General features: G+C 52.8%; 48 protein-coding genes and 2 pseudogenes (1 of these 50 running past the window's edge). 35 read left to right on the top strand and 15 right to left on the bottom strand.

Annotated elements, in window-relative coordinates:
• The 5 genes from malK to ubiA all read left to right on the top strand — a co-directional run.
• Positions 1–268, top strand: partial view of a maltose/maltodextrin ABC transporter ATP-binding protein MalK gene (malK, locus tag OGV71_RS00335; protein ID WP_003031682.1) — the 3' portion only. The gene continues 842 nt to the left of window position 1, outside the view; 268 of the gene's 1110 nt are visible here — the last part of the coding sequence; its start codon lies beyond the left edge, outside the window; it ends in the stop codon at positions 266–268.
• 78 nt (positions 269–346) lie between these two features.
• Entirely contained in the window at positions 347–1702 is a 1356-nt protein-coding gene (locus OGV71_RS00330) for a maltoporin (protein ID WP_003031683.1), read from the top strand.
• Positions 1703–1815: 113 nt separating this feature from the next.
• Entirely contained in the window at positions 1816–2763 is a 948-nt protein-coding gene (malM, locus tag OGV71_RS00325) for a maltose operon protein MalM (protein ID WP_048220023.1), read from the top strand.
• A 180-nt stretch (positions 2764–2943) separates the two neighbouring features.
• Positions 2944–3441, top strand: coding sequence for a chorismate lyase (gene ubiC, locus OGV71_RS00320; RefSeq protein WP_204584256.1), 498 nt, complete (start codon positions 2944–2946; stop codon positions 3439–3441).
• A 13-nt stretch (positions 3442–3454) separates the two neighbouring features.
• Positions 3455–4327 carry a 4-hydroxybenzoate octaprenyltransferase gene (gene ubiA / locus OGV71_RS00315; protein WP_046671361.1) on the top strand — a complete coding sequence of 291 codons (873 nt, stop codon included), beginning with the start codon at positions 3455–3457 and terminating at the stop codon, positions 4325–4327.
• A gap of 55 nt (positions 4328–4382) precedes the next feature.
• On the opposite strand, the gene plsB is transcribed toward ubiA, so the two are convergent.
• Positions 4383–6803: a glycerol-3-phosphate 1-O-acyltransferase PlsB gene (gene plsB / locus OGV71_RS00310; protein ID WP_204584253.1), complete on the bottom strand. Its 2421-nt coding sequence runs from the start codon at positions 6801–6803 to the stop codon at positions 4383–4385.
• A gap of 171 nt (positions 6804–6974) precedes the next feature.
• On the opposite strand from plsB, the gene OGV71_RS00305 reads away from it, so the two are divergent.
• The 4 genes from OGV71_RS00305 to OGV71_RS00290 all read left to right on the top strand — a co-directional run bounded on the left by OGV71_RS00305 (position 6975) and on the right by OGV71_RS00290 (position 9858).
• Complete coding sequence (locus OGV71_RS00305; protein WP_003031701.1) at positions 6975–7343, top strand: diacylglycerol kinase; 369 nt, start codon at positions 6975–6977, stop codon at positions 7341–7343.
• Between the two features lie 109 nt (positions 7344–7452).
• Positions 7453–8061, top strand: a complete 609-nt coding sequence (gene lexA, locus OGV71_RS00300; RefSeq protein WP_003031703.1) for a transcriptional repressor LexA — start codon at positions 7453–7455, stop codon at positions 8059–8061.
• Between the two features lie 131 nt (positions 8062–8192).
• A complete protein-coding gene (gene dinF / locus OGV71_RS00295; RefSeq protein WP_016149403.1) occupies positions 8193–9512 on the top strand; it encodes an MATE family efflux transporter DinF in 1320 nt (439 codons plus the stop codon).
• 136 nt (positions 9513–9648) lie between these two features.
• Entirely contained in the window at positions 9649–9858 is a 210-nt protein-coding gene (locus OGV71_RS00290; protein ID WP_003031706.1) for a CsbD family protein, read from the top strand.
• A gap of 48 nt (positions 9859–9906) precedes the next feature.
• Here the strand turns inward: OGV71_RS00290 and zur are convergent, their stop codons facing one another.
• Entirely contained in the window at positions 9907–10425 is a 519-nt protein-coding gene (gene zur, locus OGV71_RS00285; protein WP_003031709.1) for a zinc uptake transcriptional repressor Zur, read from the bottom strand.
• A 115-nt stretch (positions 10426–10540) separates the two neighbouring features.
• On the opposite strand from zur, the gene OGV71_RS00280 reads away from it, so the two are divergent.
• From OGV71_RS00280 to pspG, 3 genes and pseudogenes are all read left to right on the top strand, one after another.
• Positions 10541–11029 carry a cupin domain-containing protein gene (locus OGV71_RS00280; RefSeq protein WP_003031710.1) on the top strand — a complete coding sequence of 163 codons (489 nt, stop codon included), beginning with the start codon at positions 10541–10543 and terminating at the stop codon, positions 11027–11029.
• Between the two features lie 107 nt (positions 11030–11136).
• On the top strand, positions 11137–12135 hold the full coding sequence (gene dusA / locus OGV71_RS00275; RefSeq protein ID WP_286532321.1) for a tRNA dihydrouridine(20/20a) synthase DusA: 999 nt from the start codon (positions 11137–11139) through the stop codon (positions 12133–12135).
• Between the two features lie 133 nt (positions 12136–12268).
• Positions 12269–12521 (top strand): annotated as a pseudogene (pspG, locus tag OGV71_RS00270) (envelope stress response protein PspG).
• A gap of 301 nt (positions 12522–12822) precedes the next feature.
• Here pspG and OGV71_RS00265 read toward each other — a convergent pair.
• Positions 12823–13806, bottom strand: coding sequence for a quinone oxidoreductase (locus tag OGV71_RS00265; RefSeq protein ID WP_003841359.1), 984 nt, complete (start codon positions 13804–13806; stop codon positions 12823–12825).
• A gap of 64 nt (positions 13807–13870) precedes the next feature.
• Between OGV71_RS00265 and dnaB the strand changes: the two genes are divergently transcribed.
• From dnaB to OGV71_RS00240, 5 genes are all read left to right on the top strand, one after another.
• Entirely contained in the window at positions 13871–15286 is a 1416-nt protein-coding gene (dnaB, locus tag OGV71_RS00260) for a replicative DNA helicase (RefSeq protein ID WP_003826610.1), read from the top strand.
• Between the two features lie 16 nt (positions 15287–15302).
• The gene (alr, locus tag OGV71_RS00255; RefSeq protein ID WP_003031716.1) at positions 15303–16382 is read left to right on the top strand and encodes an alanine racemase; all 1080 of its coding nucleotides are present in this window, start codon (positions 15303–15305) and stop codon (positions 16380–16382) included.
• Between the two features lie 128 nt (positions 16383–16510).
• Positions 16511–17704 (top strand): aromatic amino acid transaminase, encoded by a 1194-nt coding sequence (gene tyrB, locus OGV71_RS00250; RefSeq protein ID WP_032938184.1) that lies wholly within the window; start codon positions 16511–16513, stop codon positions 17702–17704.
• 248 nt (positions 17705–17952) lie between these two features.
• Positions 17953–18666, top strand: a complete 714-nt coding sequence (gene aphA, locus OGV71_RS00245) for an acid phosphatase AphA (RefSeq protein WP_003826615.1) — start codon at positions 17953–17955, stop codon at positions 18664–18666.
• 127 nt (positions 18667–18793) lie between these two features.
• Positions 18794–19150 (top strand): MmcQ/YjbR family DNA-binding protein, encoded by a 357-nt coding sequence (locus OGV71_RS00240; RefSeq protein WP_003031719.1) that lies wholly within the window; start codon positions 18794–18796, stop codon positions 19148–19150.
• Between the two features lie 123 nt (positions 19151–19273).
• Here the strand turns inward: OGV71_RS00240 and uvrA are convergent, their stop codons facing one another.
• Entirely contained in the window at positions 19274–22096 is a 2823-nt protein-coding gene (gene uvrA / locus OGV71_RS00235; protein WP_204584251.1) for an excinuclease ABC subunit UvrA, read from the bottom strand.
• A gap of 251 nt (positions 22097–22347) precedes the next feature.
• Here uvrA and ssb1 point away from each other — a divergent pair, with 251 nt between their 5' ends.
• Positions 22348–22872, top strand: coding sequence for a single-stranded DNA-binding protein SSB1 (gene ssb1, locus OGV71_RS00230; RefSeq protein WP_003826621.1), 525 nt, complete (start codon positions 22348–22350; stop codon positions 22870–22872).
• Between the two features lie 66 nt (positions 22873–22938).
• Here the strand turns inward: ssb1 and OGV71_RS00225 are convergent, their stop codons facing one another.
• The gene (locus OGV71_RS00225; protein ID WP_044715249.1) at positions 22939–23220 is read right to left on the bottom strand and encodes a YjcB family protein; all 282 of its coding nucleotides are present in this window, start codon (positions 23218–23220) and stop codon (positions 22939–22941) included.
• Positions 23221–23772: 552 nt separating this feature from the next.
• On the opposite strand from OGV71_RS00225, the gene pdeC reads away from it, so the two are divergent.
• Positions 23773–25359, top strand: coding sequence for a cyclic di-3',5'-guanosine monophosphate phosphodiesterase PdeC (gene pdeC, locus OGV71_RS00220; RefSeq protein ID WP_086504807.1), 1587 nt, complete (start codon positions 23773–23775; stop codon positions 25357–25359).
• A 2-nt stretch (positions 25360–25361) separates the two neighbouring features.
• Here the strand turns inward: pdeC and soxS are convergent, their stop codons facing one another.
• The gene (soxS, locus tag OGV71_RS00215) at positions 25362–25685 is read right to left on the bottom strand and encodes a superoxide response transcriptional regulator SoxS (protein WP_003031731.1); all 324 of its coding nucleotides are present in this window, start codon (positions 25683–25685) and stop codon (positions 25362–25364) included.
• Between the two features lie 86 nt (positions 25686–25771).
• Between soxS and soxR the strand changes: the two genes are divergently transcribed.
• The 3 genes from soxR to OGV71_RS00200 all read left to right on the top strand — a co-directional run bounded on the left by soxR (position 25772) and on the right by OGV71_RS00200 (position 30108).
• Positions 25772–26230 carry a redox-sensitive transcriptional activator SoxR gene (soxR, locus tag OGV71_RS00210; RefSeq protein ID WP_003031733.1) on the top strand — a complete coding sequence of 153 codons (459 nt, stop codon included), beginning with the start codon at positions 25772–25774 and terminating at the stop codon, positions 26228–26230.
• 724 nt (positions 26231–26954) lie between these two features.
• Positions 26955–28304, top strand: coding sequence for a guanine/hypoxanthine transporter GhxP (gene ghxP, locus OGV71_RS00205; RefSeq protein WP_003031735.1), 1350 nt, complete (start codon positions 26955–26957; stop codon positions 28302–28304).
• 157 nt (positions 28305–28461) lie between these two features.
• Entirely contained in the window at positions 28462–30108 is a 1647-nt protein-coding gene (locus OGV71_RS00200; RefSeq protein ID WP_003031737.1) for a Na+/H+ antiporter, read from the top strand.
• Between the two features lie 83 nt (positions 30109–30191).
• Here OGV71_RS00200 and OGV71_RS00195 read toward each other — a convergent pair whose 3' ends face one another.
• Positions 30192–31082 carry a LysR family transcriptional regulator gene (locus OGV71_RS00195; RefSeq protein ID WP_003844732.1) on the bottom strand — a complete coding sequence of 297 codons (891 nt, stop codon included), beginning with the start codon at positions 31080–31082 and terminating at the stop codon, positions 30192–30194.
• Between the two features lie 101 nt (positions 31083–31183).
• Between OGV71_RS00195 and OGV71_RS00190 the strand changes: the two genes are divergently transcribed.
• Together OGV71_RS00190 and OGV71_RS00185 are read left to right on the top strand one after the other, a co-directional pair.
• A complete protein-coding gene (locus OGV71_RS00190) occupies positions 31184–31594 on the top strand; it encodes a CidA/LrgA family protein (protein ID WP_044715240.1) in 411 nt (136 codons plus the stop codon).
• The gene (locus OGV71_RS00185; RefSeq protein WP_086504808.1) at positions 31587–32276 is read left to right on the top strand and encodes an LrgB family protein; all 690 of its coding nucleotides are present in this window, start codon (positions 31587–31589) and stop codon (positions 32274–32276) included. The genes OGV71_RS00190 and OGV71_RS00185 overlap by 8 nt, the downstream gene beginning before the upstream one ends.
• 45 nt (positions 32277–32321) lie before the next feature.
• Here the strand turns inward: OGV71_RS00185 and actP are convergent, their stop codons facing one another.
• From actP to acs, 3 genes are all read right to left on the bottom strand, one after another.
• Positions 32322–33971, bottom strand: coding sequence for a cation/acetate symporter ActP (actP, locus tag OGV71_RS00180; protein WP_003031747.1), 1650 nt, complete (start codon positions 33969–33971; stop codon positions 32322–32324).
• The gene (locus tag OGV71_RS00175; protein ID WP_003031750.1) at positions 33968–34282 is read right to left on the bottom strand and encodes a DUF485 domain-containing protein; all 315 of its coding nucleotides are present in this window, start codon (positions 34280–34282) and stop codon (positions 33968–33970) included. Before OGV71_RS00175 ends, actP begins: the two co-directional genes overlap by 4 nt.
• 312 nt (positions 34283–34594) lie before the next feature.
• Entirely contained in the window at positions 34595–36553 is a 1959-nt protein-coding gene (gene acs / locus OGV71_RS00170) for an acetate--CoA ligase (RefSeq protein ID WP_003826645.1), read from the bottom strand.
• Positions 36554–36986: 433 nt separating this feature from the next.
• Between acs and nrfA the strand changes: the two genes are divergently transcribed.
• The 7 genes and pseudogenes from nrfA to gltP all read left to right on the top strand — a co-directional run bounded on the left by nrfA (position 36987) and on the right by gltP (position 45284).
• Positions 36987–38423: an ammonia-forming nitrite reductase cytochrome c552 subunit gene (nrfA, locus tag OGV71_RS00165; protein ID WP_003844735.1), complete on the top strand. Its 1437-nt coding sequence runs from the start codon at positions 36987–36989 to the stop codon at positions 38421–38423.
• A gap of 44 nt (positions 38424–38467) precedes the next feature.
• On the top strand, positions 38468–39034 hold the full coding sequence (gene nrfB, locus OGV71_RS00160; RefSeq protein ID WP_003031758.1) for a cytochrome c nitrite reductase pentaheme subunit: 567 nt from the start codon (positions 38468–38470) through the stop codon (positions 39032–39034).
• Complete coding sequence (nrfC, locus tag OGV71_RS00155) at positions 39031–39702, top strand: cytochrome c nitrite reductase Fe-S protein (protein WP_204584249.1); 672 nt, start codon at positions 39031–39033, stop codon at positions 39700–39702. The genes nrfB and nrfC overlap by 4 nt, the downstream gene beginning before the upstream one ends.
• Complete coding sequence (gene nrfD / locus OGV71_RS00150; protein ID WP_151218050.1) at positions 39699–40655, top strand: cytochrome c nitrite reductase subunit NrfD; 957 nt, start codon at positions 39699–39701, stop codon at positions 40653–40655. The genes nrfC and nrfD overlap by 4 nt, the downstream gene beginning before the upstream one ends.
• Positions 40656–40663: 8 nt before the next feature.
• A pseudogene (nrfF, locus tag OGV71_RS00145) lies at positions 40664–42890 on the top strand (heme lyase NrfEFG subunit NrfF).
• Positions 42890–43501 (top strand): heme lyase NrfEFG subunit NrfG, encoded by a 612-nt coding sequence (nrfG, locus tag OGV71_RS00140; protein WP_003031771.1) that lies wholly within the window; start codon positions 42890–42892, stop codon positions 43499–43501. The pseudogene nrfF and the gene nrfG overlap by 1 nt, the downstream one beginning before the upstream one ends.
• A 469-nt stretch (positions 43502–43970) precedes the next feature.
• Positions 43971–45284 carry a glutamate/aspartate:proton symporter GltP gene (gltP, locus tag OGV71_RS00135; RefSeq protein ID WP_003031773.1) on the top strand — a complete coding sequence of 438 codons (1314 nt, stop codon included), beginning with the start codon at positions 43971–43973 and terminating at the stop codon, positions 45282–45284.
• A 104-nt stretch (positions 45285–45388) separates the two neighbouring features.
• Here gltP and yjcO read toward each other — a convergent pair whose 3' ends face one another.
• Together yjcO and fdhF are read right to left on the bottom strand one after the other, a co-directional pair.
• The gene (gene yjcO / locus OGV71_RS00130) at positions 45389–46078 is read right to left on the bottom strand and encodes a Sel1 family TPR-like repeat protein YjcO (RefSeq protein WP_003031775.1); all 690 of its coding nucleotides are present in this window, start codon (positions 46076–46078) and stop codon (positions 45389–45391) included.
• A 103-nt stretch (positions 46079–46181) separates the two neighbouring features.
• Complete coding sequence (fdhF, locus tag OGV71_RS00125; RefSeq protein WP_080602221.1) at positions 46182–48329, bottom strand: formate dehydrogenase subunit alpha; 2148 nt, start codon at positions 48327–48329, stop codon at positions 46182–46184.
• A 287-nt stretch (positions 48330–48616) separates the two neighbouring features.
• On the opposite strand from fdhF, the gene OGV71_RS00120 reads away from it, so the two are divergent.
• Positions 48617–49348 (top strand): response regulator transcription factor, encoded by a 732-nt coding sequence (locus OGV71_RS00120; protein ID WP_286532308.1) that lies wholly within the window; start codon positions 48617–48619, stop codon positions 49346–49348.
• Positions 49349–49435: 87 nt separating this feature from the next.
• On the opposite strand, the gene OGV71_RS00115 is transcribed toward OGV71_RS00120, so the two are convergent.
• The 3 genes from OGV71_RS00115 to OGV71_RS00105 are packed head-to-tail and all read right to left on the bottom strand — an operon-like array spanning position 49436 to position 51995.
• Positions 49436–50440, bottom strand: a complete 1005-nt coding sequence (locus OGV71_RS00115) for a carbohydrate kinase family protein (protein ID WP_204584353.1) — start codon at positions 50438–50440, stop codon at positions 49436–49438.
• Positions 50437–51297, bottom strand: a complete 861-nt coding sequence (locus OGV71_RS00110) for a ketose 1,6-bisphosphate aldolase (protein ID WP_003031787.1) — start codon at positions 51295–51297, stop codon at positions 50437–50439. The genes OGV71_RS00115 and OGV71_RS00110 overlap by 4 nt, the downstream gene beginning before the upstream one ends.
• Before the next feature lie 14 nt (positions 51298–51311).
• Positions 51312–51995: a D-lyxose/D-mannose isomerase gene (locus OGV71_RS00105; RefSeq protein ID WP_046671373.1), complete on the bottom strand. Its 684-nt coding sequence runs from the start codon at positions 51993–51995 to the stop codon at positions 51312–51314.
• Positions 51996–52545: 550 nt separating this feature from the next.
• On the opposite strand from OGV71_RS00105, the gene OGV71_RS00100 reads away from it, so the two are divergent.
• The 3 genes from OGV71_RS00100 to OGV71_RS00090 all read left to right on the top strand — a co-directional run.
• Positions 52546–55086 (top strand): type VI secretion system Vgr family protein, encoded by a 2541-nt coding sequence (locus OGV71_RS00100; protein WP_286532304.1) that lies wholly within the window; start codon positions 52546–52548, stop codon positions 55084–55086.
• On the top strand, positions 55079–57175 hold the full coding sequence (locus tag OGV71_RS00095; RefSeq protein WP_286532301.1) for a T6SS effector phospholipase Tle3 domain-containing protein: 2097 nt from the start codon (positions 55079–55081) through the stop codon (positions 57173–57175). The genes OGV71_RS00100 and OGV71_RS00095 overlap by 8 nt, the downstream gene beginning before the upstream one ends.
• Positions 57176–57184: 9 nt before the next feature.
• Positions 57185–57671: T6SS immunity protein Tli3 family protein (locus OGV71_RS00090; RefSeq protein WP_502873626.1), on the top strand; the 487-nt coding region annotated here is incomplete at its 3' end.

Here is a 57671-nt window from a genome sequence, read left to right as displayed (position 1 = left end):
AGGTATCCGCCCGGAACATCTGCTGCCCAGCGATATCGCCGATGTCACCCTCGAAGGTGAAGTGCAGGTGGTCGAGCAGCTTGGTCACGAAACACAAATTCATATCCAGATCCCCGCCATCCGTCAAAACCTGGTTTACCGCCAGAACGACGTGGTGTTGGTAGAAGAGGGTGCCACATTCGCTATCGGCCTGCCGCCAGAGCGTTGCCATCTGTTCCGTGAGGATGGCAGTGCATGTCGTCGGTTGCATCAAGAGCCGGGTGTTTAAGGTATCCCATTAAAAAAAAGCGCAAAACCGTCAAGGTGAAGCGTTTAAAGAAAAGCAATGATCTCAGGAGATAGAACGATGATTACTCTGCGCAAACTCCCTCTGGCGGTTGCTGTGGCGGCAGGCATTATGTCTGTTCAGGCAATGGCTGTAGATTTCCATGGCTATGCACGTTCCGGTATTGGCTGGACGGGTAGCGGCGGTGAACAACAGTGTTTCCAGGCAACCGGCGCCCAAAGTAAATACCGTCTTGGTAACGAATGTGAAACCTATGCGGAAATTAAACTAGGTCAGGAAGTGTGGAAAGAGGGCGATAAGAGCTTCTACTTCGACACTAACGTTGCCTATTCCGTCGCACAGCAGAATGACTGGGAAGGGACTGACCCGGCCTTCCGTGAAGCCAACGTGCAGGGTAAAAACCTGATTGAATGGCTGCCAGGCTCCACTATCTGGGCAGGTAAGCGCTTCTATCAGCGTCATGACGTTCACATGATCGACTTCTACTACTGGGATATTTCAGGTCCTGGTGCTGGTATTGAAAACATCGATCTGGGCTTCGGTAAACTGTCTCTGGCCGCGAGCCGTTCACAGGAAGCGGGTGGTTCATATGCTTTCAGCAGCCAGAATATCTATGATCGTACCAAAGACACCGCCAACGACGTATTTGACGTTCGTTTAGCGCAGTTGGCAACTAACCCGGATGGGATGTTGGAACTGGGCGTTGACTATGGCCGTGCGAATACCACCGATGATTACCACCTGGCAGACGGCGCATCTAAAGATGGTTGGATGTTCACCGCTGAACATACCCAGAGCATGCTGAAGGGCTACAACAAGTTTGTTGTTCAGTACGCGACAGATTCTATGACCACTCAGGGTAAAGGTCTGAACCAAGGGTCTTACGGTTCATCCTCCTTCACCGTTACTAACCCAGACGGTAGTAAAACGAATTACGCCAATAACGTTATTAATAACAACGGTAGCCTGTTCCGCGTACTTGACCACGGTGCAATCTCCCTGGGCGACAAATGGGATCTGATGTACGTCGGTATGTACCAGAACCTCGATATGGATAACGACCTGGGGACCGAATGGTACACCGTCGGTATCCGTCCGATGTACAAATGGACACCGATCATGAGCACCCTGCTGGAAGTCGGTTACGACAACGTCAAATCTCAGCAGACTGGCGATCGCAACAGCCAGTACAAAATCACCCTGGCGCAACAGTGGCAGGCTGGCGACAGCATCTGGTCCCGCCCGGCAATTCGTGTCTTTGCAACCTATGCCAAATGGGATGAAGAGTGGGGCTACGTTAAAAATGGTAACGACGTAACCAAATACGCCGCTGCAACGAACTCTGGTATCAGCACAACCAGCCGTGGCGACAGCGATGAGTGGTCCTTCGGTGCCCAGATGGAAATCTGGTGGTAATTCAGCACTAACCTGACGTAAAGACCGAAAGAGGGGCGCCAGCCCCTCTTGATTACGGTTTAGCGCGCTATTGCCTGGCCACCGCTGAACCCATGCTATCTGAGGTGATAACAATGAAAATGAAGAAAAGTCTCGTTGCCCTTTGTTTATCTGCAGGGTTATTTGCCAGCGCGCCTGGCATCAGCCTGGCCGATGTAAATATTGTTCCGCAGAACACCACCGCGGCTCCAACTATTCCCACTGCTGCGCTACAACAGCTAACCTGGACGCCGGTTGATCAATCTAAAACCCAGTCAACACAACTCGCGGCAGCGGGTCAGCGTCTGGATGTTGCTGGTATTACTGGCCCAGTCGCTGCGTACAGCGTACCCGCGAATATTGGTGAGTTAACCCTGACGCTGACCAGTGAAGTCAACAAACAAACCAGTGTATTTGCACCAAACGTTTTAATTCTTGATCAGAACATGACGCCATCTGCGTTCTTCCCCAGCAGCTATTTCACCTACCAGGAACCCGGCGTGATGAGTGCCGATCGTCTGGAAGGCGTAATGCGTTTGACGCCAGCGCTGGGCCAGCAAAAGCTCTATGTTCTGGTCTTTACCACAGACAAAGATCTCCAGCAGACCACGACCCTGCTTGACCCGGCAAAAGCCTATGCCAAGGGTGTAGGTAACGCTGTTCCGGATATCCCTGACCCGATCGCCCGTCATACCACCGACGGTCTGCTGAAGCTGAAAGTCAAAACCAGTTCCTCCTCCAGCGTGCTGGTAGGGCCGCTGTTTGGCTCATCCGGCCCAGGCCCTGTCACGGTGGGTAATACCGCAGCGCCTGCAGTTACTTATGCGGCTCCGGCGGCAGCCGTTGCTGCTCCAGCGCCACAACCGGTGAAGAAAAGTGAGCCGATGTTAAATGACACGGAAAGTTATTTTAACCAGGGCATTAAGGATGCCGTGGCGAAAGGCGATGTCGATAAAGCGCTGAAGCTGCTTGATGAAGCTGAACGTCTGGGATCCAAATCTGCCCGATCCACCTTTATCAGCAGTGTAAAAGGCAAGGGGTAAACGTCTCCCCGCAGTGCTGATTTTGCAACAACTGGTGCGTCTCCTGGCGCACCTTTTTTTATCCTTCGGTGCTAATTGTTACACTTATGTTGCTCTGACGATCACTTAATTGTGTTTGCTCACCCCGTAATGCATTTTCTGCGATACAATGCCTTCAGGTTATAAATCGGAGAGTAAGGCATGCCACACCCTGCGTTAACGCAACTGCGTGCGCTGCGTTATTTTGATGCGATCCCGGCGCTGGCCCCCCAACTGCTCGACTGGTTGTTACTGGAAGATTCCATGACCAAACGTTTTGAGCAGCAGGGGAAAAAGGTCACCGTAACGTTGATTCGCGAAGAATTCGTTGGGCAAAATGAGGTGGCTGAAGAACTGACGCTGCTGCCTAAAGAGTCTCGCTATTGGTTACGTGAAATCCTGTTATGTGCGGATGGTGAACCCTGGCTTGCCGGACGGACCGTGGTGCCTGAATCAACCTTGTGCGGCCCTGAACTGGCCTTACAGAACCTGGGGAAAACCCCGCTCGGACGCTACCTGTTTACGTCATCGACATTGACCCGAGATTTTATTGAGATTGGCCGCGATGCAGCGCTATGGGGGCGTCGTTCCCGCCTACGGCTGAGCGGTAAGCCGCTGATGCTTACCGAGCTTTTTCTGCCTGCATCGCCGTTGTACTAAGAGGAAGATAAAGATGGAGTGGAGTCTGACGCAGAATAAGCTGCTGGCGTTTCACCGCTTGATGCGTACGGATAAGCCGATCGGCGCCTTACTGCTGCTCTGGCCAACGCTATGGGCATTGTGGGTGGCGACCCCAGGCATGCCGCAACTGTGGATCCTGGCGGTATTTGTCGCCGGCGTTTGGTTAATGCGCGCCGCTGGATGTGTGGTAAATGATTATGCCGACAGGAAGTTTGACGGACACGTTAAACGCACCGCGAATCGACCGCTGCCGAGCGGTGCTGTCACCGAAAAAGAAGCCCGAACGCTGTTCGTCGTATTGGTGTTGTTGGCCTTCCTGCTGGTTTTGACGCTCAACACGATGACCATTTTGTTGTCCGTTGCGGCGCTAGCGCTGGCGTGGGTCTATCCCTTCATGAAACGCTACACGCATCTGCCGCAGGTGGTGCTGGGCGCGGCGTTTGGCTGGTCTATACCGATGGCGTTTGCCGCCGTGAGCGAGTCTGTACCACTGAGCTGCTGGCTGATGTTCCTCGCCAACATTCTCTGGGCGGTGGCCTATGATACACAGTATGCGATGGTTGATCGGGATGATGACCTGAAGATTGGCATTAAATCGACCGCGATCCTGTTCGGCCAGAACGACAAACTCATTATTGGTATTCTGCAGGTCGGTGTACTGGTGCTGATGGCGCTGGTTGGGTGGCTGAACGGACTGGCGTTAGGCTATTACTGGTCTTTGCTGGTGGCGGGTGCGCTGTTTGTGTATCAGCAGAAGCTGATCGTTAATCGTGAACGTGATGCCTGTTTTAAAGCGTTTATGAACAATAACTATGTAGGCCTGGTGCTGTTCCTGGGACTGGCGATGAGCTACTGGCATTTTTGATTTTGGCTTAGCCTGCGAAATAAAAAACCGGTCATTTCGACCGGTTTTTTTATGCTTACTCGCTCTGTGTGGCGCTCTCGATGGTCAGACGCACATCCGATGTGACCAGTTCGGCCAGCATCTGATAGATCTTCATCGTCTCTGCCGGCTCGGCATCACCGGTGTCGCTGATGAATCCCTCGTCACGCAGCGTCAGCACCAGAGAGCTGAACACCGCTTTATCGAAGAATTCCGGCGCGTTAATGCCGTGCAGCACTGAGAGGCGTTGTGCCACGGTGCGGCTCTCTTTCTCCAGCGTACCGCGGTTGATGGACGGGTTGGCGCTAAGTAGCCAGAAGGTGATAGCGTAGCGTTGCAACGTCTCGCGAGCACCCGCAGCCAACAGCTGCAGCGTACGGGAGCGGGCAGGATTAATATGCAGCTCGCCATCCTGTAGAGTAATCAGTCCCTGGCGCTGCATTTCGCTGGCCAGTTCGTCAATCACCCCGGCAAGCTCATCGCGCTCCCAGCGCAGGAACAACTCGGCTTTCAGCATCGGGTACAACGCATCAATATGCTGCTGTAGCGCGACGCGTGAAATACGACGGTGCTGAGTCACAATGGCTGCCATCAACGAAGGCAGAACCAGCATATGCGCAATGTTATTGCGGTAGTACGTCATCAAGACGGCCTGCTCGCGCGGCAGAATAATGATGTCACCGATGGTGTCTTTCTCGACCTCAAACTTGTTCATCTGCAAGGCGTGGTCGATCAGTTCACTGGCACTTTGCGCAGGAACGGTTGAGTCCGCCGCGTACGGCACGTTGCGCAGCAGGCTCAGGTAGCAGTCGAGCTGCTCGGTTAACTGTTCACGGGTCAGAGAGCGCTGGCGGGAAGCCAACAGCGCAGTACAACACAGGTTCATGGCGTTGGCCGCGCCAGCGTTGTTAATGCGTACCATCAGATCGGCAGCAATGTTATTCACCGTCGGCGTCAGCCAGGCCGGACGGATAGACTCGATAGGGTCAATAGATTCACGCCATTCTGGAACATGCTGGTTGAGGTAAGTCATCAATGGCATTGGTTCACCAAAGTTGACGTAGCCCTGACCCAGGTTACGCAGCTTGCTTAAGCCACGCAGCATTTGTGGCAGACTTTCTTTCTCTTTCGTCGCGCCACGCAGCTCTTTGGCGTAGGTGCCCACTTCCATTACGTGCTCGTAGCCGATGTAGATCGGTACGAGAGTAATAGGACGCGTACCGCCGCGCAGCATCGCCTGAATAGTCATCGACAGGGTGCCGGTTTTCGGGTCGAGCAAACGACCAGTACGTGAACGTCCACCCTCGACAAAGTACTCAACCGAGTAGCCGCGGCTGAACAATTCGCCCAGGTATTCGCGGAATACGGTGGAGTAGAGCTTGTTGCCCTTGAAGGTACGACGAATAAAGAATGCGCCCAGACGACGGAAAATCGGCCCCGCTGGCCAGAAATTCAGGTTGATACCGGCTGCGATGTGCGGCGGAACCAGACCCTGGTGGTACAGAACGTACGACAGCAGCATATAGTCCATATGGCTGCGGTGGCACGGAACGTACACGATTTCATGCCCATCGTGCGCCAACTGGCGTACACGTTCAGCATTGTGAACGTTAATCCCCTGATACAGACGGTTCCAGGTAAAGCCCAGAATACGGTCCGTCAAACGGATCATTTCGTAGGAGAAGTTGGCGGCAATCTCTTCCATCAGCGCAATGGCATTTTGCTGCGCTTTTTCGTGGGAGATTTTTTTACTGCGCGCTTCATCTTCTACCGCGCGAGCGATCGCTTTTGAAGCTAACAGCTTATTAAACAGATCCTGGCGGGCAGGGAGGCGCGGGCCGACAGCGGCCAGGCGCTGGCGAGCAAAGTGCATACGCGCCACGCGTGCCAGCTTCTGGGCAATGATCTTATCCGTACCGTGTTCATCCGCCATACGACGCAGAGAGACCGACGGGGAGAAGCGGACAAAACTGTCGCGACCCAGCCAGGACACCGCAAAGAATTTCTGTACGCCGTTTAGCATACGTAACGGCGGATTAACTTCACCTTTTTCACGCCCTGGCGCACGGCCAAACATCACCGAAACCGGCACCATCTGCACATCCAGGTCTGGATTGCTGCGATGTAAGTCGAGATAGTTATGGAACAGCTTGATGGACTCTTCTTTTGGCGTGTAATAGGTGAACACACGCGGGCCGCCGTGAATAAACACGTAGCGCGGCAGTAAAGTCCCGTCTATCTCCAGCGGTTCCAGGGGATCGGGGAGATCGTGCACCAGACATTGGGCACGCAGCGTCAGCAAGTCTGCTTTTGAATTGTACGGTAGGACGTACATAATGGGACGAGACGTATCGAGTCCCAACTCCGGGGCAGGTTCTGCCGGAATAGACTTGCTTTTTACCAGGACGCTTAATGGTAAATTCAGTAATTTGTAGTAAATTCGTGGCCAGCCGGACATAAACGATGTAAAGCCTCTGGTTAATAATGCAAATGCGCTGCAAGGATATCAGAAAGTTTAGTGAATTTCTGTGGTATCCGGTCATACTTCGCGCTGCTTTGCCACACCCTGAAACAAACGGGGTAACGTTACAATGACATTGACGCTAATAATGTAAAAAGGTTCTTTTTGATGGCCAATAATACCACTGGATTTACCCGAATTATCAAAGCTGCAGGCTATTCCTGGAAAGGTTTTCGCGCCGCATGGATCAATGAGGCGGCATTCCGCCAGGAAAGCGTTGCCGTACTACTGGGCGTAGCCATCGCCTGCTGGCTGGACGTCGATGCGATTACCCGCGTGCTGTTGATTGGTTCCGTGATGCTGGTGATGATCGTTGAAATCCTCAACAGTGCGATTGAGGCGGTGGTTGACCGTGTTGGCTCTGAGTATCACGAACTTTCCGGTCGGGCGAAAGATATGGGGTCGGCGGCAGTGTTGCTGTCTATTTTCGTTGCTCTGATCACCTGGGGCATCCTGTTGTGGTCGCATTTGCGATAAGGATTCCACATCTTTATAAATCTCCTGTTTTTTGTGCAGTTTGCGGTTCCAAAATCGCCTTTAGCTGTATATACTCACAGCATAACTGTATATACACCCAGGGGGCGGAATGAAAGCGTTAACGGCCAGGCAGCAAGAGGTGTTTGATCTCATTAGAGATCACATCAGCCAGACAGGTATGCCACCGACGCGTGCGGAGATCGCGCAGCGTTTGGGGTTCCGTTCCCCAAACGCAGCTGAAGAACATCTGAAAGCGCTGGCGCGTAAAGGTGTGCTGGAAATTGTATCTGGCGCATCGCGCGGTATTCGACTGCTGCAGGAAGAAGAAGAAGGATTACCGCTTGTCGGCCGCGTGGCGGCAGGCGAGCCACTTCTGGCGCAGCAGCACATCGAAGGCCACTACCAGGTCGATCCCTCATTGTTCAAACCGAACGCCGATTTTCTGCTGCGCGTTAGCGGTATGTCGATGAAAGATATTGGTATTATGGACGGTGATTTACTCGCGGTGCATAAAACTCAGGACGTGCGTAACGGTCAGGTTGTTGTTGCCCGTATTGATGACGAAGTTACGGTTAAGCGCCTGAAAAAGCAGGGCAACAAGGTTGAACTTCTGCCAGAAAATAGCGAATTTAAACCTATCGTTGTCGACCTGCGTGAGCAAAGCTTCACCATTGAAGGGCTGGCGGTAGGTGTCATTCGTAACGGTGAATGGCTCTGATTTTCTGCTGAATCTCTGTAGGCCGGATAAGACGATTACGTTGCCATCCGGCAATGTGCCCGGTAGCGCTGCGCTTGCTGGGCCTGCATCACATTGTCCAGTACGTCTAACTTCTTCTCAGGCCCTCCTGTATGCCTTTCTTTACCTCTTCTGATAAAGCACTCTGGCACCTCGCCTTACCGATGATCTTCTCCAATATCACTGTTCCCCTGCTGGGACTGGTGGATACCGCGGTGATTGGTCATCTGGATAGCCCGGTCTATCTTGGCGGTGTTGCGGTTGGTGCTACGGCAACCAGTTTTCTCTTTATGTTGCTGCTTTTCCTGCGCATGAGCACCACGGGTCTTACTGCGCAGGCATTTGGTGCGAAAAATCCTCAGGCGCTGGCGCGCGCACTGGTGCAGCCGCTAATGCTGGCGCTGGGCGCGGGGTTGCTTATCGCACTGTTTCGTACGCCGATTATCGATGTAGCGCTGCATATTGTCGGGGGAAGTGAAGCGGTACTGGAACAAGCCCGGCGTTTCCTTGAAATCCGCTGGCTCAGCGCACCCGCCTCGCTGGCTAATCTGGTGCTGCTCGGCTGGCTGCTTGGCGTTCAGTATGCGCGTGCGCCGGTTATCCTGTTGATTGTTGGCAATATTCTTAACATTGTGCTCGATTTATGGCTGGTGATGGGTCTGCATATGAACGTGCAAGGTGCGGCACTGGCGACGGTGATTGCTGAATATGCCACCTTACTGATCGGCCTGATGATGGTGCGCAAAGTCCTGCATATGCGCGGAATTTCGCTGGCAATGCTGAAGCAGGCGTGGCGTGGCAACTTCCGCCGTTTGTTGGCGCTTAACCGTGACATCATGTTGCGCTCGCTGCTGCTGCAGCTCTGTTTTGGCGCTATCACGGTGCTGGGTGCACGTCTGGGAGGCGATATTATTGCGGTTAATGCCGTTCTGATGACTCTGCTAACCTTTACCGCCTACGCGCTGGATGGATTTGCCTATGCCGTGGAAGCGCATTCGGGCCAGGCCTATGGGGCGCGAGATGGTAGCCAGTTACTGGACGTCTGGCGGGCGGCCTGTCGGCAGTCCGGTATTGTGGCTATTCTGTTTTCGCTGGTTTATGCCCTGTTTGGCGAGCAGATTGTTGCGCTACTGACCTCGCTGCCGCAAATCCAACTACTGGCCGATCGCTATCTCTTCTGGCAGGTGGTGTTACCGCTGGTGGGTGTCTGGTGTTATCTGCTCGACGGAATGTTTATTGGCGCGACGCGCGCGGCAGAAATGCGCAACAGTATGGCCGTTGCCGCAGTGGGATTCGCCTTAACGCTGCTGACTTTACCGTGGCTGGGAAATCATGGCTTGTGGCTGGCGTTAACCGTTTTCCTCGCGCTGCGTGGGCTTTCACTGGCCTTTATCTGGCGACGCCACTGGCGTAATGGAACCTGGTTCGCCTGAGCAGGATGGTTAAAAATTCCGAATAGTAAATAAAACCCAGAATCCCTGACTACACTTATTCTCACGTCCAGAGAAAACAGCATGTGTCTGGACATGGCACTCTCGCTATTCACAACCTAACGATGAGGACTTGATGATGAATAAAGACGAAGTCGGCGGCAACTGGAAGCAGTTTAAAGGTAAAGTGAAAGAGCAATGGGGCAAACTGACCGATGATGATATGACGGTCATTGAAGGTAAACGTGACCAACTGGTCGGTAAAGTCCAGGAGCGTTACGGTTACGCGAAAGATCAGGCGGAGAAAGAAGTTAACGATTGGGAAAAACGTAATGATTACCGCTGGTAATTAACCCCTCCCTCCTGAGAGTACAAGGATGTACGCTCTCCCGCTTACCTAGCGCCCAACTTTCTTCTTCACCTGAATCGTATGGTCATGCTGGCACTCGCCAGGATGGCGGCATGACTCAACTTCTACACAGGCCGGACACAGCCCGTGTGCTTCAATAACATTATGTCGCAGAGCAAAACCCATTTTGGCCGCCAGCGTATGCATGATGTCTTCCACACCTTCTGCGCACTCTTCTTTTACCACGCCACAGCGGTCGCAAATGAACATTGCGGAACTGTGGGTTGGCTGATCGAACAGATGGCAAAGGACATAGCTGTTGGTGGATTCCACCTTATGCACAAACCCTTGTTCCAGCAGAAAATCGAGCGCGCGATACACGGTTGGCGGCTTGGCCTGCGGCTCGGTTTCCCGCAACAGGTCGAGCAGGTCATAGGCGCTGATAGCCCCTTCCTGCAGGCTCATCAGGCGCAGCACTTCGAGACGCTGTGGCGTAAGCCGCACGTTGCGTTGCGCACAGAGTTTTTCAGCTTGAGCCAATAACTCTTGCGTAGTGGTTTTGTCCATTTGGCGCCTCGATTTGCGTGGAAGGTTAATCCCTTACTTTAACATGTTCTGCTTAAAACGCCGAGATCCACCGCGGTGTGCTATACCTGACGCATCGCAATACTGGAAAATAACCATGAAAAGACCCGATTGTATTCGACACTGGCGTGAGGTTGAGGGGGCTGATGACTCCACTTATCCCGACAGCGATGAGCTATTTGCTATTGGCGCGCCGCTTGCCCGCAAGTTGGGGTTAGGACGACTCGGCATTCATCATGAACGCCTGCCGCCGGGTCGGCGCACGTCGTACCCGCACGCTGAAAGCGATGAGGAAGAGTTTATCTATGTGCTGGAAGGTTATCCTGAGGCCTGGATTAACGGGTATTTATGGAAGCTAGAACCGGGCGACAGCGTCGGTTTCCCGGCAGGTACGGGCGTGTGCCATACCTTTATCAATAATACCAGCGAAGAGGTGCGTCTATTAGTCGTGGGTGAGGCGAACAAAAAATATAACCGCATTTATTATCCGCTTAACCCGGTCTATGCCGCTACACGCGAGGATCGCTGGGTCGACCATCCGCCGCAGTTTTTCGGATCACACGACGGAAAACCGGGGCGTAAATAGCGTTTGTTGAGGGGCAGAGGGAGTGAGCCGCGAGGATGTGGCTCACTATCGTAACGGTCTATGCTATAGTAGCGCCCCTTTTTTAACCGGATGCTTGAATATTCGCCATGCTGCCTGAATCTCAGTCTACCGCTTTTCCCGCTCATCGTTTTTCTATCGCGCCGATGCTCGACTGGACGGACAGACACTGCCGCTACTTTTTGCGCTTACTGTCCAGCCAGACATTGCTCTATACGGAGATGGTAACCACCGGCGCGATCATTCATGGTAAAGGCGATTATCTGGCGTATAGCGAAGAAGAGCATCCGGTCGCATTGCAACTGGGCGGGAGCGATCCGGCGGCACTGGCGCAGTGCGCAAAGCTCGCTGAACAGCGGGGTTATGACGAAATCAATCTCAACGTGGGTTGTCCTTCCGACCGCGTGCAGAATGGCATGTTTGGCGCTTGCCTGATGGGGAATGCGCAACTGGTCGCCGATTGCGTCAAAGCAATGCGCGACGTGGTGTCGATTCCGGTAACGGTGAAAACGCGTATCGGCATTGATGACCAGGACAGTTACGAATTCCTCTGCGATTTCATCAACACGGTATCTGGCAACGGCGAATGTGAGATGTTTATCATTCACGCCCGCAAGGCCTGGCTGTCCGGGTTAAGCCCGAAAGAAAACCGCGAAATTCCACCGCTGGATTATGACCGTGTTTATCAGCTAAAGCGTGATTTCCCGCATCTGACGATGTCGATCAACGGCGGCATTAAATCGTTGGAAGAAGCGAAAATTCATCTGCAACATATGGATGGCGTGATGGTAGGTCGTGAAGCTTATCAAAACCCAGGAATTCTGGCGTCCGTTGACCGCGAGATTTTTGCAGCTACCAGCGAAGATACCGATCCGGTTACCGTGGTGCGCGCCATGTACCCGTACATTGAGCGTGAACTGAGTAAGGGAACCTATTTGGGACATGTGACGCGCCATATGTTGGGGCTGTTTCAGGGGATCCCTGGGGCTCGTCAGTGGCGTCGCTATCTGAGCGAAAATGCGCATAAAGCCGGGACAGATATTAACGTACTGGAGCACGCGCTGAAGCTGGTGGCAGACAAGCGTTAAGTTTTCACCAAAAGTTAGTTAATTTCACCACGCCCTGCGCTTTGTCGCGGGGCGTTTTCTTTATAAATCAATGCATTATTTTTGGCATGTTTCTTGTAAAACAATGGAGAGAATTTCATTTCGGGAGAGAGCCATGCTGGAACTACTTTTTGTGATTGGATTTTTTATCATGCTGATGGTCACCGGCGTATCTTTGCTGGGCGTTCTGGCCGCATTGGTCGTAGCCACTGCAGTGATGTTTCTGGGCGGACTATTTGCCTTGATGATTAAACTGTTGCCCTGGCTGCTACTGGCTGCTACTGGCTGTTGCCGTGGTGTGGGTTATCAAGGCGATAAAAGCGCCAAAAGTCCCACAGTATCAGCGCAATAACCGTCGATTTTACTAAGGTATTGAGCGGTGCGTCACAACCTGCAACATTGCCTTTAGAACCAAATAGGAATTGATTATCAAATCTGTCACTATTGCCAGGTTAACGAATTCATCGAGCTGTACCCTACATACAGCCGAACTAAAAAAAGAAAGGGCTTCCCACGGGAAGCCCTAATTCTTTACTTCCCCGTCATAATTCAAACCGCAGGTGTGTTGGCTGCTTTCATTCACCCCAGTCACTTACTCCAGTAAGCTCCTGGGGATTCATTCAATTGCCGCCTTCCTGCAATTTGAATTATTTAGGGGAAGTCGAAGCATTATGGGATTAGCAAACTCGATCCCTGCGTTGCCCGGCTTTCCAGTACTTCATGAGCACGCTGTGCATCGTGCAGTGCGAACGTCTGACCAGGCGCGACATCCACTTTGATTACTCCGCTGGCAATTAGTGAGAATAGCTCATTGCTGGCTTCGGTTAATTCGCGGTGATTGGTGATATACCCCTGGAGTGAAGGACGGGTCACGTACAGCGAACCTTTCTGGTTCAGAATACCTAAGTTCACGCCAGTCACCGGCCCGGAAGCATTACCAAAGCTGACCATTAGTCCCCGGCGCTGTAAACAATCCAGCGAGGCTTCCCAGGTATCTTTCCCCACCGAGTCATACACCACCCGTACTTTTTTTCCGCCAGTTATCTCTTTCACTCGCTCAACTATGCTTTCTTCACGATAGTTAATGACCTGCCATGCGCCGGCCTGCAGCGCAATTTGTGCTTTTTGCGCACTGCCGACGGTACCAATCAGCTTCGCGCCCAATGCTTTTGCCCACTGGCAGGCAATCATCCCGACGCCGCCCGCAGCCGCATGGAACAAAAACGGCTCATCAGGCTGAATTTCATAGGTTTTACGCAGCAGATAAAAAACGGTTAACCCTTTCAGGAATGAGGCTGCGGCTTGTTCAAATGAGATAGCGTTGGGTAGGATGGCGGCTTTATCGGCCGGAACGTTATGCACTGAGCTGTAGGCACCAAGGGCAGACTGGGCGTACACCACGCGATCGCCAGCTTTAATGTGTGTCACTTTGCTGCCGACTTTGCTGACTACGCCGGCAGCTTCGGTACCCAGGCCGCTGGGCAGAGATGGCGGCGGATAAAGACCACTGCGGATGTAGGTGTCGATATAGTTGATCCCAATAGCTTTGTTCTCGACCTGGATTTCGTTTTCCGCCGGGTCTACGGGGGTAAACTCCACCGCCTTGAGTACATCAGGGCCACCATGCTTGTGAAATTCAATACGTGTTGCCATGCTTCCTCCAAAAGAAATGTGGTAATCTTTCGACCCAATCATTATCTCGGTAACTCCATTCACTATGGCAGGAAATAAACCCTTCAACAAACAACAGACTGATGCTCGTGAGCGCGATCCCCAGGTCGCCGGGCTGAAAGTACCGCCGCACTCGATTGAAGCGGAACAGTCGGTGTTGGGCGGTTTAATGCTGGATAACGAACGCTGGGACGATGTCGCCGAGCGTGTGGTGGCGGAAGATTTTTATACCCGGCCGCACCGGCATATCTTCACGGAAATGCATCGCCTGCAGGAGATGGGGAAACCCATCGATCTGATTACGCTGGCAGAGTCGCTGGAGGTTCAGGGACAACTGGACAGCGTCGGCGGTTTTGCTTACCTGGCTGAGTTGTCTAAAAATACGCCAAGTGCGGCGAATATTAGCGCTTATGCGGATATCGTCCGCGAACGTGCCGTTGTTCGTGACATGATTTCGGTTGCGAACGAAATCGCGGAAGCCGGGTTTGATCCGCAAGGCCGTTCCAGTGAAGATCTGTTGGACCTTGCTGAATCCCGTGTCTTTAAAATCGCGGAAAGCCGCGCAAATAAAGACGAAGGGCCGAAAAATATTACTGATGTGCTCGACGCCACCGTCGCGCGTATCGAGCAGCTGTTCCAGCAGCCGCACGACGGCGTCACCGGTGTGAACACCGGTTATGACGACCTCAATAAAAAGACGGCGGGTTTGCAGCCGTCAGACTTAATTATCGTCGCCGCGCGTCCGTCGATGGGTAAAACAACATTTGCGATGAACCTCGTCGAAAATGCGGCGATGTTGCAGGATAAGCCGGTTCTTATCTTTAGTCTTGAAATGCCCTCGGAACAGATCATGATGCGTTCCCTGGCCTCGCTCTCACGCGTAGACCAAACCAAAATCCGTACCGGTCAACTGGATGATGAAGACTGGGCACGAATTTCCGGAACAATGGGTATTTTGCTGGAGAAACGAAACATCTATATTGATGACTCCTCCGGCCTGACGCCAACGGAAGTGCGCTCGCGTGCCCGTCGTATCGCCCGTGAACATGGCGGTATCGGACTTATCATGATCGACTACCTGCAGCTGATGCGCGTGCCGTCGCTCTCCGACAACCGTACGCTGGAAATTGCAGAAATCTCCCGCTCGCTGAAAGCGTTAGCGAAAGAATTGCATGTGCCGGTGGTGGCGCTGTCGCAGCTTAACCGCTCTCTGGAACAACGCGCCGACAAGCGCCCGGTTAACTCGGATCTGCGTGAATCCGGCTCCATCGAACAGGATGCCGACTTAATCATGTTTATCTATCGTGATGAGGTTTATCACGAAAACAGTGACTTAAAAGGCATCGCCGAAATTATTATTGGTAAGCAGCGTAACGGTCCGATCGGTACGGTGCGCCTGACGTTTAACGGACAGTGGTCCCGCTTCGACAACTATGCCGGTCCTCAATATGATGATGAGTAATTTCTAAGGAATACAAATGCAAGCGGCAACTGTAGTCATTAACCGCCGCGCTCTGCGACACAACCTGCAACGTCTGCGTGAACTGGCTCCTGCCAGTAAACTGGTTGCGGTCGTGAAAGCGAACGCCTACGGCCATGGTCTGTTAGAGACCGCGCGAACGCTCCCTGATGCGGACGCTTTTGGTGTCGCTCGTCTTGAAGAAGCCCTGCGGTTGCGAGCGGGAGGGATCACGCAGCCCATCCTGCTGCTGGAGGGATTTTTTGATGCCTCCGATCTGCCGACTATTTCCGCGCAGCGTCTGCATACAGCCGTCCATAACCAGGAGCAGCTCGAAGCCCTGGAAGCCGCTAATCTGGTTGAACCCGTTACCGTCTGGATGAAGCTCGACACCGGTATGCACCGCCTGGGCGTACGCCCTGAGCAGGCCGAGGCGTTTTATCAGCGCCTAACGCAATGTGAAAATGTGCGCCAGCCGGTCAATATCGTCAGCCATTTTGCGCGCGCAGACGAACCTGAATGCGGCGCGACCGAAAAACAGCTCGATATCTTCAACAGCTTTTGCGAGGGCAAACCTGGGCAGCGTTCGATTGCCGCATCGGGCGGTATTCTGCTGTGGCCACAGTCTCACTTCGACTGGGCGCGTCCGGGACTGATTCTGTATGGTGTGTCGCCACTGGAAAACCACTCTATCGGCGCCGATTTTGGCTGTCAGCCGGTGATGTCGTTGACCTCCAGCCTGATTGCGGTGCGTGAGCACAAAGCGGGCGAACCGGTTGGCTATGGTGGAACCTGGCAGAGCGAGCGCGACACGCGTCTGGGCGTGGTGGCAATGGGCTATGGTGATGGTTATCCGCGCGCGGCGCCGTCTGGGACGCCGGTACTGGTCAATGGCCGTGAAGTGCCGATCGTCGGTCGCGTTGCGATGGATATGATCTGCGTCGATTTAGGCCCCGAAGCGCAGGATAAAGCCGGCGATTCGGTGATTCTGTGGGGGGAGGGACTGCCCGTTGAACGCATTGCTGAAATGACGAAAGTAAGCGCTTACGAACTTATTACGCGCCTGACCTCAAGGGTGGCGATGAAGTATATCGATTAGCAGAATGATGTGCTGGACAGGCGGTTACGCCGCCTTCCGGCAATATTACCCTCAACATCCTCTCGATCTTCTCCCGCTTCCGGTTTATTGTGTTCTTAACCCTTGCCTGTAAACCTGGAGAACCACACGTGTTTCAGAAAGTTGACGCCTACGCCGGCGACCCGATTTTATCGCTCATGGAGCGCTTCAAAGAAGATTCACGTAGCGACAAAGTGAACCTCAGCATCGGCCTGTATTACAACGAAGACGGAATTATTCCTCAGCTTAAAGCGGTGGCGGAAGCGGAAGCTCGACTTAATGCCAAACCGCATGGTGCTTCGCTGTATCTGCCGATGGAAGGTCTGAACACATATCGTCATACTATTGCGCCGCTGCTGTTTGGCGCAGATCATCCGGTTCTCCAGCAGCAGCGCGTCGCAACTATTCAGACGCTGGGCGGCTCCGGTGCGTTAAAGGTTGGCGCAGACTTCCTGAAACGCTATTTCCCTGATTCTGGCGTATGGGTCAGCGATCCGACCTGGGAAAACCATATCGCGATTTTTGAGGGGGCAGGATTCGAAGTAAGCACTTACCCATGGTATGACGACACGACTAACGGCGTGCGTTTCAACGACCTGCTGGCAACGCTGAATACTTTACCGGCGCGCAGCATCGTGCTGCTGCATCCGTGCTGCCATAACCCGACGGGCGCGGATTTAACTCCTGCGCAGTGGGATAGCGTTATTGAGATCCTGAAAGCACGCGATTTGATTCCGTTCCTGGACATTGCTTACCAGGGCTTCGGTGGTGGAATAGAAGACGACGCCTATGCGATTCGCGCCATTGCCAGCGCCGGATTGCCCGCTCTGGTCAGTAACTCATTCTCGAAGATTTTCTCCTTGTACGGCGAGCGTGTCGGCGGACTGTCTGTAGTATGTGAAGATGCTGATACCGCCAGCCGCGTTCTGGGGCAGCTAAAAGCGACGGTGCGTCGTAACTACTCTAGCCCGCCAAACTTTGGTGCGCAGGTAGTTGCCGCGGTACTGGGTGATGACGCGCTGAAAGCCAGCTGGCTGGCGGAAGTCGAAGAGATGCGTACCCGCATTCTGGCGATGCGTCAGGAGCTGGTTAACGTATTGAATGCAGAGATCCCGGGCCGTAACTTTGACTACCTGCTGCAACAGCGCGGTATGTTCAGCTATACCGGGCTTAGCGCAGCCCAGGTTGATCGCCTGCGCGATGAGTTCGGTGTGTACCTGATCGCCAGCGGTCGCATGTGCGTAGCTGGGTTGAATCACGGTAACGTGCAGCGCGTGGCAAAGGCATTTGCCGCCGTCATGTAACCGGCTTTGTATATTGCCGGATGGCGGCGTAAATGCCTTATCCGGCCTACAAAGGTATATGGATTTTCGTTTGGAGGCCTGATAAGCGTCGCGCCATCAGGCACGCTTTCCTGTGTGATCGTGCTCCTTTTCCAGGGCAAAACCAGAGAAAATCCTTCCTTTCCCTCCCCCTAAGGGGTAAGGTCAGATAGTTTTTTGACCAGTTGTTAATAAAAAAATGATAACTAACTGACTACTTAGGGAAAAATATGCGCAAGTTTACGTTGGCACTGAGTGCCGTTTGTTTATTGTTCACGCTAAATCAGCCAGCCCAGGCACTCGTTTCTTCTCCCTCTCAGCTCAATCCAGGCACCAATGTTGCAAAGCTCGCTGAGCAGGCTCCCATTCACTGGGTCTCCGTGGCACAAATTGAAAACAGCCTGACCGGACGTCCGCCGATGGCGGTCGGGTTTGATATCGATGACACAGTCCTCTTTTCCAGCCCAGGTTTCTGGCGCGGTAAAAAAACGTATTCTCCGGACAGTGAGGATTACCTGAAGAATCCGGCCTTCTGGGAAAAAATGAATAACGGCTGGGACGAGTTCAGTATTCCAAAAGAAGTCGCGCGCCAGCTAATTGATATGCACGTGCGTCGTGGTGACAGCATCTTTTTCGTGACCGGGCGTAGCCAGACGAAGACTGAAACGGTGTCGAAAACGTTGTCTGATAACTTTCACATCCCGGCTGGCAATATGAATCCGGTCATTTTTGCCGGCGATAAGCCGGGCCAGAACACCAAAACGCAGTGGTTGCAGGATAAAAATATCCGCATGTTTTACGGTGACTCCGATAATGACATCACTGCCGCTCGCGACGTGGGTATTCGTGGTATTCGCATTTTGCGCGCCTCTAACTCCACTTATAAGCCGCTGCCACAGGCCGGTGCGTTTGGTGAAGAGGTGATCGTCAACTCGGAATATTGAGGACACTGGCTGCGGATTGCTGTTTTTTTAAACAAATTTACATTGCTGGCTTTTACCTTTTGCGGACTTGCTGCACACTGAATAAATGATGTTCTCATTAGGCAATATGCTGGTAAGGGGAATAAAGATGACTAATTCGGAGTTGCTGCAATACTGCATGGCAAAAATGGGCGCGGAGCAGAGCGTTCACAGTGACTGGAAGGCCACGCAAATCAAAGTCGAAGATGTGCTTTTTGCCATGGTAAAAGAGGTGGAAGAACGCCCGGCGGTGTCTCTGAAAACCAGCCCAGAACTGGCAGAGTTGTTGCGCCAGCAGCATAGCGATGTTCGGCCAAGCAGGCATCTCAATAAGGCGCACTGGAGTACGGTGTATCTGGACGGCTCGCTGCCGGATTCACAGATTTATTATCTGGTTGACGCCTCTTATCAGCAGGCTGTGAACACGCTGCCTGCTGATAAACGGCGGATACTGACGCAGCCCTGAACGGTCTTGTAGGCCTGATAAGCGTAGCGCCATCAGGCACAACCGTTGCCTGATGCGGCGCAACCGTCTTATCAGGCCTACAAGCTTTACGCCTGTTCTGTGGGCCTGATAAGTGTTGCGTAGTTACAACAGTGGTTTGAGGAAACGTGCCGTGTGTGAGGCTTCACACTCAGCGACCGTTTCTGGTGTGCCGGAGACAAGAATTTCGCCGCCTCCGCTGCCACCTTCCGGACCGAGATCGACAATCCAGTCAGCGGTCTTAATCACGTCCAGATTGTGCTCAATCACCACGATGGTGTTGCCCTGATCCCGGAGCTGATGCAGCACGTCCAACAGTTGCTGAATATCCGCAAAATGCAGACCGGTGGTCGGCTCATCGAGAATATACAGCGTTTGCCCGGTACCGCGTTTTGACAGTTCGCGCGCCAGCTTCACGCGCTGCGCCTCGCCGCCCGAGAGTGTGGTAGCGGACTGACCCAGTCGGATGTACGTCAGGCCAACGTCCATTAGTGTTTGCAGCTTACGCGCCAGCGCCGGAACGGCATCGAAGAACTCGCGTGCTTCTTCAATCGTCATATCCAACACTTCGTGGATAGTTTTGCCTTTGTACTTAATTTCCAGCGTTTCGCGGTTATAGCGCTTGCCTTTACATTGATCGCACGGCACGTAGATATCCGGCAGGAAGTGCATTTCGACTTTGATCACGCCGTCGCCCTGACAGGCTTCACAGCGTCCGCCGCGGACGTTAAAGCTGAAACGCCCCGGGGTGTAACCGCGTGCACGTGACTCCGGCACGCCGGCAAACAGTTCGCGCACTGGCGTAAACACGCCGGTGTAGGTTGCCGGGTTAGAACGCGGCGTACGGCCAATCGGGCTTTGGTCAATGTCGATCACTTTGTCGAAATGTTCCAGGCCCTGAATGTCGCGATACGGCGCAGGTTCAGCCAGCGTCGCACCATTCAGCGCCGTCTGCGCAATCGGGAACAGAGTATCGTTAATCAGTGTCGATTTACCCGAACCGGAAACACCGGTAATGCAGGTAAATAAACCTACCGGCAGCGTCAGGGTGACATCTTTCAGGTTGTTGCCGCGTGCGCCGGTGAGCTTCAGCACTTTCTCTGGGTCAGCCGCAACGCGCTGTTTAGGCACTTCAATCTTGCGTTTACCGCTCATGTACTGGCCGGTCAGCGACTCAGGCACTGCCATGATGTCGTCGAGCGTCCCTTCGGCGACGACCTGACCGCCGTGAACACCTGCGCCGGGGCCGATATCGATAACGTGGTCAGCGGCGCGAATCGCATCTTCATCGTGCTCGACTACAATGACGGTATTACCCAGATTACGCAGGTGGATAAGCGTACCCAGCAGACGCTCGTTATCGCGCTGATGCAAACCGATAGATGGTTCATCCAGCACGTACATTACACCGACCAGACCCGCGCCGATCTGGCTTGCCAGACGAATACGCTGGGCCTCACCGCCGGATAGCGTTTCCGCCGACCGCGATAGCGTCAGATAGTTGAGGCCGACGTTGACCAGGAACTTCAGACGATCGCCAATCTCTTTAAGAATTTTCTCGGCAATCTTCGCCCGCTGACCCGCAAGCTTCAGATTGTTGAAGAAATCCATTGCATGACCGATGCTCATGTCAGAAATTGCAGGCAGCGGCGTATTTTCAACAAATACGTGGCGGGCCTCGCGACGTAAACGCGTCCCTTCACAGCTGGCGCACGGTCGGTTACTGATGAATTTGGCTAATTCTTCGCGTACCGCACTGGATTCCGTCTCTTTATAACGGCGCTCCATATTGTGCAGCACACCTTCAAACGGGTGACGACGTACGGACGTATCGCCGCGATCGTTCATGTATTTGAATTCGATATTTTCTTTACCCGAACCGTACAGCACCACTTTATGCACGGTAGGGCTCAGGCTGGCCCATGGGGCTTCAACGTCGAATTTATAGTGTTCAGCCAGAGACTTAAGCATCTGGAAATAATAGAAGTTACGGCGATCCCAACCACGAATAGCACCACCGGCCAGCGACAGTTCCGGGTTTTGAATCACCCGGTCAGGATCGAAATACTGCTGCACGCCGAGACCGTCACAGGTTGGACACGCGCCCGCTGGGTTGTTAAACGAGAACAGCCGAGGTTCCAGTTCGCGCATGCTATAGCCGCAGATAGGGCAGGCGAAGTTAGCGGAGAACAGAAGCTCTTCCGCTTTCGGGTCGTCCATATCGGCGACCACCGCCGTACCACCGGACAGTTCCAGCGCGGTTTCAAAGGATTCAGCCAGTCGTTGGGTGAGATCGTCGCGTACTTTAAAGCGGTCAATCACCACTTCAATAGTGTGTTTCTTTTGCAGCTCAAGCTTGGGCGGATCGGAAAGGTCACACACTTCGCCGTCGATACGGGCGCGGATATAGCCCTGGCCCGCCAGGTTTTCCAGCGTTTTGGTGTGCTCGCCTTTACGCTCCTTAATTACCGGTGCCAGCAGCATCAGACGTTTGCCTTCCGGCTGGGACAGGACGTTGTCCACCATCTGGCTAACGGTCTGCGCTGCCAGGGGAACGTCGTGATCCGGACAGCGCGGCTCGCCAACGCGGGCAAACAGCAGACGCAGATAGTCGTGAATTTCGGTAATTGTACCTACCGTGGATCGCGGGTTATGGGACGTCGATTTTTGTTCAATTGAGATGGCAGGAGAGAGCCCCTCAATGTGGTCGACATCCGGTTTTTCCATCAGCGACAGAAATTGACGCGCGTACGCGGAAAGGGATTCAACGTAACGACGCTGCCCTTCGGCATATAAGGTGTCGAAAGCGAGCGAAGATTTGCCTGAGCCCGAAAGCCCGGTGACGACAATCAGCTTGTCGCGCGGGATGACGAGGTTGATGTTTTTGAGATTATGGGTGCGGGCGCCCCGAACTTCGATCTTATCCATTCATCTTTCCCGGATTAAACGCTTTTTTGCCTGGCTGCATGGTGCTACCGGCGATCACAAACGGTTAATTATGACACAACCTGACCTGAATGGATATACAGTATTGGAATGCAAAACGCATGTTCCTGTGCAACAATGTCTGGCGGGGGTTGTTTACTGGAATCAACTTCGCAACGTAGTAAAAGCGCTATTGGAAATGCTACAATCCCGCGCTTACACTTATTCAGTAACGTTTTTCAGGAGACACGATCATGGCCAGCAGAGGCGTAAACAAGGTGATTCTCGTCGGTAATCTGGGCCAGGACCCGGAAGTACGCTATATGCCGAATGGTGGCGCAGTTGCCAACATTACGCTGGCTACTTCCGAATCCTGGCGTGATAAAGCGACCGGTGAAATGAAAGAGCAGACTGAATGGCACCGCGTTGTGCTGTTTGGCAAACTGGCGGAAGTGGCCAGTGAATATCTGCGTAAAGGTTCCCAGGTCTATATCGAAGGTCAGTTGCGTACCCGCAAATGGACCGATCAGTCCGGCGTAGAAAAGTACACCACTGAAGTTGTTGTTAACGTTGGCGGCACCATGCAAATGCTGGGCGGTCGTCAGGGCGGTGGTGCTCCGGCAGGTGGTGGCCAGCAGCAGGGTGGTTGGGGTCAGCCTCAGCAGCCGCAGGGCGGCAATCAGTTCAGCGGCGGTGCGCAGTCTCGTCCGCAGCAGTCCGCTCCGGCAGCGCCGTCTAACGAACCGCCGATGGATTTCGACGACGATATTCCGTTCTAATCCTTCTGCTTTTCGCTGAAAATTATGGCTACCTCAAGACCGGGGTAGCCATATGCAATTTTGTTATCAGTTCAACACCATCGGCCAGTCTGGCGGTGTGTGGCTCATCACATCAACCATCACGGTTTCAATGTTCTGCCAGATAGTGGACATATCCACCAGGGTTATGCCGAGCAATCCAGTCGCAAACCAGCAGGCAAACACCAGCCCCAAACCGCTGCTAATGACGGCCAGGCCAATATAATCTGATTTACGAAAACGGATATTGAGCGTACTGGCTAAAAACATCAGTACCGCGCTGAGTAGTTGCCACCGCAGAAGAACCACGCCAGTTGTTATTGTTGCCATGAAAAACGTCCTCAGAAAGTCTGGATGCCCAGGACAGCGCGGGGGTGTTCACCGAGGGTGTAGTACTCTGGCTATCGACGGGCAATAACATGAATGAAACATTGTTTCTGTTACATGATTTTTGTGAACTATATCACAAGTGCTCGTTTGTTCACCACTATTGGACGCTATTTTTGTAGGCCTAAAACCACTCTGATTGTGTGGTTTAATTTAATGAAGGGTTGATAATAAATAACCATGTTTTAAACATGCATTTAGTCTGCTTGTTATATTTATCCTAAATTAAACGTTAAAAAACTTTAATGAATTTCTTAAACGCAGCCAGGATAATGCTCATAAAAAATTACTCCGTGGGGATAATAACGTTATGAAATAAGCATAACTTTAAGTTTGCCTTACGGAAAAATAATATCATCATCAACTATTATCAGACTTTTACATAGAGAAGTCTGTTGCTAATACTGATAGATTCATGCAACTTAATCAGTCGGTGTTTATAGCATCCTGCCTTGATGGGTTCTGGCATATACGAAACAGGGAAATAGGGCTGACATGAATCACAGTGCGCGACGCAAGATGCTGAAGTTCCTGGGAACATTCATGGTGGTATTGTTCCCCGTGGTGCTGGCGATTTGGTTTGCACATATCCGGGCGATGACCGAAACCCATAACCAACTCCGCTCTTTTGCTCAACTGGTGTTAAATAAAACAGAATTGGTAATCCTACAAGCCGATTTGGCGCGTGATATGGCCCAGTTGTATCAGGGTAAGATGTGTACCCCGGCACATCAGAAAAGTATGCTGAATATTATTCGCGGTCGTTTATATATCAGTGAGCTAATTTATGCGCAGGGCGATCATTTTTTGTGCTCTACGTCTATGGCGCCGACTGTTACTTATATTATGCCGACAGCCGACTATAAACGTACGCCGGATATCGCCATCTATTACTACCGCGATACCCCTTTTTTCGCTGGCTACAGAATGACGTACATGCAACGTGGGAACTACGTCGCAGTCATAAATCCATTATCCTACAGCGAAGTCATGTCAGATGATCCGGATCTGTCCTGGGGCGTATATGACACAGTAACAGATACGTTTTTCTCTGCCAGCGAAGCGGCAAATATTGCGCAATTCGCGCCTCTCGTACGCGGTGAAGCCTCGACCTTTCAACAAGACGATCGCTTTTACACCATCGTGCATTCAGAAAAACGCCCAATTGCGATCATTGTGTCGACCTCACACAACCGCGTAAGTCAGATTTTCTATCACGAGGCGGCGTTAACCATTCCCTTCGGGATTATCTGCAGCATCCTGATACTGCTAATGTGGTGGCGCACGCGCCAGGAATACTTATCTCCCCGGCGCTTACTAAAACGCGCGATCAAAAAACGTCAGCTTTGCCTGCATTACCAGCCGATCATTGATATTAAGAATGGACAATGTGTTGGTGCTGAAGCTCTGCTGCGCTGGCCGGGTTGTAAAGGTGAGGTGATGAGCCCGACGGAGTTTATTCCGTTGGCTGAAAAAGAGGGAATGATTGAGCGGATCACGGATTATGTCGTTGAAGAGGTATTCAACGATTTGGGGTATTTTCTTTCGGCGCATCCTCAGCTTTATATCTCGATAAACCTTTCCGCTTCTGACTTTCATTCATCCCGATTGATTGCTCTGATTAACGACAAAAATCGTGAGTACTCCGTGGCGGCCCAGCAAATTAAAGTCGAAGTGACGGAGCGGGGGTTCATAGATGTACATAAAATGACCCCAGTAATCCAGGCGTTCCGCAAGGCGGGTTATGAAGTGGCGTTTGATGATTTTGGCACGGGATATTCCAATCTGCATAATTTATCAGCGCTGAATGTCGATATCCTGAAGATCGACAAATCGTTTATTAGCACGTTGTCCACTAACAGCACCAGTCACTTGATTGCCGAACATATTATTGAGATGGCGCAAAGCTTACACCTGAAGACGATTGCGGAAGGGGTGGAAACGAAGGAACAAATCGAATGGCTGCTTGAACGCGGCGTACAGTATTGTCAGGGCTGGTATTTTGCGAAGGCGCTGCCGTCGCAGGAGTTCATGCACTGGATACAACGGTCGCCCGCCATACTGACGCAGAGCGGGCAATAAGCTTACAGGCGGTGGCGGTAATCGCTGGGGGTACGATCAAACTCGCGGCGAAACACGCGCGAGAAGGTTTGTTGCGATACATAACCAAGATCCATCGCGATATCGAAAATAGGTCGCTCAGTCGTCCTCAGTTCAACCGCCGCCAGCAGAAGTCGTCGCTGGCGGATGTAGTCACCCAGCGTCTGGCGCGTCACCGTGCGGAACATTCTCTGTAAATACCACTTCGAGTAACCTGATTTTTTCGCAACCGCCTCAATGTTCAGCGGCTGATCGATATGTTCATCAATCCATTCAATAAGGGTCTGAATAATCTGCTGATGGGACATAGGGCTGCCTCTTTCTCAGTATTCGATTCGTCGTTTTGTCTGTGGGCGAGTATAATTCCTCAAGTTAACTTGAGGTAAAGCGATTTATGGAAAAGAAATTACCCCGAATAAAAGCGCTGCTCACGCCAGGTGAAGTTGCAAAGCGTAGCGGCGTGGCTGTTTCGACCCTGCATTTCTATGAAAGCAAAGGGTTAATCAGCAGCATGCGCAACAGCGGTAATCAGCGTCGCTACAAACGTGATGTATTGCGTTACGTGGCGATTATCAAGATTGCTCAACGTATTGGGATCCCGCTGGCAACGATTGGCGACGCGCTGGGCGTATTACCTGAAGGACATTCACTTAGCGCTAAAGAGTGGAAACAGCTCTCTTCGCAATGGCGTGAAGAGCTGGACCGACGCATTCATACTTTGGTGTCGCTACGCGATGAGCTGGATGGATGTATTGGTTGCGGCTGCTTGTCGCGCAGCGATTGCCCGTTGCGTAACCCAGGCGATCAGCTGGGCGAGCAAGGAACCGGGGCGCGTCTGCTGGAAGATGATTGATTGGTTTAAATATATGACTGATATATACCCTAAATAATTCGCGTTGTGGGAAGGCGGCAAGAGCACGAATCCCGATGAGCTTAGTAAACTAAGTGATTCGGGTGAGTAAACGCAGCCAACACACCTGCAACGTGAAATATGACGGGTATAAAACTAAAGCGCCACAGAGGGCGCTTTAGTTTGGTTCCGGTCTTCGTCTTTCACTCTATCCCGCTGGTTCACGGGAGGGTTTCCCCCGACATCAACACCCCTCAGTCGAGCACATTAGGGGAGGTTCCGGCCTGTGTTGATAATGTAAGTGTAAGCTACCTCCCTCCATTTGCCAGTCAAATGATGATTTTTTAGCCAAAAAAATTACCGCATCTTCACCGGTTTTCTTGCGCGAGTTTGCGCGAAAAATAAGAACGATTGTTGCGACAATCTGGCGAAATTTGTTACCAGATTGCGCATTGACGATAACGTTTGCGCATCGACTGGTTGTTTATTGTGCGTTATAAGAAGAAATGAGTAAAAAGCGGCAAAGTTCAGTTGAAAACCGGCGTATGATCGCTGGATAATCGTTTGCTTTTTTTTACCACCCGTTTTTTATGCGCGGAGCTAAACGTTTGCTTTTTTGCGACACCCCTAATGACGCAAACCTGGCACATGGAGAAAACGTTTAGCAGGCAGTGGATTGTCCAGCACGCATAATGACGAAAAAATAAACTCTCAGGGGATGTTTTCTATGTCTACGCCTTCAGCGCGTACCGGCGGTTCACTCGACGCCTGGTTTAAAATTTCGCTTCGCGGCAGTACCGTTCGTCAGGAAGTCGTTGCCGGATTAACGACGTTCCTCGCCATGGTTTACTCCGTTATTGTGGTTCCAGGGATGCTGGGTAAAGCCGGATTCCCGCCTGCCGCTGTATTTGTGGCAACCTGCCTGGTCGCGGGCGTCGGTTCTATTGTCATGGGCCTGTGGGCAAATCTGCCGCTGGCGATTGGTTGCGCCATTTCTCTGACGGCGTTTACCGCATTCAGCCTGGTATTGGGGCAACATATCAGCGTGCCCGTTGCGCTGGGCGCGGTGTTCCTGATGGGCGTCCTGTTTACCATCATTTCCGCGACGGGTATTCGTAGCTGGATCCTGCGCAATCTGCCGCAGGGCGTTGCGCACGGTACGGGAATCGGTATCGGCCTGTTCCTGCTGCTGATTGCGGCAAACGGCGTTGGTCTGGTGATTAAGAATCCGCTGGACGGTCTGCCGGTTGCGCTGGGTGACTTCGATACCTTCCCGGTGATTATGTCGCTGGTTGGTCTGGCGGTGATTATTGGCCTCGAAAAACTGAAAGTACCGGGCGGCATCCTGCTGACTATTATCGGTATTTCCATTGTTGGCCTGATTTTCGACCCGGCCGTGCATTTCTCCGGTATTTTTGCCATGCCGTCTCTGAGCGACGAAAACGGCAACTCACTGATCGGCAGCCTGGATATTATGGGCGCACTGAATCCTATCGTTCTGCCGAGCGTGCTGGCGCTTGTTATGACCGCCGTCTTCGATGCGACCGGCACCATTCGTGCCGTAGCCGGACAGGCGAATTTGCTGGATAAAGACGGACAGATTATCGACGGCGGCAAAGCGCTGACCACCGACTCCCTGAGCAGCGTGTTCTCTGGTCTGGTGGGCGCTGCTCCTGCGGCGGTATACATTGAATCCGCAGCGGGTACGGCGGCAGGCGGTAAAACTGGCCTGACGGCGATCACCGTTGGCGTCCTGTTCCTGCTGATCCTGTTCCTCTCCCCGCTCTCTTATCTTGTACCGGTATACGCAACGGCGCCTGCACTGATGTATGTGGGCCTGTTGATGCTGAGCAACGTTGCGAAAATCGACTTTGCTGACTTTGTTGACGCAATGGCGGGTCTGGTAACGGCCGTATTTATCGTGCTGACCTGTAACATCGTTACCGGCATTATGATTGGCTTTGCTACCCTGGTGATTGGCCGTCTTGTCTCTGGTGAATGGCGCAAGCTGAACATCGGCACGGTGGTTATCGCTATCGCGCTGGTGGCCTTCTACGCGGGCGGCTGGGCTATCTGATTTTTATTCGATAAAGATCCTCAAAACGGGTGGCTTTGGCCGCCCGTTTTTATTTTCAGAACACACTCGTTGTCTTTTGCGTTACTCTCAATTAGATAGAATTGAGGCACGACGCCTCTCATCACCAATCATAAGAAACATCGCAAACAGGGAACGCATGGAAATCTTTTTCACCATACTCATCATGACCCTTGTGGTCTCGCTGTCGGGGGTATTTACTCGCGTATTGCCCTTCCAACTCCCTTTACCCCTAATGCAGATCGCCATCGGCGCCTTGCTGGCGTGGCCGACGTTTGGTTTGCATGTGGAATTCGATCCTGAGCTGTTTTTGGTGCTGTTCATCCCGCCGCTGCTCTTTGCCGATGGCTGGAAGACGCCAACGCGTGAGTTTCTCGAGCATGGGCGAGAGATCTTCGGCCTTGCGCTGGCGCTGGTGCTGGTCACGGTGGTTGGCATTGGATTTATGATTTACTGGCTGGTGCCGGGGATACCGCTTATCCCAGCCTTTGCGCTGGCCGCCGTCCTTTCACCAACCGATGCTGTTGCCCTTTCCGGCATTGTGGGGGAGGGGCGCATACCGAAGAAAATCATGGGCATCCTGCAGGGCGAAGCGTTGATGAACGACGCCTCCGGTCTGGTCTCTCTGAAGTTTGCCGTCGCCGTGGCGATGGGGACGATGGTATTCACCGTTGGTGGCGCAACGCTTGAGTTCTTCAAAGTGGCGATTGGCGGCATCCTGGCTGGTTTTGTCGTCAGTTGGCTGTACGGGCGCTCCCTGCGCTTCCTCAGCCGCTGGGGCGGTGACGAGCCGGCAACGCAAATCGTCCTGCTGTTCCTGCTGCCGTTTGCGTCTTACCTGATTGCGGAACACATCGGCGTTTCCGGTATTCTCGCGGCGGTCGCTGCCGGGATGACGATCACCCGTTCCGGGGTGATGCGCCGCGCACCGCTGGCGATGCGTTTACGTGCTAACAGTACCTGGGCAATGCTGGAGTTTGTGTTTAACGGCATGGTCTTCTTATTGTTAGGGCTACAGTTACCGGGGATTCTGGAGTCTTCCTTAGCGGCGGCAGAGGTCGATCCGAACGTTGAAATCTGGATGCTGTTTACCGATATCGTGCTGATTTACGTGGCGCTGATGCTGGTACGTTTTGGCTGGCTGTGGACGATGAAAAAATTCAGTCTGCGCTTCCTGAAGAAAAAACCAATGGAATTCGGCTCTTGGACAACGCGTGAAATCCTGATCGCCTCCTTTGCCGGTGTACGTGGAGCAATTACCCTCGCCGGTGTGCTCTCCATTCCACTGTTGTTACCGGATGGTAGCGGATTCCCGGCGCGATATGAGCTGATCTTCCTTGCCGCAGGCGTGATTCTGTTCTCGCTGTTTGTTGGCGTGGTGATGTTGCCGATTCTGCTACAACATCTGGAAGTGGCAGACCACTCGCAGCAGCAGAAAGAGGAACGTATTGCTCGCGCTGCTACGGCAGAAGTGGCGATTGTCGCGATCCAGAAAATGGAGGAGCGACTGGCCGCGGACACCGAAGAGAACATCGATAACCAGTTACTCACCGAGGTGAGTTCCCGCGTGATTGGTAACCTGCGTCGTCGCGCCGACGGACGCAACGATGTGGAAAGCTCGATGCAGGAAGAAAACCTCGAGCGACGTTTCCGCCTGGCAGCGTTGCGTTCAGAACGCGCAGAGCTTTATCACCTGCGCGCGACGCGGGAAATCAGCAATGAAACGCTGCAAAAGCTGCTGCACGATCTGGACTTGCTGGAAGCGCTGTTGATCGAGAACCAATAAACGAGAGTGCCTGATGCGCTACGCTTATCAGGCCTACAAAACCGATGTAGGCCGGATAAGGCGTTTGCGCCGCATCCGGCATTTTACGACGCTTGCGGTAGCCAAAACCCTTCACAGCATTTGAGCCACGCCTGGGCGCTGTGCGACAGATACACGCCTTCGCGCCAAATCATGCCCAATTGCCAGCGTAAATCACTCTCCAGAGGGATCCAGCGCAACGTTTGCTTATCCAGGCGCTGGCAAATCGGCTCCGGTAAAATGGCAATCCCGACTCCGGCTTGTACCATCGCAGCCAGAAAATCCCACTGCCCGCTGCGCACCGCGATGCGGGGCTTGACGTTGTGTTGGCTAAACAGCTCAAGCAATTGGCGGCTCAACGCGAAATCTTCGTTGTAGATCAGTAGCGGATGTTCCGCCAGTGCCTCGGGGGAAATGGATTCGCATGTTGTCCACTGACCGGAGCGGGGGACCAGCACGCAGAGCGGATGACTGAAAAGCGGTAGGGTCGCCAGACCACTCTCTTCTTCAACCGGCAGCGCGGTCATCGCGACATCCAGATCGCCGTTCATCACCGCCTGCTGGACGGTTAAGCCGCCAAATTCAGAGACCTTCAGCTCAACGCCGGGATAGCGCTGGCGAAACAGGCTGATAGGCCCGGCCATCAACATACCGACCATCGGCGGGATACCGAGGCGCAGCACACCCCTGTTGAGGTGATTAATGTCGCTAAGTTCAGCTTCAAGCTGGCGAAACTCAGCGAGGATCGCCAGGCCGCGTTCGAAAACGACCTGTCCGGTGTCGGTTAACAACAACCGCCGCCCGTCGCGGATGAGCAATGTGCAATTAAGCTCGTCTTCAAGGTTCTTCAACATCTTGCTGATGGTGGGCTGGGTGACAAAAAGCTTCTCCGCTGCGCGAGTAAAGCTCTGCTGACGAACCACCTCAACAAAATATCGCAGCGTTCTGATATCCATGATTATTCCTTAAGACTATACCTGCAATGAGTTTAATTCATTTCAGTCCTGGACGGGGGCTCTCTATACTGGCGCTCTCTATTTTTTAAGGACATACCCTCATGGCTGTGGCGATAAGCCGCGTGACGCCTGCTGTTATTCATCGACTCCAGATCCCCGTTCAGGTTCTGTTGTACGCAGGTCTCTTTGTATTAGCTCAATATCTTGTCTCCTGGCTGCATCTGCCGCTTCCTGCCAACCTGGTAGGGATGGTGCTGATGCTGGCGTTAATTGTCTGCCGGGTTATCCCGCTGAACTGGATTCGCGCAGGTGCTCGCTGGTTACTGGCTGAAATGCTGCTGTTTTTTGTCCCGGCGGTGGTCGCCGTTGTGAACTACACGCAGCTGTTGCTGGTTGATGGCTGGCGTATATTTGCCGTCATTGCGATCAGTACGCTGATGGTGCTCGGCGCAACGGCGTGGGTGGTGGATAAAGTGTATCGCTATGAAATGAGCAGGCTAAACCGTGAGTAATTTCCAGCTAAGCATGTTGTGTCTGGTGATTACGCTGGGTATCTACTTTGCTAATAAGCGTTTGTATCGCCGTTTTCGTAAATTACCGCTGATGCCATTAGTTCTCACCCCGGCCCTGCTGGTGCTGATGCTAGTCTTCGGCCATATCTCCTGGCAAAACTATATTGGTGAATCGCACTGGTTGCTGTGGTTGTTAGGACCGGCGACCATCGCCTTTGCCGTTCCGGTGTATGACAACCTTGCGGTGATTAAGCGTCACTGGATGTCGCTGACGGCGGGCGTGATAACGGCAACGCTGGTGGCCGTCACCAGTTCCGTGTGGCTGGCGCGTCTGTTTATGTTGCCTGATGAGATCCAACGCAGTCTGGCGGTGCGTTCCGTCACCACGCCATTTGCGCTGGCAGCGGCAGAGCCATTGGGCGGGCAGCCGGACCTGGTGGCCTTGTTCGTGGTGGTGACCGGCGTATTCGGCATGGCGGTCGGCGATGTGCTGTTTTTACGCCTTTCCATTCGTGAAGGAATGGCGAAAGGCGCAGGATTTGGCGCAGCATCGCACGGGGCAGGCACGGCGCGCTCTTATGAGCTTGGTCAGCAAGAGGGCGTGGTTGCCAGTCTGGTAATGATGCTTTCCGGTGTGGTGATGGTATTGGTTGCGCCACTGGTCGCGAGGCTGATGTTCTAAGAAAGGATGTAATCCTCCGGCCCGAAAGCCGGAGGAGAAGGGATGTTAGTGCGCGCGACCTTGTTCTACGCCGTACCCGGTCTGGGAGCGGATGAACTGAGCACGGAACTGCTCGCGTTCGCGGTTGCCTTCTTCTGAGTTGTCGGTAGCAGAGAAGAACCAGATCCCGAGGAACGCTATGCTGATGGAGAACAGCGCTGGATATTCATACGGGAAAATGGCTTTTTCGTGACCGAGGATCTGGACCCAAATGGTTGGGCCGAGAATCATCAATACTACCGCTGTTAACAGACCTAACCAGCCACCCAGCATTGCGCCACGGGTGGTCAGACGCGACCAGTACATGGAAAGCAGGATGATCGGGAAGTTGCAGCTGGCCGCGATGGCGAACGCCAGACCCACCATGAAGGCGATGTTCTGGTTCTCAAACAGCACGCCGAGCAGGATGGCTATCACACCCAGTACCAGTACGGTGATTTTTGACACCTTCAGCTCTTCACGTTCGGTTGCGCCTTTGCGGAATACGTTGGCGTACAGGTCGTGAGAAACTGCCGAAGCGCCCGCCAGCGTCAGCCCGGCAACCACCGCCAGGATGGTGGCAAACGCCACTGCAGAGATGAAGCCGAGGAACAGGTTACCGCCCACCGCATTCGCCAGGTGAACCGCCGCCATGTTGTTACCACCGATCAGTGCGCCTGCAGCATCTTTGTACTCTGGATTAGCACCTACCAGCATGATCGCGCCAAAGCCGATGATAAAGGTCAGGATGTAGAAATAACCCATAAAACCGGTGGCATAGAATACGCTCTTACGCGCTTCGCGGGCATCGCTGACCGTGAAGAAACGCATCAGAATATGCGGCAAACCTGCTGTACCGAACATCAATCCAAGACCTAACGACAGGGCGGATATCGGATCTTTTACCAGACCGCCCGGGCTCATAATCGCGGAGCCTTTCGGGTGTACTGCCATCGCTTCGGTGAACAGGTTGTTGAAGCTGAAGCCGACATGCTTCATTACCATGAAGGCCATAAAGCTGGCGCCGAACAGCAGCAGAACAGCTTTAATGATCTGTACCCAGGTGGTTGCCAGCATGCCGCCAAACAGAACGTACATCATCATCAGTACGCCAACCAGCACGACGGCGATGTGATAGTTCAGACCAAACAGCAGCTCAATCAGTTTACCTGCGCCGACCATCTGGGCGATCAGATACAGCGCGACCACCACCAGGGAACCACAGGCCGACAGAATACGGATTGGACCCTGCTTCAGACGATAAGAAGCAACGTCAGCAAAGGTGTAACGACCGAGGTTACGCAAACGCTCAGCAATCAGGAACAGAATAATTGGCCAGCCGACCAGGAAGCCGAGTGAGTAAATCAGCCCGTCATAACCGGAGGTAAATACCAGCGCGGAAATCCCAAGGAACGATGCCGCCGACATATAGTCGCCCGCAATCGCCAGCCCGTTCTGGAAACCGGTGATGTTACCGCCGGCGGTGTAGTAGTCATTACGCGAACGTACGCGCTTAGACGCCCAGTAGGTAATGCCGAGCGTAAAGATGACGAAAATCAGGAACATAACAATCGCCTGCCAGTTGGTTGGCTGGCGTTGAACTGCACCGCTAATAGCATCCGCCGCGTTTGCGGCGAAGGGCAGCGTGGCGGCAAGCGCCGTCAGGACTCTCTTCATGATGCTTTAACCTCGTGCAGAACCGCATTGTTCAGGCGATCGAATTCACCGTTTGCCCGCCAGATGTAGATCCCGGTCAGGATGAAGGAGATGAGGATCACTCCGACCCCAATCGGAATACCGCGGGTGACGCTGGTTCCTGCGTGTAGCGGAGTACCCAGCCAGCCTGGCGCAAAGGCAATCAATAAAATAAAGCTGATATAAACTGCCAGCATGATGATGGACAGAATGGTGGCAAACCGTTGCCGTTTTTCTACTAACTCCCTGAAACGCGCACTGTCTTCTATCCGCTGATAAATTTGGTCATTCATCACAGAGTCTCCAGAGATACCCCCTTCGTCTTTCACGCCGCAGGTGCGTTGGCCGCACTCGTTACTCGACCCATCCCTGGGCCTCGCCCCAGCGGGGCCGTTACAAGTAACGTTCAAATCTGTTCCGGACAGATTTGTCACCCCAGTCACATAGTGAACTATGCTCCTGGGGATGTGCTCGCTTGCCGCCTTCCTGCAACGCGAAATCCTTTGGGGGAGGGTTTTTATATTTCCCTCCCGGTCAGGGGAGGGGTAGGGATAGGATTTGTAGACCCGATAAGCTGCGCGCCATCGGGCATTTCACAGTTATGGTTATGATGGCATCGCGATGGCCTGCTTCTCTTCGAGCAGTTTCTCCACGACGCCAGGATCGGCGAGAGTCGAGGTATCGCCCAGATTGCTGGTATCGCCCGCCGCGATTTTACGCAGAATACGGCGCATGATTTTGCCGGAGCGGGTTTTCGGCAGTGAGTCGGTCCAGTGCAGCACGTCTGGCGTTGCCAGCGGGCCAATTTCTTTACGCACCCAGTTGCGAACCTCGGCGTACAACTCAGGTGACGGCTCTTCACCGTGATTCAGCGTGACGTAAGCGTAGATCGCCTGGCCTTTAATATTATGCGGAATCCCTACCACCGCGGCTTCGGCAATCTTCGGATGCGACACCAGCGCCGATTCGATTTCAGCTGTTCCCAGACGGTGGCCGGAGACGTTCAGCACATCGTCCACACGTCCGGTGATCCAGTAATAGCCATCTTCGTCACGGCGCGCGCCGTCGCCGCTGAAGTACATATTCTTGAAGGTAGAGAAGTAGGTTTGCTCAAAGCGTTCGTGATCGCCAAACAGCGTTCTCGCCTGGCCCGGCCACGAGTCGGTAATCACCAGATTGCCTTCGGTCGCGCCTTCCAGCGGATTACCTTCGTTATCGACAATCGCAGGCTGTACGCCAAAGAATGGACGGGTTGCAGAACCGGCTTTCAGTTCGGTGGCGCCCGGCAGCGGGGTAATCATGAATCCACCGGTTTCAGTCTGCCACCAGGTATCGACGACCGGGCATTTTTCGTTGCCGATCTTCTTCCAGTACCACTCCCATGCTTCCGGGTTGATCGGCTCGCCAACTGAACCCAGGATACGCAGTGACGAACGGTCAGTGCCTTCAATCGCTTTATCGCCTTCCGCCATCAGGGCGCGAATGGCGGTCGGTGCGGTATACAGAATATTGACCTGATGCTTGTCCACAACCTGCGACATACGCGCCGGGGTAGGCCAGTTTGGCACGCCTTCGAACATCAGCGTGGTTGCGCCGCAGGCCAACGGACCGTACAGCAGGTAGCTGTGCCCGGTTACCCAGCCTACGTCAGCGGTACACCAATAGATATCGCCCTGATGGTAATCAAACACATACTTAAAGGTGGTTGCAGCGTAGACCAGATACCCGCCGGTAGTGTGCAGCACGCCTTTCGGCTTGCCGGTTGAGCCGGAGGTATACAGGATAAACAGCGGATCTTCCGCGTTCATCTCTTCCGGCTGGTGTTCTGAGCTGGCCTTCTCGATAAGATCGGACCACCACAGGTCGCGACCTTCCTGCCATTCCGTTTTTCCACCGGTACGTTTGAGAACGACCACATGTTCAACGGTTTTCACATTTGGATTTTTCAGCGCATCATCCACGTTCTTTTTCAGTGGGATAGCGCGCCCGGCGCGTACGCCTTCGTCGGCGGTGATCACCAGGCGTGAATTGGAGTCGATAATACGTCCGGCGACGGCTTCCGGTGAGAAACCACCGAAGATGACCGAATGCACCGCGCCAATACGGGCGCAGGCCAGCATGGCGACCGCAGCTTCCGGCACCATCGGCATATAAATGGCCACCACGTCACCTTTTTTAATGCCTAAATCCAGTAGCGTATTGGCGAAACGGCAGACATCGCGATGTAACTCGCGATAGGTAATGTTTTTGCTTTGGGTTGCGTCATCGCCTTCCCAGATGATGGCGGTACGATCGCCGTTTGCCTGCAGGTGGCGGTCAAGGCAGTTTGCGGCCAGATTCAGGGTGCCGTCTTCGTACCATTTAATCGACACGTTGCCTGGTGCGAAGGAAGTGTTCTTCACCTGGCTGTACGGCTTGATCCAATCAAGAATTTTTCCCTGTTCGCCCCAAAATGTGTCGGGTTCGTTAACGGATTGCTGGTATTTCTCTGCGTACTGCTCCGGATTTATCAGGCAACGATCCGCAATGTTTGCGGGAATAGCGTGTTTATGTATTTGGCTCATGGCTTTTGTTCTCCTTGTAGGATGTTAATAATATGTCTCATAAACGTTAAATGTAGGGGCTTTGAGAGTTTTGTTTAGTATTTGCGCGGCAGATCACGCAATAAACGAATTGTGCAAATTAGCGACAAACTGAATTTTGAAGGGAGCTAGCAAAATTGACTAAATCTCGCGATAACATGTAGTTATCTAAAGGATTGTTGAAAAGGTGATCTGTATCTGAATTAGACAAAAGAGGGAGCAATTAAAGGGTGTCACTAACTCTAAAGTGGTATTTTACATACACTTACAATTGATTAAAGACAACATTTTCAGTGTGGTTTCTTGTTACAAATAGGGTGGAGCAATGTCATGACAGTATTCGTGTGGTTGCTGTTATGGAAAACAATAAAAGAACCGCCATTGCAGATAATGGCGTCATCTGGATGAGACCCCTATGGCAAGGATAAAATCACGCGTACGCCGTTTCTTCAGCCTGTTAGTACCTTTATTATTTATCTCTGCAGTTCACGCTGAACAAACCCCCGTACCCGCAAAAACCGTCACCGTTGAAGCGAAGAATGAAGTCTTCGCCCCTCAGCATCCCGATCAATATCTCTCCTGGAAAGCCACGTCTGAGCAATCAGCCCGTGAAGATGCGCTGGCAGAAGATCCTCGTCTGGTGATCCTGTGGGCGGGATATCCCTTCTCGCGCGATTACAACAAACCGCGCGGGCACGCGTATGCAGTGACCGATGTTCGTGAAACCTTACGTACCGGCGCACCCAAAACGGCAGAAGATGGTCCGTTGCCGATGGCCTGCTGGAGCTGTAAAAGCCCGGATGTGGCGCGTCTGATCCAGAAAGACGGTGAAGATGGCTACTTCCACGGTAAATGGGCGCGCGGCGGTCCTGAAATTGTTAATAATCTTGGCTGCGGCGATTGCCATAACACCGCGTCACCAGACTTTGCCAAAGGCAAGCCAGAACTGACGCTGTCGCGTCCTTATGCTGAACGCGCGATGGAAACAATCGGCAAACCGTTTGAGAAAGCCGGTCGCTTTGACCAGCAATCCATGGTCTGCGGCCAGTGCCACGTGGAATATTACTTCGACGGTAAAAATAAAGCCGTTAAGTTCCCGTGGGACGACGGCATGAAAGTCGAGAACATGGAGAAGTACTACGACACCATCGCCTTCTCTGACTGGACCAACTCCCTGTCTAAAACCCCGATGCTGAAAGCGCAGCACCCGGAGTATGAAACCTGGAGCGCAGGCATTCACGGCAAGAACAATGTGACCTGTATCGACTGCCACATGCCGAAAGTGCAGAACGCGGAAGGCAAGATTTACACCGACCATAAGATTGGTAATCCGTTCGATAATTTCGCTCAGACCTGTGCGAACTGCCACACCCAGGACAAAGCGTCCCTGCAAAAAGTGGTCGCCGAGCGTAAACAGGCTATTCATGACCTGAAAATCAAAGTTGAAGACCAGCTTGTTCGTGCGCACTTCGAAGCGAAAGCCGCATGGGATGCGGGTGCGACCGAAGCGGAAATGAAGCCGATTCTGGAAGATATCCGTCACGCGCAATGGCGTTGGGACCTGTCTATCGCCTCACACGGTATTCACATGCACGCCCCGGAAGAAGGTCTGCGGATGCTGGGTAGCGCAATGGATAAAGCCGCTGACGCACGTACCAAACTGGTCCGTCTGCTGGCGACCAAAGGCATCACGCATGAAATCCCGTTACCGGATATCTCTACCAAAGAGAAAGCCCAGGCGGCGATTGGTTTGAACATGCAGCAAATCAATGCTGAGAAGCAGGACTTCATCAAAACGGTGATTCCGCAGTGGGAAGATCAGGCGCGTAAAAACGGTCTGTTAAGCCAATAACCCCATTTCGCCCCGCAAGGGGCGGATAACTCAACGGAGTGAATATGAGCGTATTACGTTCGTTATTAACTGCTGGGGTGCTGGCGTCAGGCTTGTTATGGAGCCTGAGTGGAATCACTGCCACGCCAACGCCGCAGGAGTCGGATCAACGCTGGACGGTTACCCAACAGCGTAATCCGGATGCCGCCTGTCTGGACTGTCACAAGCCGGATACCGAAGGCATGCATGGTAAGCATGCGGAAGCCATCAACCCGAATAACAAACTGCCTGTCACCTGCACCAATTGTCACGGCCAGCCGTCACCGAACCACCGCGAAGGGGTGAAAGATGTGATGCGCTTTAATGAGCCGATGTACAACGTGGAGCAGCAGAACAGCGTCTGTATGTCCTGTCACCTGCCTGAGCAGTTGCAAAAAGCGTTCTGGCCGCACGATGTCCACGTAACCAAAGTGGCGTGTGCCAGCTGTCACTCACTGCATCCGAAGCAAGACACGATGCAGACGCTGAGCGATAAAGGACGGATCAAGATTTGCGTCGATTGCCACAGCGATCAGCGTAACAATCCGAACTTTAATCCGGCGTCGGTTCCGTTGCTTAAGGAGCATCCATGAGTTGCTCTCGTCGCCAGTTTATCACCGGCGTCGGCGCGCTGGTGGCAGTGAGCGGGACGGCGGGGCGCGTTGTGGCGAAGACGCTGAACATCAATGGCGTGCGTTACGGTATGGTTCATGATGAGTCTTTATGCATTGGCTGTACGGCCTGCATGGATGCTTGTCGGGAAGTTAACAACGTGCCGGAAGGCGTATCGCGTCTGACGATTATTCGCAGCGAGCCGCAAGGGACATTTCCTGATGTGAAGTATCGCTTCTTCCGTCACTCGTGCCAGCATTGCGACCACGCTCCCTGCGTTGACGTCTGTCCGACGGGGGCATCGTATCGCGATGCCGCCAGCGGTATTGTGGATGTGAACCCGGACCTTTGCGTTGGCTGCCAGTACTGTATCGCCGCGTGTCCTTATCGCGTGCGGTTTATCCATCCGGTGAGCAAAACGGCGGATAAATGCGATTTCTGCCGGAAAACCAACCTGAAAGCGGGCAAACAGCCCGCCTGCGTTGAGTCATGCCCGACGAAGGCGCTGACGTTTGGTAATCTGGACGATCCCAACAGTGATATATCCCGTTTGTTGCAGCAGAAAAATACCTACCGTTACAAACTGGCGTTGGGTACAAAACCGAAGGTCTACCGCGTTCCCTTTAAATTTGGGGAGGTGAGCCAATGACATCCGCTTCTGCATTTCATTTTGAATCACTGGTGTGGGACTGGCCCATTGCCATCTATCTGTTCCTGATAGGTATCTCTGCCGGACTGGTCACGTTGGCGATTCTGCTGCGTCGCTTCCATCCGGAGGCGGGCGGTTCAGACAGCACGCTGCTGCGCACCACGCTGGTGTTAGGGCCGGGGGCAATTATCTTCGGTTTGCTGATTCTGGTGTTCCACCTGACGCGTCCATGGACTTTCTGGAAACTGATGTTCCACTACAGCTTCACCTCGGTGATGTCGATGGGGGTCATGCTGTTCCAGTTGTACATGGTGGTGTTAGTGTTGTGGCTGGCAAAAATCTTTGAAAAAGAGGTGATTGCCCTGCAACAGCGGTTCGTGCCGCGACTGACGATTGTGTCAAAACTCCTGACGCTAATCACGCCGTTCCATCGCGCACTGGAGACATTGATGCTGGTGCTGGCAGTCCTGCTCGGGGCGTATACCGGGTTCCTGCTGTCGGCGCTGAAATCCTATCCGTTCCTGAATAATCCGATCCTGCCGGTGCTGTTCCTGTTCTCCGGGATCTCCTCCGGTGCGGCAGTGGCGCTGATCGCCATGGCGTTACGTCATCGTAGCAATCCGCACAGTACGGAAGCGCACTTTGTGCATCGCATGGAAGTCCCGGTCGTATGGCTGGAGATCTTCCTGCTGGCGGCGTTCTTTGTTGGTCTGGCGCTGGGCGATGACGGCAAAATGCGTGCGCTGGCGGCGGCACTGGGCGGCGGATTCTGGACCTGGTGGTTCTGGCTTGGCGTGGCCGGGCTTGGGTTGATACTGCCGATGCTGCTAAAACCCTGGGCCAACCGCAGTTCGACGTTTCATGGCGTGCTGGCAGTGTGCGGCGCCAGCCTGACCGGCGTACTGCTGCTGCGCTTTTTTATCCTCTATGCGGGTCAGCTAACCGTTGCGTAAGGTGATATCTGGACGTTCTCCTTCCTGAAGCCGGTTTTCTGGCGCTGTTATTAAGCCTCGGGGTCAACGTGTTGACCCCGCTTGCCGTGTTGGTAGGTGTCCGGCAGCGCTGGCAAGGGGTGATGCGCCTGGCAAGCGTGGGCGTGTGGACGCAATTTGCCCTGCTGCTACTGGCCTTTACCATTCTGGTATTCTGCTTTTTGACCAGCGATTTTTCGGTGGTCTACGTTGCCCAGCACAGCTACAGCCTGCTGCCGTGGGGATTAAAACTGGCGGCGGTGTGGGGCGGTCATGAAGGATCGCTGCTGCTGTGGGTGCTGTTTCTTTCCGCCTGGAGCGCGCTGTTTGCTCTTCGCTATCGGCGTAATACCAACGCGCTGTTTCCGCTGACGCTCTGCGTCCTTTCAATGATAACGGCCCTGCTGCTGCTGTTTGTGGTGGTATGGTCCGATCCGTTCGTGCGTATCTTTCCGCCAGCCATTGAAGGGCGCGACCTTAACCCGATGCTGCAACATCTTGGGTTAATCCTCCATCCACCGCTGCTGTACCTGGGTTACGGTGGTTTGATGGTGGCGGCAGGCGTGGCGCTGGCCTCGCTGCTACGTAGTGACTTTAATGCGCAGAGCGCCTGGGTGTGCTGGCGCTGGGCCTTGCCCGGTTGGTGCGCGCTGACGCTGGGGATTATCCTCGGCTCCTGGTGGGCCTACTGCGAGCTGGGTTGGGGCGGCTGGTGGTTCTGGGACCCGGTAGAAAACGCCTCCTTATTACCCTGGCTTTCCGCCAGCGCGCTGCTGCATAGCCTGTATATCACGCGCCAGCGCGGGATCTTCCGCCACTGGTCGCTGCTGCTGGCGATCGTCACGCTGATTTTATCGCTGCTGGGGACGCTGATTGTGCGTTCCGGCATTCTCGTTTCGGTGCATGCTTTCGCGCTGGATAACGTTCGTGCCGCGCCGCTGTTTGCGCTGTTTACCGTGTTGAGTCTGGCGTCGCTCGGGCTGTACGCCTGGCGGGGCCAGCAAGTCCGGCAGAATGCTCGTTTTGGCGGTTGGTCACGCGAGATGCTGATTCTGGTTGCGCTGCTGCTCTTTAGTGCGGTGCTGCTGATTGTGCTGATTGGCACGCTCTACCCGATGATTTACGGGCTGTTCGGCTGGGGGCGGCTTTCTGTGGGCGCACCGTACTTTAACCGCGCTACGCTGCCCTTTGGCCTACTGATGCTGCTGGTTATTGTGCTGGCAATGGTCAGAAGCCGCAAAGTGTCTTTCCGCATCCAACTTCCGGCACTGCTGGCGCATGCCGGGGTGCTGGTGTTTGCGGCGGGGATCGTCTTTTCCAGCGGTAGCCGTCAGGAGATAAGCCTGAACCTGAGCCCTGGGCAGCAGGTTGAACTGGCGGGTTACATTTTCCGTTTTGAGCGTCTCGACCTGGAAGCCAAAGGTAACTACACCAGTGAAAAAGCGCAGATCACGCTGTGGCACAATGAGAAACGCATTGGCAGCCTGCAACCTGAAAGGCGCTTCTATGCCGCGCGTCGTCAACAGATGATGGAGCCGGGGATCCGCTGGAACCTGATGCATGACTGGTATGCGGTAATGGGTGAAAAAACCGGACCAGACCGTTATGCCATGCGCTTGTACGTGCAGACCGGCGTGCGCTGGATTTGGGGTGGGGGACTATTAATGGTCTTTGGCGCGCTGCTGAGCGGATGGCGAGGGAGGAAGCGTGATGCGTAAATTAATCACAGCGTTGCCGGATGGCGGCGTAAACGCCTTATCCGGCCTACAAGGTGCGCAAACCGTAGGCCGGATAAGCGCAGCTCCATCCGGCAGAAAGTTATTACTCTTAACGCTCGTCCTGTTTTTCATTACTTTCGCTACGCATGCCCAGGTTGTGGATACCTGGCGCTTTGAAAATCCGCAACAGCAAGAACAAGCGCTGTCTATTGCCAGCCAACTGCGTTGTCCACAGTGCCAAAACCAAAATTTGCTGGAATCAAATGCGCCGGTAGCGGTCAGTATGCGCCATCAGGTTTACAGCATGGTGGCGGAAGGGAAAAGTGAAGCCGAGATAACCACCTGGATGACCGAGCGTTACGGTGATTTCGTTCGTTATAATCCGCCGCTGAATGAGCAAACGCTGCTGCTGTGGGCGTTGCCGTGCCTGTTGTTGTTGCTGGTAGGTGTAGTGGTCTGGCGAGTGAGAAGACGTCAGCATACGGAGGAAGGTGAATAATGAGCCAGTGCGAGCCGCTGTTACGCCCAATGCCCGTGAAGCGTCTGACCGCTGCGGTGGTACTGATGGTTGTGGCCTGCATTGGAGGCTACCTGTTGACGCCAAAATGGCAGGCGGTTCGTCAGGAGCAGACGCGACTGGCGGACCCTTTACATGCTTTCTCTGATGAAAATATTCAGGAAAAACAGTTGCTTTTGCTGCAATCGCAGATTCGAGCCAATCCACAGGACGGCGTGAAATGGGCGCAACTCGGGGAGTACTATCTTTGGCAAAACGCATATCATAATGCGCTGCTGGCCTACGAGCAGGCGCTGCGTGTCGGCGGTGAAAATGCTGAGATCTATTCAGCGATGGCAACGGTATTGTATTACCAGGCCGGACAACATATGGCGCCGCCCACTCGCGAGATGATTGATAAGGCCTTGGCGCTGGACCCGGCAGAGGTCACCGCGCTGATGTTGTTAGCCTCAGATGCGTTTATGCAGGCAGACTACGCCCAGGCTATTTCAGTTTGGCAAAAAGTTATGGATTTAAATTCGCCGAGGGTGAACCGGGCACAGCTCGTTGACTCTATTAATATGGCGAAGTTGTTGCAGAATCGGCAAAAATAAATTTGTTTTTTTTGTGATTTGTATCATTTTGCCTGTTTAAAAAACAGGCAAACGAACAGGTGGGCGAAAAAAACTCACGCTATGACTTCTTCATTTTTGAACATATTAAAATTCTTTTATAACAAAAAGTTATTCATCAATACCGCGATAAAATTGCATTTTTATGCATAAATTCAGCCAAAAGCCCTGTTCTTAGAGGGTTGCGCGGAATGCCATGCAGATGATAATGATAATATACCCGTCATACTTCAAGTTGCAGGTGTGTTGGCTTTCCTCGCTCACCCCAGTCACTTACTGGCGTAAGCTCCTGGGAATTCGCTGCGTCGCCGCCTTCCTGCAACTCGAATTATTTAGGGCATAAGCGTTAAAAAACTCCATAAACGAACGCAACACAATTCATACCCTTTCAGTATGTACTATTCCCACACACCGCATGTGGAATAGCGCTCCATCGAGGAAGTCCGTTGTTATGAAAAATTTGAAAGTCAGCCTGGCATGGCAGATTCTAATCGCCATGGTGCTGGGCATTCTGCTAGGGAGTTACCTGCATTACCATAGCGACAGCCGCGAATGGCTGGTGGTCAACCTGCTGTCTCCGGCAGGCGATATCTTTATCCATCTGATCAAAATGATCGTCGTGCCGATTGTTATCTCCACGCTGGTGGTTGGTATTGCCGGGGTGGGTGATGCAAAACAGCTGGGCCGTATTGGCGCCAAAACCATTCTCTATTTCGAAGTGATCACCACCGTAGCGATTATTCTTGGCATCACGCTGGCGAATGTGTTCCAGCCGGGTTCCGGGATTGATATGTCGCAACTGGCGACCGTGGATATTTCGAAATATCAAAATACGACCGCAGAAGTGCAGAGCCACGCGCATGGCCTGATGGGCACAATTGTGTCGCTGGTGCCGACTAATATCGTCGCGTCGATGGCGAAAGGCGATATGTTGCCGATTATCTTCTTCTCGGTGCTGTTTGGTTTAGGCTTGTCTTCACTACCAGCAACCCACCGCGAGCCGCTGGTGACCGTGTTCCGCTCGATTTCAGAAACCATGTTTAAAGTGACCCACATGGTGATGCGTTATGCGCCAGTCGGTGTTTTTGCGCTGATTGCTGTGACCGTCGCGAACTTCGGTTTTGCCTCCCTGTGGCCGCTGGCGAAACTGGTGCTGTTGGTGCATTTTGCCATCCTGTTCTTCGCGCTGGTGGTGCTGGGGATTGTGGCGCGTATCTGCGGTTTGAGCATCTGGATCCTGATCCGCATTTTGAAAGATGAGCTGATTCTGGCTTACTCTACCGCCAGCTCCGAGAGCGTACTGCCGCGTATTATCGAGAAGATGGAAGCCTATGGCGCACCGGCTTCAATCACCAGCTTTGTGGTGCCGACCGGCTACTCATTCAACCTTGATGGTTCAACGCTGTACCAGAGTATTGCCGCGATCTTTATTGCGCAGCTGTATGGTATCGACCTGTCGCTGTGGCAGGAAATCGTATTAGTACTGACGCTAATGGTTACGTCGAAAGGGATTGCGGGCGTGCCGGGCGTCTCCTTCGTGGTACTGCTGGCTACGCTTGGCAGCGTGGGGATCCCGCTGGAAGGCCTGGCGTTTATTGCCGGTGTTGACCGTATCCTCGACATGGCGCGTACCGCGCTGAATGTGGTGGGGAATGCGCTGGCGGTGCTGGTTATCGCCAAGTGGGAGCATAAATTTGACCGCAAGAAGGCGCTGGCTTACGAGCGCGAGATGCTGGGTAAATTTGATAAGACCGCTAATCATTAATTAATGAAAGATTGCCGGATGGCGCTGCGCTTATCCGGCCTACGGAAGACGGTGAACTGTAGGCCGGATAAGGCGTTTATGCCGCCATCCGGCAATGCAAACCATTACCCGTTTGTTAACTTTTCAAACTCTTCACAGCCGGTATCGAACCCTTCCATACAGCTCAGATTCAGCCAGTGTAGCGCCTTCTGTTTATTCTTCACGATAAAACCCTGCTCGCCGTTTAAGAACATCATTCCGGCCCAGTACTCGGAATAACCGGTGCGGGAGATGGCGGAGCTGCGTTTGAAATACCACGTCGCTTTTTCATCGTCTGCGGGGATCCCCACGCCGTTGGCGTAAATCAGCCCGAGCAGCATTTGCGCGTCGACGGCTGAGTCATTTTCCAGATCTTCAGAGGCGTTTTGCAGCAAGGTAATGGCTTTGGGGTAATCTGTGTGTCCTGCCTGGGTGTTGACCAGAATCCGCGCCAGGGTGAGTTCTCCTGCTTTACTGCCCGCTTTGGCTGCCTTTTCCGCCAGCGTTTTGGCCTGGGGGTAATCCAGACTGACCGGATTCGTAATTTTGATTTGCGCCAGGAGCGCGCAGGCGTCGGCATCGCCATTGTCGGCGGCTTTTTGCGCCCAATACTCGGCTTTGCTCAAATCGCCCGAACTGAACCAGGTATCGGCAAGAAAGTACTGTGCACGACGGTCCCCTGCCTCAGCGGCCTGTAAGTACTGGCTTCCTGGCTCAGTATCACTGGCATGGGCAAAGAATGTCATAAAGAACATCAATGCAATGAGTTGTTTCATTTTGAGTTTTATTTAGGGTACGGAATGAACAGTATAAAGAGATCGTATGGATAAAAAAACAGCCTCCGGGCGGAGGCTGTTGCAGAACAGGTACGTAAACGGACTAACCCATCGCGCTTTCGCGCAGACTGGCTTTCAGCTTGTTGTACTCATCAATAACATACTGCTCGGCAGCGCGCTGATCGGCAATGCGTTCAACGTTAACGGCACAGTACTTATACTCTGGCGTTTTGGTAATCGGGCTTAAGTTCTCGGTTACCAGCTCATTACATGCGCCAATCCACCACTGGTAGGTCATATAAATCGCGCCTTTGTTTGGACGATCGCTGACTGCTGCACGGGTAATGACCCGACCTTTACGCGAGTTAACCCACACCAGTTCTTCGTCCTGGATGCCCAGGCGTTCTGCGTCGGCGGTGTTGATCTGGGCATAGCCCGGTTCATCCGCCAGCGCGGCCAGCGCCGCACAGTTACCGGTCATCGAACGGCAAGAGTAGTGGCCGACTTCACGCACCGTAGACAGTACCATTGGGTACTCTGGGGTGAGTTTGTCGATTGGCGCTACCCAGTCGCAGGTGAAGAACTGCGCCAGGCCGTTCGGGGTGTCGAACTTCTCTTTAAAGAGATAAGACGTCCCCTGATCGGCTTCTGAGGTGTCGCGGCAAGGCCACTGGATATAACCCAGTTCGCCCATTTTCTCGTAAGTGGCACCGTAGAAATCCGGACACAGATGACGCAACTCGTCCCAGATTTCTTGGGTGTTGTTGTAGTGCATCGGATAGCCCATACGGGTGGCGATTTCACTGATAATCTGCCAGTCCGTTTTCAGATCCCACTTCGGCTCAACGGCTTTAAAGAAGCGCTGGAAGCCACGGTCAGCCGCGGAGAATACGCCTTCATGCTCGCCCCATGACGTAGACGGTAAAATAACGTCTGCGGCCGCGGCGGTTTTGGTCATGAAGATATCCTGCACGATGACCAGTTCCAGATCCTCAAAGCCTTTGCGCACTGCGGAGAGTTCAGCATCGGTCTGTAATGGATCTTCACCCATGATGTACGCCGCGCGTACTTCGCCATGCGCAGCACGGTGCGGCAGTTCGCTGATGCGATAACCGGTATGTGCAGGCAGACTTTCCACGCCCCAGGCTTTAGCGAATTTCTCGCGGTTTTCCGGGAACTTAACGTACTGATAGCCCGGATAGGTATCCGGCAGCGCACCCATGTCGCATGCACCCTGAACGTTGTTCTGGCCACGAACCGGGTTTACGCCCACGCTTGGCTTACCGAGGTTGCCGGTCAGCATTGCGAGGCTGGTCAGTGAACGCACGGTTTCCACGCCCTGATAGAACTGGGTAACACCCATGCCCCACAGGATAGCCGCGCTTTTTGCCGTGGCATACATACGTGCAGCCTGACGAATATCCTGCGCGCTAACGCCAGTGATATCTTCGACGGACTCCGGCGTGTAGCCTTCGACAATCTTGCTGTACTCTTCGAATCCTTCCGTACGGGAGGCGACGAACGCCTGGTCGTACAGTTTTTCTTCGATGATGACATGACCCATGGCGTTGAGCAGCGCGATGTTCGAGCCGTTTTTCAACGCGATGTGCATGTCGGCAATACGCGCGGTTTCAATTTTGCGCGGATCGCAGACGATGATTTTCGCCCCGTTACGTTTAGCGTTAATCACGTGATTCGCCACGATCGGGTGGGAATCCGCCGGGTTATACCCGAAGATGAACACTAAATCTGTGTTATCAATTTCATTGATAGCATTACTCATTGCGCCGTTACCGACCGATTGGTGCAGACCTGCAACCGATGGGCCGTGTCAGACGCGAGCGCAGCAGTCAACGTTATTGGTACCAATAACGGCGCGCGCGAATTTTTGCATTACATAGTTGGTTTCGTTACCCGTACCGCGAGATGAACCGGTCGTCTGAATAGCGTCCGGGCCATACTTCGCTTTGATGGCGCTCAGACGAGTGGCGACGTAATCAAGCGCTTCATCCCAGGAAACAGATTCCAGTTTGCCGCCACGCTGGCGACGGATCATTGGGGTTTTCAGACGAGGGGTCAGGATCTGGGTATCGTTGATAAAATCCCAGCCATAGTAGCCCTTCAGACACAGAGTACCCTGGTTGGTTTTCCCCTGCGCCGCTTCAGCCCGGACGATTTTGCCGTTATCGACCACCAGGTTGATTTTGCAACCTGATGCGCAATATGGGCAAACCGTGACGACTTTTTTCATCGGTCTCGCTCCAGTTAATCAAATCGCGCATACGCGCTGTCGCCCTCAGTATGCATCTTCTATGCCACTTTTTTATTGTGGGCATTCCCTGATATTACGGGTGATTTTTGGTCAAAACCCTGACGAAAAACAGGCTGTCGTCATATTTGACGTGTCGAATCTCCAATACGTGACGCCCCGGCAGTGTGACCGAGGTTATGTTTCCCACATATCCTTGTGCCTTATCGCTGTCACTCTGGGCAGAATCAATCACACTCATTTAAGTTGGCCAGAAATGGGGAAAAACAATGAAGCCAGCCATACTGGTTGTGGATGATGACGTGGCAGTCTGCTCGCTTTTACAGGATGTGCTGAACGAACACGTCTTTGCGGTGACCGCTTGTCACACCGGGCAGGAGGCGTTGCGCTGCATTGAGACTCAGCCGGAGATTGCGCTGGTATTGCTGGATATGATGTTGCCCGACATCAACGGTCTGATGGTGCTGCAGCAGGTGCAAAAGATGAGGCCCGGATTACCGGTGGTAATGCTGACCGGGCTTGGTAGCGAGTCGGATGTGGTGGTCGGGCTGGAAATGGGCGCTGACGACTATATCGGTAAACCGTTCAATGCGCGGGTGCTGGTGGCTCGGGTAAAGGCGGTGCTCAGACGCGTTGGCGTGTTAACGGCAGAAAGCGGCGGCCCACAGACCACGGGGCTTTCTTTCAATGGCTGGCATCTCGATACCGCCGGTTGCCAGCTTCGTAATCCCCAGCAGTTGAAGGTGGAGTTGACGCAGGGGGAATACAGCCTGCTGTTGGCGCTGGCCCAAAATGCCCGCCGGGTGCTGAGTCGGGAACAACTGCTGGAGCTGACGCGTAGCGACAGCGTTGAGGTGTTTGACCGCACTATTGACGTGTTAATCATGCGCTTGCGGCGAAAAATAGAGATTAACCCGCATCAACCGATGTTGATCAAAACCCTGCGCGGGTTGGGTTATGTGTTTGCCGCCGACGTGCAGCATCACGATAAGGCGGCGTGATCATGTGTAGTTGCCGGATGCGGCGTAAACGCCTTATCCGGCCGACAAAAGCGACAACGACCGCGTAGGCCTGATAAGCGCAGCGCATCAGGCGTCAACCATTTCTGCTTTTAACTCTGCCAGCGTCTTCGCGCCGTCTATCGCATTGGCGCACAGCAAGCTTGCCCGCGCACAGGCGTGTGCCAACCTGACGCTGTCCGTCAGCGACCAGCGCTCATGACAGCCATACAAAAATCCGGCGCAAAACGCATCACCCGCCCCGACGCTGCCAACGATCTCCTCCTGCGCCAGGTACTGCGATGGGATCCAGACGCCCGGCAGATCCGGCGCTTCACCCCAGGCACCTTCCGGACAGTGAATAACCACCCGCTGGCGTACTCCTGCACCCAATAATTCGCGCGCGGCGGTAGCGATATGCGGGATATGCAGCTCGCCGTTGGGCTGGCGGATCTCCAGCCCGCTAAATTCTCCGGCTTCCAGCTCGTTAATCACCAGATAGTCGAGATGGCGCAAGGCTGGCATCACCAGTGGCTGGTAGCGCGGGTCGCCCTTGCGTGAGACCAGATCCAGCGACGTTTCAAAGCCGTTGTCGCGCATTTGCGCTAGCAGCCTTGCGCTACGCGTCCCGTACTCCTCATCCGGCATGTCCAGACTGTCGAGCAGCAGCAGATATCCCAGATGGAAGATTTTCATCGAGGTATCCAGTTGCTCAAAAGCGGGCAAATCCAGCAGTCTGTTGGCGCCCGGCGAGTGGAAAAAGGTGCGCTGACCGCTGGGATCGGTCATCACCTGCGACATTGACGTGGGCGCGAATGTCGTGCGCTGCACGTGTTGGCGATTAACGTGATACTGCTCCAGCATCGCCATGATGTAGTCGCCATCGCTGTCCTGACCGATTAACCCCACCGCCTGCAACGGCAGCCCAGTGTGCATTTTTGCCAGCGTCAGCAGCACATTAAGCGGCGCACCGCCCGTGGCGCGTTCGCTACGGGTGATTTCCGCCAACCAGCCGCGTTCCGGCCACTGCACAATTTGATGCACATGATCGACCAGCATGTTGCCTGCGGCGATAACGCCTTTGCGTTCCATCAGACCCGTCCCGCGCTGCCAAAAATGCGCATCTGTTCTGAAACGGTATCGGTAATGGCTTCCTCAATGCCGAGCAGCAGTTCAGCGAATTCGTCGTATAAGGGCTGACGATTCGCCATCCGCGTCTCCACTGCCGACAGCGCCGCCTGCGACATGCCGGTATAGAAGTTGATTTTGTGAATGCCGAGTTCAATTGCGCGCTTGAAATCGTCGTCGCTGATGCCGGAGCCACCGTGCAGTACCAGCGGGATTGCCGCCTGCTGGCGAATGGCGTCCAGACGCGGGAAGTCGAGCAGCGGTTCGCCTTTATATTTGCCGTGGGCATTGCCAATGGCGACCGCCAGCGCGTCAATCCCGGTTCTGTCAACGAAATCACGCGCCAGCATTGGGTCGGTAAACAGTGATTCGTCGGCATGACCGTACAGCGCACCGCCTTCATCGCCACCGACTGCGCCCAACTCAGCTTCCACCGACACGCCGACGGCGTGGCACATCTTCACCACTTCGCGGGTCTGTCGGATATTTTCTTCGTACTCCAGCGTGGAGCCATCGAACATCACTGAGCTGAAACCTAAGCGTAACGCTCGCACCACCGACTCAAAGTGCAGGCCGTGGTCAAGATTCAGCACTACGGGAATGTCATGTCTGGCGGCTTCGAACTTGACCGCTTCGACCAGAGAATCTAGCGAGATATATTTAAAATGCACCTCGGCAATGTTGATAATAAACGGCGAACGTTCCTGCTTTGCCGCGGCAAACAACGCGCGCAGGAAATGTGAATCCAGAACGTTAAACGCCCCTAAGGCATAGCGGTGCTCGCGGGCATGGGCAAGGCCATCAGCGAGTGAGATCAACGGCATAATGTGCTCCTTGGTTAGCGGAACAGGCGATATTCGTTACACAGCACCAGCATCGCCGGTTCGTCTTCTTCAATGTCGTTGTAGCGGGAAATCGGTTGCAGAAAATGGTTGTCGTGGTCGTCGTCATTAACAGAAGAGACCTCGCCAACCAGCACGTCGCCAAAACCTTCTTCCGCCCAGAAGCTGTGATACAGGCCCGGCGGCAGGCAGATGCTTTCACCCGGCGTCAGGCGCAGTTGACTGCCTGCGGCATGGGTTTGCCGACAGCCGTCAATCACCACGCTAACGTCGCTGTCTTCCGTTTGCTCGCGGATCCCTGCATTCCACAGTTCTACAATGAGATTGCCGCCGCCGCGATTGATAATGTCTTCGCGTTTGCGCCAGTGAAAATGCATCGGCGTGACCTGTGCATCGCGAACATGCATGATTTTCTCGGCGTAGCATTTCTCGTAAGGCATGCCTTTCGGCGAACCATTACGCAGGGTGAACAGCGTTAATCCTTGCGCGGCGAAATTGTTGCCGCCAAACGCAGTGACATCCCAACCGAGCTTAAGGTCGAACACTTCGCTCCAGGCAGCGGCATCAAGCTTGCGCCATTGGGTCGGGGGGAAGCTGGCAAAAGGGGGGAGATGCACGTCGTGCTGAGAGAAAAACTGGCGCGTGTGGCCAAGGATCTCGTTTATTGCGGAGCGTTTCATTGATTCTCCTGTGGCTGATAAGATGACCTTTATGCGGCCCTCTCTCAAAGGGAGAGGGAGAAAATCAAAAGCTTTCCCATGGATCAAATGGGATACCATCCGGTTACCTCTCCCTCACAGCAGAACAGGGAATCGTTATATTTTATTGTGTTTTTTTATGGGGTGGTGTGATTCATTCAATAAAATGATAAATGAAAAGAATATTTTCATAAATGTTATTGTAAATCATTGGGTTAATGCGTTCGTTTTTTTTAGTCACATCTCAGTTTTCTGGAACCATTTGGATATGAACGCTGGATTGTTGCCTCGCGGTGAAAAAACGAATGCGGCGTTTTATAAATCTTTTTGTTAAAAAATCAATTTCATTGAATATAAAATCTCGCCAGTTAATCGTTTATTTATATTCCAGGGTTATATTACGTGTTTGACTAATAATAATTAAATCACTTCCAGATTTTCTCAATAAAAAATAACCTTTTTTAGTTATTATTGATATGCTGACTGGACTTTATTTCTTATGTATTACTTTCTTTTGGCAAGGGATGCGATAATGAAAAAAGGTTCAGGGTTCTATAATCTGGAAGGTATAGTTTCAGAGGAGAGTATAAATAAATATTTATTCTCCGTAAGGGGCGAAGGTAAGTTAGGGTGGCTTGATGTTGAAACAATTGAAGGTCATGAAAATTTAAGTAAACCATACAGTTATAAGATTACATTTACATCAAAACTAAAAAACATCCCTCCTGATTCACTTCTAAATATTGAAGGCTCGCTGAAAATCAGAGCACCTAATCATAATTGGAGTAAATATATTCAGGGTTCTGAAATGTGGCTAAATGAACGACAAATTGAAGGCGTCATTACGTCATTTTCGCTTATTAGCACATCAGCGGATGAATCACTGTACGAAATCAGGCTGGAGCATAAGCTTGCATTACTCTCTCGACGCAAGCGATCGGCTATTTACCTGAACATAAATGTGCCGAATTTGGTCACGCAGATCCTCAAAGAACATGCTTTTGCCGATTATGAAATCGACTTTGATAATCTTGTTTGTATGTATCCTAACCGGGAAATGATCGTCCAGTGGGATGAGTCAGATTTAGCGTTTATCAGCCGCATCCTGTCAGAAGTTGGGATCTGGTTCAGAATTGAAAATCATCATGCCGTTCCGCACATTATGGTGCTTATCTTCAGCGATTCACAAAGCCGGTATATCTTCGATCAAAAGATTATGCATGCATCTCATGCGGGTCTGACAGCAAATGATTATTCGATCGATAAGCTGGTATCAAAGCACAACGTTGTTTCCGCAGCCGTTAAAGCAAAGAACTTTGACTATCGGCTTGCCAATTCGCTAATACTCAATGTTGATGCCGAGGGAGCTGAACAAACGTCGACGACGTATGGAGTGGATTATCGTTATGCGGATATTCATCACCAGCCGGGATCGAAATTTGCGGAGGAACAACCAGGCGAATCAAGCTGGTTCTACGCCAAACTGCATCACGAAATTATTCTTAATAATCAGTCCGTTTTAAGCGGCGTGACCACCAGTCCATCGATCGTGCCAGGTATGGTGCTTAAAATCGACGGTACCATTCCGCAGGCGTTCACTTCGGGCTTTGTGGTAACGGCAATGCGAGTGACGGGCAGGCGTGATGCAGCCCTGCAATCCCAACTGTTCGGTATTCCCTACAATGAGCGCGTTTGCTTTCGACCGCAGCCGCTACCCAGACCGCGTATCGCGGGTACGGTTCCGGCAATTGTTTCATCTCGAATAGACAATGACCAATATGCCCACATCGATCTGCAGGGGCGCTATTGGGTGAAGTTTGATTTTGACCTCGACCAACATAGGCAAGGCTATGAAAGTATGCACGTCCGTCTGGCGCGGATTTATGCCGGCGATACTTATGGTCATCACTTTCCACTCATTCAGGGTGCGGAGGTTGCCATTGCGTTTGAAGGTGGCGATCCGGAAAGACCTTTCATTGCCCATGCGCTGCATCATGCGCCAAAACCTGACCCCGTTACCAGCCGCAATAATACCCGCAATGTCATCCGCACTGCGGGTCTCAATAAGCTGCGGATGGAAGACCGGCGCGGGCAGGAACACGTCAAGCTGAGTACCGAGTACGCTAAAACGCAGCTGAACATGGGACATCTTGTTGATGCAGGTGGTAAGCCGCGCGGTGAAGGCGCAGAACTGCGCACCGATGACCGGGCTGTTTTGAGGGCTGCAAAGGGAATATTGCTGACGACAGAGGCGCAGCCAAAAGCCCAGGGCCAGCAGCTCGACATGAATGCAGTCGTTCAACAGCTACAGGCAGCCCTTGTGCTGGCAACTTCTCTTCAGCAAAGCGCCCTGACGGCGCAAGCGTTAAACGTTGAAATGGAGCAACAGCAGCAGCTTAACGCCGCGCTTCAACAGCTCACCCGCTCGGGGCTGGTGGCCTATGCCGATCACGGTATGGCTCTGCTCACACCGGAAACCATGGCGCTGTCGGCAAACAAAGATCTGTCGCTGAACGCGGCCAACAACGGCAGTTTTAACGTTTTTAAGAAACTCTCCATGGCAGTCGGGCAGGGGTTATCGCTTTTCAGCAGAGCGATCGGGATCAAAATTATCGCCGCAAAAGATGATATTTCCGTCCAGGCACAGCGCGGGGAAATGGGCCTGCTTTCCGATCAGCATTTTCATATTCAGAGTATGAACGGCAACGTAACCATCAGCGCCAAAAAGAATATTCAGTTGCTGTGTGGAGGCGGCGGTATTCGAATAAATGAAGATGGCTCAGTAAAAATATTCTCTCCCGCCAAAGTGCAGCTCAAAGGCACCACCCTTGACTGGAGCGGGCCGGAATCCGTTAAAGATAAATCCCCCGTTTTTCAGGAAGACCAGTTTCACCGCCGCATTAAATTACATGGTTATGGAAATACGGACGATGTTCTGAAAAAGACAAAATTCAGACTGACTAAGGCCTCCGGTGAAATCATTGAAGGTGTTACCGACGATGAAGGCATGACGCCGTTACTGGATATGACGGAAATGGATGAAATGAAAATGGAGATTTTGCCAAATGAGTAACAGTCCCTTTAATCCGCGGGTCGTGGCGACAGGTGTACAAGGCGTACCTAAATCCACCGGCGGAAAAATGGCCGTCTGCGAAGTGGCGGTTAAAAACCCTATGCCCTGTATTGTGATCCTTGTTCATGGCGTCAACGATGTGGGTGAGGCGTATCAAAATCAGGAGCAGGGGATCATTGCTGGCTTGAATGAACGTATGGGCCGCACGGATATGTATCCGCATGAGTGGCATCAGTACAAAATGGATATGGGGGATGGCGAGCAGCAGCAGGTGAAAATGCCCGGACGCAGCCCGGTGATCCCATTTTACTGGGGATATAAACCTGTTGACCATGCAACGTATATTGACGATCAGCGGCGTTATCGCGATGAGCGGGCTAAATCAGGAGACGCCGCAAAGCTGCCTTACAACGCCTATCAGGAAGATGACAACGCAACGCTGGTAAAGTTAGGACACATTCCTCAAACCACGTTGAAATATCAGAATGATAATTTTGGTAATGTTCTCGATGATGTGTATGCCAAAGGCGGGGGTACCTTTGCCAATGCGACAACCACTATTCCGGATATGCTAGGCCCTGGCTCCGGCGGCCCTGCGAACGCTGCGGCAGGATTTGCTTCATTTCATCTGAATGCCGGGGATTTTACGCACCCAATTTATGATAACCCGCACCGAATTTATCAGTTTTTTGCCGCGCAGCGGCTGGCCGATTTAATTCTGATGATTCGAAGAGAACCGGCAACAAAATTCGATCCCATTAATATTATTGCGCACTCCCAGGGAACGATTATTACCATGCTCGCCAATATGCTGGTCAAAGCAGCTGGTGCCGATCCCGCCGATTGTGTGATCCTCAACCATTCTCCCTACGCCCTGGAAAAAACGGCTGCTGAAGGGATGACGCCCGGACATCACCAGACGGATCGCGCCCGCCAGCAGACGTTTAAAAATTTCTGTCATTTGATGGCGACAAACGCCAGATATGGCAAGGGGGAATATCACACGCAAGCCGAGATTGATGAATTAGAAGGTGCAATTTGTCTGAGTAAAACCAATTCTCAATGGCGCAAGAATAAACTTTATACCCGTAATAACTTTGGCAAGGTATATAACTATTTTTGCCCTAATGACAGCGTGGTTTCATTACTTAACGTGCAGGGTTTGGGCTGGCGGGGAGTCCCCCATGACATTGCCAGCGGCATAGACAATCTGCGCCAGCGGGTTTTCTGCGAAAATGGTCCGGAAATAGGCGGCAGCCCACTGAGCGTGCCTTTTGAAATGCCGGCGTTAAAAAAGGATTGTTTTGATCAGGATACGCTGGCGACCAGACAATATACGTTTGCGGATGTGGTTGTGAATGGTGAGCAGCTCCCCGTCACCTTCAGACACCAGTTACAGGGCGCGGGAAGTCAGTATAAATATTCGATAGTACCGGGTTCACCCGATCAGAACATCTCATTTTCGGCAAAAGCCACGGTTATTGCGCGCACTGAGACAGATTTCAAAAGTCTCAGCGGCGCAGGTTTCGATTATTTACAGCCGGGGCAAGAATTAACGCCCGCAGAACTCGCGATGTTCGCCAAAAAATATGCTAAGCCTTATACCAAAGGCGTTGTCCTGGGCGGGGGATACAATAAGACCGTGCAGCTTATTTATGAAAAAACGCCGGATGAGCTGGAAAAAGAATGGATGAAATCAGAGCAGGTTGGTTACAGCCAGCATTCCTCTATTGTTATGTCGAAAGATGCCCCCGCGAAAGCGATGGCCTTCGATCTGGCGGTGGGGATATGCGGGGCATTTGATTACGAAAATGGTGAGTTCTGGGTAAAACTACTTCGCCGTGGGGACTGGCGTATGAAGCTTAATGGTCTGCCAAGGACTGTTGATTATTATAATACAGGGATATTGAATAAAGCTGACACAAAAGATTATATGAACAGGCCGGATGATATTTTACCAAAGGGTCAATTTGGTGTGGTTAACGAATATTATCATTCAACAACGGTTCAACCTGCCAGACATAATGAAATATACAATACCGAGACTCCCAATCTGCAATGGGATATGCCCAAACCGCTTAACGTTTAAGGATAAATCATGAAACCAGGAAATACGGTAAGAGTAATTGTTGGAGCCATTTCGCTATGCGCTATCGCTGCCTGTACAAAAAAAATACCCTCACAGGTTATTTATCGGTTTGATGATAATCGCTACCTGGAGTTGATCGGATATGATTGTGAAGGATATGTTGTTTACCATGACATAAAAAGAAAAATTCACAAATCAATTTATGGCAATCCAATCTATAGAGTGTTCTCGGGTGAGTTTATCCATCCCTCAGAACAGTACGTTCTGGTGCCTGAATGGGAACCCGGGGCATATAAAATATCTAAAGATTATGGGCAAACATGGCAGGTCGCAAACTATATGGCTTCTTCCCGGGCGCTGGAGAGAAACTCCGATGGGGTTATGCGTGACTATCCTGAAGGAAAAGAAATAAAAAAAGTGGTGGTGGTCAATAACCAGGCGTTTATTACCACCTCGAAAAATCATTTGTATATGAGTTCATACCCTTTTGACGACC

It is taken from the genome of Citrobacter sp. Cf088 (assembly GCF_030334295.1).
GTDB classification, from domain to species: Bacteria; Pseudomonadota; Gammaproteobacteria; order Enterobacterales; family Enterobacteriaceae; genus Citrobacter; species Citrobacter freundii.
This window is presented reverse-complemented; position numbering and strand designations above follow the sequence as displayed.

Excerpts from the sequence above, each read along its gene's own strand:
- malM (WP_048220023.1), top strand. The coding sequence starts at position 1,816 with ATGAAAATGAAGAAAAGTCTCGTTGCCCTTTGTTTATCTGCAGGGTTA.
- alr (WP_003031716.1), top strand. The coding sequence starts at position 15,303 with ATGCAAGCGGCAACTGTAGTCATTAACCGCCGCGCTCTGCGACACAAC.
- soxR (WP_003031733.1), top strand. The coding sequence starts at position 25,772 with ATGGAAAAGAAATTACCCCGAATAAAAGCGCTGCTCACGCCAGGTGAA.
- OGV71_RS00200 (WP_003031737.1), top strand. The coding sequence starts at position 28,462 with ATGGAAATCTTTTTCACCATACTCATCATGACCCTTGTGGTCTCGCTG.
- zur (WP_003031709.1), bottom strand. The coding sequence starts at position 10,425 with ATGGACAAAACCACTACGCAAGAGTTATTGGCTCAAGCTGAAAAACTC.
- pdeC (WP_086504807.1), top strand. The coding sequence starts at position 23,773 with ATGAATCACAGTGCGCGACGCAAGATGCTGAAGTTCCTGGGAACATTC.
- OGV71_RS00110 (WP_003031787.1), bottom strand. The coding sequence starts at position 51,297 with ATGCCGTTGATCTCACTCGCTGATGGCCTTGCCCATGCCCGCGAGCAC.
- OGV71_RS00190 (WP_044715240.1), top strand. The coding sequence starts at position 31,184 with ATGGCTGTGGCGATAAGCCGCGTGACGCCTGCTGTTATTCATCGACTC.
- nrfC (WP_204584249.1), top strand. The coding sequence starts at position 39,031 with ATGAGTTGCTCTCGTCGCCAGTTTATCACCGGCGTCGGCGCGCTGGTG.
- ssb1 (WP_003826621.1), top strand. The coding sequence starts at position 22,348 with ATGGCCAGCAGAGGCGTAAACAAGGTGATTCTCGTCGGTAATCTGGGC.
- nrfB (WP_003031758.1), top strand. The coding sequence starts at position 38,468 with ATGAGCGTATTACGTTCGTTATTAACTGCTGGGGTGCTGGCGTCAGGC.
- OGV71_RS00105 (WP_046671373.1), bottom strand. The coding sequence starts at position 51,995 with ATGAAACGCTCCGCAATAAACGAGATCCTTGGCCACACGCGCCAGTTT.
- OGV71_RS00305 (WP_003031701.1), top strand. The coding sequence starts at position 6,975 with ATGGCCAATAATACCACTGGATTTACCCGAATTATCAAAGCTGCAGGC.
- yjcO (WP_003031775.1), bottom strand. The coding sequence starts at position 46,078 with ATGAAACAACTCATTGCATTGATGTTCTTTATGACATTCTTTGCCCAT.
- OGV71_RS00175 (WP_003031750.1), bottom strand. The coding sequence starts at position 34,282 with ATGAATGACCAAATTTATCAGCGGATAGAAGACAGTGCGCGTTTCAGG.
- ghxP (WP_003031735.1), top strand. The coding sequence starts at position 26,955 with ATGTCTACGCCTTCAGCGCGTACCGGCGGTTCACTCGACGCCTGGTTT.
- OGV71_RS00265 (WP_003841359.1), bottom strand. The coding sequence starts at position 13,806 with ATGGCAACACGTATTGAATTTCACAAGCATGGTGGCCCTGATGTACTC.
- actP (WP_003031747.1), bottom strand. The coding sequence starts at position 33,971 with ATGAAGAGAGTCCTGACGGCGCTTGCCGCCACGCTGCCCTTCGCCGCA.
- acs (WP_003826645.1), bottom strand. The coding sequence starts at position 36,553 with ATGAGCCAAATACATAAACACGCTATTCCCGCAAACATTGCGGATCGT.
- soxS (WP_003031731.1), bottom strand. The coding sequence starts at position 25,685 with ATGTCCCATCAGCAGATTATTCAGACCCTTATTGAATGGATTGATGAA.
- OGV71_RS00280 (WP_003031710.1), top strand. The coding sequence starts at position 10,541 with ATGAAAAGACCCGATTGTATTCGACACTGGCGTGAGGTTGAGGGGGCT.
- OGV71_RS00330 (WP_003031683.1), top strand. The coding sequence starts at position 347 with ATGATTACTCTGCGCAAACTCCCTCTGGCGGTTGCTGTGGCGGCAGGC.
- OGV71_RS00290 (WP_003031706.1), top strand. The coding sequence starts at position 9,649 with ATGAATAAAGACGAAGTCGGCGGCAACTGGAAGCAGTTTAAAGGTAAA.
- OGV71_RS00100 (WP_286532304.1), top strand. The coding sequence starts at position 52,546 with ATGAAAAAAGGTTCAGGGTTCTATAATCTGGAAGGTATAGTTTCAGAG.
- nrfA (WP_003844735.1), top strand. The coding sequence starts at position 36,987 with ATGGCAAGGATAAAATCACGCGTACGCCGTTTCTTCAGCCTGTTAGTA.
- dinF (WP_016149403.1), top strand. The coding sequence starts at position 8,193 with ATGCCTTTCTTTACCTCTTCTGATAAAGCACTCTGGCACCTCGCCTTA.
- ubiC (WP_204584256.1), top strand. The coding sequence starts at position 2,944 with ATGCCACACCCTGCGTTAACGCAACTGCGTGCGCTGCGTTATTTTGAT.
- OGV71_RS00240 (WP_003031719.1), top strand. The coding sequence starts at position 18,794 with ATGACTAATTCGGAGTTGCTGCAATACTGCATGGCAAAAATGGGCGCG.
- OGV71_RS00120 (WP_286532308.1), top strand. The coding sequence starts at position 48,617 with ATGAAGCCAGCCATACTGGTTGTGGATGATGACGTGGCAGTCTGCTCG.
- lexA (WP_003031703.1), top strand. The coding sequence starts at position 7,453 with ATGAAAGCGTTAACGGCCAGGCAGCAAGAGGTGTTTGATCTCATTAGA.
- aphA (WP_003826615.1), top strand. The coding sequence starts at position 17,953 with ATGCGCAAGTTTACGTTGGCACTGAGTGCCGTTTGTTTATTGTTCACG.
- OGV71_RS00225 (WP_044715249.1), bottom strand. The coding sequence starts at position 23,220 with ATGGCAACAATAACAACTGGCGTGGTTCTTCTGCGGTGGCAACTACTC.
- dnaB (WP_003826610.1), top strand. The coding sequence starts at position 13,871 with ATGGCAGGAAATAAACCCTTCAACAAACAACAGACTGATGCTCGTGAG.
- OGV71_RS00095 (WP_286532301.1), top strand. The coding sequence starts at position 55,079 with ATGAGTAACAGTCCCTTTAATCCGCGGGTCGTGGCGACAGGTGTACAA.
- nrfD (WP_151218050.1), top strand. The coding sequence starts at position 39,699 with ATGACATCCGCTTCTGCATTTCATTTTGAATCACTGGTGTGGGACTGG.
- dusA (WP_286532321.1), top strand. The coding sequence starts at position 11,137 with ATGCTGCCTGAATCTCAGTCTACCGCTTTTCCCGCTCATCGTTTTTCT.
- OGV71_RS00195 (WP_003844732.1), bottom strand. The coding sequence starts at position 31,082 with ATGGATATCAGAACGCTGCGATATTTTGTTGAGGTGGTTCGTCAGCAG.
- uvrA (WP_204584251.1), bottom strand. The coding sequence starts at position 22,096 with ATGGATAAGATCGAAGTTCGGGGCGCCCGCACCCATAATCTCAAAAAC.
- plsB (WP_204584253.1), bottom strand. The coding sequence starts at position 6,803 with ATGTCCGGCTGGCCACGAATTTACTACAAATTACTGAATTTACCATTA.
- ubiA (WP_046671361.1), top strand. The coding sequence starts at position 3,455 with ATGGAGTGGAGTCTGACGCAGAATAAGCTGCTGGCGTTTCACCGCTTG.
- nrfG (WP_003031771.1), top strand. The coding sequence starts at position 42,890 with ATGAGCCAGTGCGAGCCGCTGTTACGCCCAATGCCCGTGAAGCGTCTG.
- gltP (WP_003031773.1), top strand. The coding sequence starts at position 43,971 with ATGAAAAATTTGAAAGTCAGCCTGGCATGGCAGATTCTAATCGCCATG.